Annotated in this window: 45 protein-coding genes; 17 read left to right on the forward strand and 28 right to left on the reverse strand. The window is 62.6% G+C overall.

The annotated features are described in order from the left end of the window. The 5 genes from ACFC3J_RS06320 to ACFC3J_RS06340 form a co-directional block, all read right to left on the reverse strand. The coding region (locus ACFC3J_RS06320; RefSeq protein WP_375195356.1) for a TIM barrel protein at nucleotides 1–1,497 on the reverse strand (1,497 nt) is incomplete at its 3' end. 275 nt (nucleotides 1,498–1,772) lie between these two features. Beyond that, the gene (locus ACFC3J_RS06325; RefSeq protein WP_375195357.1) at nucleotides 1,773–3,716 is read right to left on the reverse strand and encodes an FAD-dependent oxidoreductase; all 1,944 of its coding nucleotides are present in this window, start codon (nucleotides 3,714–3,716) and stop codon (nucleotides 1,773–1,775) included. Between the two features lie 175 nt (nucleotides 3,717–3,891). Next, the gene (locus ACFC3J_RS06330; protein WP_375195358.1) at nucleotides 3,892–4,971 is read right to left on the reverse strand and encodes a Rieske 2Fe-2S domain-containing protein; all 1,080 of its coding nucleotides are present in this window, start codon (nucleotides 4,969–4,971) and stop codon (nucleotides 3,892–3,894) included. 19 nt (nucleotides 4,972–4,990) lie between these two features. Beyond that, nucleotides 4,991–6,184, reverse strand: coding sequence for a flavin-dependent monooxygenase (locus tag ACFC3J_RS06335; protein ID WP_375195359.1), 1,194 nt, complete (start codon nucleotides 6,182–6,184; stop codon nucleotides 4,991–4,993). A 17-nt stretch (nucleotides 6,185–6,201) separates the two neighbouring features. Next, nucleotides 6,202–7,119 (reverse strand): VOC family protein, encoded by a 918-nt coding sequence (locus ACFC3J_RS06340; RefSeq protein ID WP_375195360.1) that lies wholly within the window; start codon nucleotides 7,117–7,119, stop codon nucleotides 6,202–6,204. A gap of 101 nt (nucleotides 7,120–7,220) precedes the next feature. Between ACFC3J_RS06340 and ACFC3J_RS06345 the strand changes: the two genes are divergently transcribed. Then, nucleotides 7,221–8,141, forward strand: a complete 921-nt coding sequence (locus tag ACFC3J_RS06345) for a hypothetical protein (RefSeq protein WP_375195361.1) — start codon at nucleotides 7,221–7,223, stop codon at nucleotides 8,139–8,141. A 55-nt stretch (nucleotides 8,142–8,196) separates the two neighbouring features. On the opposite strand, the gene ACFC3J_RS06350 is transcribed toward ACFC3J_RS06345, so the two are convergent. After that, nucleotides 8,197–9,255 carry a tyrosine-protein phosphatase gene (locus tag ACFC3J_RS06350; protein ID WP_375195362.1) on the reverse strand — a complete coding sequence of 353 codons (1,059 nt, stop codon included), beginning with the start codon at nucleotides 9,253–9,255 and terminating at the stop codon, nucleotides 8,197–8,199. 11 nt (nucleotides 9,256–9,266) lie between these two features. Further along, nucleotides 9,267–11,567 carry a TonB-dependent receptor gene (locus ACFC3J_RS06355; protein ID WP_375195363.1) on the reverse strand — a complete coding sequence of 767 codons (2,301 nt, stop codon included), beginning with the start codon at nucleotides 11,565–11,567 and terminating at the stop codon, nucleotides 9,267–9,269. A 127-nt stretch (nucleotides 11,568–11,694) separates the two neighbouring features. Here ACFC3J_RS06355 and ACFC3J_RS06360 point away from each other — a divergent pair, with 127 nt between their 5' ends. Both ACFC3J_RS06360 and ACFC3J_RS06365 read left to right on the forward strand, forming a co-directional pair. Then, entirely contained in the window at nucleotides 11,695–12,924 is a 1,230-nt protein-coding gene (locus ACFC3J_RS06360; RefSeq protein ID WP_375195364.1) for a TetR family transcriptional regulator, read from the forward strand. Between the two features lie 55 nt (nucleotides 12,925–12,979). After that, on the forward strand, nucleotides 12,980–14,293 hold the full coding sequence (locus tag ACFC3J_RS06365; protein ID WP_375195365.1) for an MFS transporter: 1,314 nt from the start codon (nucleotides 12,980–12,982) through the stop codon (nucleotides 14,291–14,293). 131 nt (nucleotides 14,294–14,424) lie between these two features. On the opposite strand, the gene ACFC3J_RS06370 is transcribed toward ACFC3J_RS06365, so the two are convergent. Then, nucleotides 14,425–15,942 carry a hypothetical protein gene (locus tag ACFC3J_RS06370; protein ID WP_375195366.1) on the reverse strand — a complete coding sequence of 506 codons (1,518 nt, stop codon included), beginning with the start codon at nucleotides 15,940–15,942 and terminating at the stop codon, nucleotides 14,425–14,427. A 195-nt stretch (nucleotides 15,943–16,137) separates the two neighbouring features. Here ACFC3J_RS06370 and ACFC3J_RS06375 point away from each other — a divergent pair, with 195 nt between their 5' ends. Beyond that, the gene (locus ACFC3J_RS06375) at nucleotides 16,138–16,899 is read left to right on the forward strand and encodes an enoyl-CoA hydratase-related protein (protein ID WP_375195367.1); all 762 of its coding nucleotides are present in this window, start codon (nucleotides 16,138–16,140) and stop codon (nucleotides 16,897–16,899) included. On the opposite strand, the gene ACFC3J_RS06380 is transcribed toward ACFC3J_RS06375, so the two are convergent. Then, the gene (locus ACFC3J_RS06380; RefSeq protein WP_375195368.1) at nucleotides 16,900–18,228 is read right to left on the reverse strand and encodes a spinster family MFS transporter; all 1,329 of its coding nucleotides are present in this window, start codon (nucleotides 18,226–18,228) and stop codon (nucleotides 16,900–16,902) included. Between the two features lie 214 nt (nucleotides 18,229–18,442). Between ACFC3J_RS06380 and ACFC3J_RS06385 the strand changes: the two genes are divergently transcribed. Genes ACFC3J_RS06385 through ACFC3J_RS06395 form a run of 3 tightly spaced genes read left to right on the forward strand, consistent with a single transcriptional unit; the run spans nucleotide 18,443 to nucleotide 22,537 of the window. After that, the gene (locus ACFC3J_RS06385) at nucleotides 18,443–19,642 is read left to right on the forward strand and encodes a CaiB/BaiF CoA transferase family protein (RefSeq protein ID WP_375195369.1); all 1,200 of its coding nucleotides are present in this window, start codon (nucleotides 18,443–18,445) and stop codon (nucleotides 19,640–19,642) included. Between the two features lie 10 nt (nucleotides 19,643–19,652). Continuing rightward, nucleotides 19,653–21,194, forward strand: a complete 1,542-nt coding sequence (locus tag ACFC3J_RS06390; protein ID WP_375195370.1) for a long-chain fatty acid--CoA ligase — start codon at nucleotides 19,653–19,655, stop codon at nucleotides 21,192–21,194. Nucleotides 21,195–21,211: 17 nt separating this feature from the next. Next, nucleotides 21,212–22,537: an amidohydrolase gene (locus ACFC3J_RS06395; RefSeq protein WP_375195404.1), complete on the forward strand. Its 1,326-nt coding sequence runs from the start codon at nucleotides 21,212–21,214 to the stop codon at nucleotides 22,535–22,537. Nucleotides 22,538–22,671: 134 nt separating this feature from the next. Here ACFC3J_RS06395 and ACFC3J_RS06400 read toward each other — a convergent pair whose 3' ends face one another. From ACFC3J_RS06400 to ACFC3J_RS06440, 9 genes are all read right to left on the reverse strand, one after another. Beyond that, the gene (locus tag ACFC3J_RS06400; RefSeq protein ID WP_375195371.1) at nucleotides 22,672–23,076 is read right to left on the reverse strand and encodes a nuclear transport factor 2 family protein; all 405 of its coding nucleotides are present in this window, start codon (nucleotides 23,074–23,076) and stop codon (nucleotides 22,672–22,674) included. Continuing rightward, complete coding sequence (locus tag ACFC3J_RS06405) at nucleotides 23,073–25,259, reverse strand: 3-hydroxyacyl-CoA dehydrogenase NAD-binding domain-containing protein (RefSeq protein ID WP_375195372.1); 2,187 nt, start codon at nucleotides 25,257–25,259, stop codon at nucleotides 23,073–23,075. The genes ACFC3J_RS06400 and ACFC3J_RS06405 overlap by 4 nt, the downstream gene beginning before the upstream one ends. Nucleotides 25,260–25,297: 38 nt before the next feature. Next, complete coding sequence (locus ACFC3J_RS06410; RefSeq protein WP_375195373.1) at nucleotides 25,298–26,500, reverse strand: acetyl-CoA C-acetyltransferase; 1,203 nt, start codon at nucleotides 26,498–26,500, stop codon at nucleotides 25,298–25,300. Next, a complete protein-coding gene (locus tag ACFC3J_RS06415; protein WP_375195374.1) occupies nucleotides 26,497–27,564 on the reverse strand; it encodes a CaiB/BaiF CoA transferase family protein in 1,068 nt (355 codons plus the stop codon). Before ACFC3J_RS06415 ends, ACFC3J_RS06410 begins: the two co-directional genes overlap by 4 nt. A 4-nt stretch (nucleotides 27,565–27,568) precedes the next feature. Next, nucleotides 27,569–29,734, reverse strand: coding sequence for a TonB-dependent receptor (locus ACFC3J_RS06420; protein WP_375195375.1), 2,166 nt, complete (start codon nucleotides 29,732–29,734; stop codon nucleotides 27,569–27,571). Between the two features lie 97 nt (nucleotides 29,735–29,831). Continuing rightward, nucleotides 29,832–30,752 carry an SMP-30/gluconolactonase/LRE family protein gene (locus tag ACFC3J_RS06425; RefSeq protein ID WP_375195376.1) on the reverse strand — a complete coding sequence of 307 codons (921 nt, stop codon included), beginning with the start codon at nucleotides 30,750–30,752 and terminating at the stop codon, nucleotides 29,832–29,834. A gap of 33 nt (nucleotides 30,753–30,785) precedes the next feature. Continuing rightward, nucleotides 30,786–31,550 carry an SDR family NAD(P)-dependent oxidoreductase gene (locus ACFC3J_RS06430; protein ID WP_375195377.1) on the reverse strand — a complete coding sequence of 255 codons (765 nt, stop codon included), beginning with the start codon at nucleotides 31,548–31,550 and terminating at the stop codon, nucleotides 30,786–30,788. Between the two features lie 16 nt (nucleotides 31,551–31,566). Beyond that, nucleotides 31,567–32,832: a hydroxymethylglutaryl-CoA lyase gene (locus tag ACFC3J_RS06435; RefSeq protein WP_375195378.1), complete on the reverse strand. Its 1,266-nt coding sequence runs from the start codon at nucleotides 32,830–32,832 to the stop codon at nucleotides 31,567–31,569. Then, a complete protein-coding gene (locus ACFC3J_RS06440) occupies nucleotides 32,829–33,857 on the reverse strand; it encodes a phosphotransferase family protein (protein WP_375195379.1) in 1,029 nt (342 codons plus the stop codon). Before ACFC3J_RS06440 ends, ACFC3J_RS06435 begins: the two co-directional genes overlap by 4 nt. A 93-nt stretch (nucleotides 33,858–33,950) precedes the next feature. Between ACFC3J_RS06440 and ACFC3J_RS06445 the strand changes: the two genes are divergently transcribed. Both ACFC3J_RS06445 and ACFC3J_RS06450 read left to right on the forward strand, forming a co-directional pair. Next, nucleotides 33,951–35,129, forward strand: coding sequence for an acyl-CoA dehydrogenase family protein (locus tag ACFC3J_RS06445; protein ID WP_375195380.1), 1,179 nt, complete (start codon nucleotides 33,951–33,953; stop codon nucleotides 35,127–35,129). A 40-nt stretch (nucleotides 35,130–35,169) separates the two neighbouring features. Beyond that, nucleotides 35,170–35,739 carry a MarR family winged helix-turn-helix transcriptional regulator gene (locus ACFC3J_RS06450; RefSeq protein WP_375195381.1) on the forward strand — a complete coding sequence of 190 codons (570 nt, stop codon included), beginning with the start codon at nucleotides 35,170–35,172 and terminating at the stop codon, nucleotides 35,737–35,739. A gap of 36 nt (nucleotides 35,740–35,775) precedes the next feature. Here the strand turns inward: ACFC3J_RS06450 and ACFC3J_RS06455 are convergent, their stop codons facing one another. Further along, on the reverse strand, nucleotides 35,776–36,930 hold the full coding sequence (locus ACFC3J_RS06455) for an alpha/beta hydrolase (protein ID WP_375195382.1): 1,155 nt from the start codon (nucleotides 36,928–36,930) through the stop codon (nucleotides 35,776–35,778). Nucleotides 36,931–36,934: 4 nt separating this feature from the next. Further along, entirely contained in the window at nucleotides 36,935–37,525 is a 591-nt protein-coding gene (locus ACFC3J_RS06460) for a VOC family protein (RefSeq protein ID WP_375195383.1), read from the reverse strand. A gap of 148 nt (nucleotides 37,526–37,673) precedes the next feature. Here ACFC3J_RS06460 and ACFC3J_RS06465 point away from each other — a divergent pair, with 148 nt between their 5' ends. Beyond that, on the forward strand, nucleotides 37,674–39,374 hold the full coding sequence (locus ACFC3J_RS06465) for a sulfatase-like hydrolase/transferase (protein ID WP_375195384.1): 1,701 nt from the start codon (nucleotides 37,674–37,676) through the stop codon (nucleotides 39,372–39,374). 106 nt (nucleotides 39,375–39,480) lie between these two features. On the opposite strand, the gene ACFC3J_RS06470 is transcribed toward ACFC3J_RS06465, so the two are convergent. Continuing rightward, nucleotides 39,481–41,664 carry a TonB-dependent receptor gene (locus ACFC3J_RS06470; RefSeq protein WP_375195385.1) on the reverse strand — a complete coding sequence of 728 codons (2,184 nt, stop codon included), beginning with the start codon at nucleotides 41,662–41,664 and terminating at the stop codon, nucleotides 39,481–39,483. 325 nt (nucleotides 41,665–41,989) lie between these two features. On the opposite strand from ACFC3J_RS06470, the gene ACFC3J_RS06475 reads away from it, so the two are divergent. Both ACFC3J_RS06475 and ACFC3J_RS06480 read left to right on the forward strand, forming a co-directional pair. Beyond that, nucleotides 41,990–43,276, forward strand: a complete 1,287-nt coding sequence (locus tag ACFC3J_RS06475; RefSeq protein WP_375195386.1) for an acyl-CoA dehydrogenase family protein — start codon at nucleotides 41,990–41,992, stop codon at nucleotides 43,274–43,276. Then, nucleotides 43,245–43,754, forward strand: coding sequence for a MaoC family dehydratase (locus tag ACFC3J_RS06480; protein WP_375195387.1), 510 nt, complete (start codon nucleotides 43,245–43,247; stop codon nucleotides 43,752–43,754). The genes ACFC3J_RS06475 and ACFC3J_RS06480 overlap by 32 nt, the downstream gene beginning before the upstream one ends. Nucleotides 43,755–43,763: 9 nt before the next feature. On the opposite strand, the gene ACFC3J_RS06485 is transcribed toward ACFC3J_RS06480, so the two are convergent. Together ACFC3J_RS06485 and ACFC3J_RS06490 are read right to left on the reverse strand one after the other, a co-directional pair. Then, the gene (locus ACFC3J_RS06485) at nucleotides 43,764–44,252 is read right to left on the reverse strand and encodes a flavin reductase family protein (RefSeq protein WP_375195388.1); all 489 of its coding nucleotides are present in this window, start codon (nucleotides 44,250–44,252) and stop codon (nucleotides 43,764–43,766) included. 17 nt (nucleotides 44,253–44,269) lie between these two features. Further along, entirely contained in the window at nucleotides 44,270–45,517 is a 1,248-nt protein-coding gene (locus tag ACFC3J_RS06490; protein ID WP_375195389.1) for an acyl-CoA dehydrogenase family protein, read from the reverse strand. A gap of 134 nt (nucleotides 45,518–45,651) precedes the next feature. On the opposite strand from ACFC3J_RS06490, the gene ACFC3J_RS06495 reads away from it, so the two are divergent. The 3 genes from ACFC3J_RS06495 (at nucleotide 45,652) to ACFC3J_RS06505 (ending at nucleotide 47,524) form a co-directional block, all read left to right on the forward strand. Beyond that, nucleotides 45,652–46,071: a MarR family winged helix-turn-helix transcriptional regulator gene (locus tag ACFC3J_RS06495; protein WP_375195390.1), complete on the forward strand. Its 420-nt coding sequence runs from the start codon at nucleotides 45,652–45,654 to the stop codon at nucleotides 46,069–46,071. Between the two features lie 130 nt (nucleotides 46,072–46,201). Continuing rightward, nucleotides 46,202–46,825 carry an NAD(P)H:quinone oxidoreductase gene (gene wrbA / locus ACFC3J_RS06500; RefSeq protein ID WP_375195391.1) on the forward strand — a complete coding sequence of 208 codons (624 nt, stop codon included), beginning with the start codon at nucleotides 46,202–46,204 and terminating at the stop codon, nucleotides 46,823–46,825. Between the two features lie 6 nt (nucleotides 46,826–46,831). Next, on the forward strand, nucleotides 46,832–47,524 hold the full coding sequence (locus ACFC3J_RS06505; protein ID WP_375195392.1) for a nitroreductase family protein: 693 nt from the start codon (nucleotides 46,832–46,834) through the stop codon (nucleotides 47,522–47,524). 151 nt (nucleotides 47,525–47,675) lie between these two features. Here ACFC3J_RS06505 and ACFC3J_RS06510 read toward each other — a convergent pair whose 3' ends face one another. The 3 genes from ACFC3J_RS06510 to ACFC3J_RS06520 are packed head-to-tail and all read right to left on the reverse strand — an operon-like array spanning nucleotide 47,676 to nucleotide 51,582. Continuing rightward, nucleotides 47,676–49,250, reverse strand: coding sequence for an ATP-binding protein (locus ACFC3J_RS06510; protein WP_375195393.1), 1,575 nt, complete (start codon nucleotides 49,248–49,250; stop codon nucleotides 47,676–47,678). Then, complete coding sequence (locus ACFC3J_RS06515; RefSeq protein WP_375195394.1) at nucleotides 49,247–49,957, reverse strand: response regulator transcription factor; 711 nt, start codon at nucleotides 49,955–49,957, stop codon at nucleotides 49,247–49,249. Before ACFC3J_RS06515 ends, ACFC3J_RS06510 begins: the two co-directional genes overlap by 4 nt. 11 nt (nucleotides 49,958–49,968) lie before the next feature. After that, a complete protein-coding gene (locus ACFC3J_RS06520; protein ID WP_375195395.1) occupies nucleotides 49,969–51,582 on the reverse strand; it encodes a DUF4153 domain-containing protein in 1,614 nt (537 codons plus the stop codon). Between the two features lie 252 nt (nucleotides 51,583–51,834). On the opposite strand from ACFC3J_RS06520, the gene ACFC3J_RS06525 reads away from it, so the two are divergent. Further along, nucleotides 51,835–53,364 carry a von Willebrand factor type A domain-containing protein gene (locus ACFC3J_RS06525; protein WP_375195396.1) on the forward strand — a complete coding sequence of 510 codons (1,530 nt, stop codon included), beginning with the start codon at nucleotides 51,835–51,837 and terminating at the stop codon, nucleotides 53,362–53,364. 109 nt (nucleotides 53,365–53,473) lie between these two features. After that, the gene (locus ACFC3J_RS06530) at nucleotides 53,474–55,162 is read left to right on the forward strand and encodes a protein kinase (protein ID WP_375195397.1); all 1,689 of its coding nucleotides are present in this window, start codon (nucleotides 53,474–53,476) and stop codon (nucleotides 55,160–55,162) included. A gap of 151 nt (nucleotides 55,163–55,313) precedes the next feature. Here the strand turns inward: ACFC3J_RS06530 and ACFC3J_RS06535 are convergent, their stop codons facing one another. Continuing rightward, nucleotides 55,314–56,324: a fatty acid desaturase family protein gene (locus ACFC3J_RS06535; protein ID WP_375195398.1), complete on the reverse strand. Its 1,011-nt coding sequence runs from the start codon at nucleotides 56,322–56,324 to the stop codon at nucleotides 55,314–55,316. Nucleotides 56,325–56,552: 228 nt separating this feature from the next. After that, the gene (locus tag ACFC3J_RS06540; protein WP_375195399.1) at nucleotides 56,553–57,422 is read right to left on the reverse strand and encodes an OmpA family protein; all 870 of its coding nucleotides are present in this window, start codon (nucleotides 57,420–57,422) and stop codon (nucleotides 56,553–56,555) included. Nucleotides 57,423–57,671 lie beyond the last annotated feature (249 nt).

The following is a 57,671-nucleotide window of genomic DNA, read 5'->3' on the forward strand; positions in this document are numbered from 1 at the left end:
GACGTCGCATTGCTCTTCTCTGTTCTTGCCGGTCCTGATCCTCGGCTGCCCGGATTGCTTGAAACCGACGGGCGTGAATTCCGCCAAATTAATCCCGTTCCTCTTGAAAACCTGAAAATCGGTTTTACCGAAGACTTTGGCGGTTTGCCCGTTGAAAAGCCCATTCGAAAAACGCTCCGTCGATTCGCGCGAGATCTCGAAACCGCGGGCGTGGTTGGACGAATCCAGTTCCGCTCCATCCGACGCAGCGAACTCACGCGCCCACAGACCTTCGACTTCATCATCTTCGACCAGATAGACCAGGCTTCCCCCGACGCCGCGCAGCGCGGGCATGGCCAACCGTCCCGGACGCCCCTCCGGCCGATAGGATTTGATGCCAAGCGCCTTGGCCCGCGCCATGACCGCCGCCTTGTCTCTGACGCGCACGCCTATGGCGCAGATGGAGGCTCCGTGCGCCGCGCGGTAGGCGCTGGCGAAGCCCTTCGGTTCCGCGTTGATGACAAGGTTGACGCCGCCTTGCCGCCACCGCGTGACCTTCTTGTGCCGATGTTCCCCCGCCAGCGCGAATCCCAAGGTCGCAAGCGTGCTGCCCAACCGCGCCGAACTGACGCCATCAGCGGTGAACTCGACAAATTCCGCCCCAAGGACCGGCTGCGGCGCAGGCATGTCCGAATCTCTGCCAAGCACACGCAAGGCCGCATCGCGAACATAGTCGAGCGAACGATGCCCGTCTTCCGCCACCAGACGCGCGGCGTTGGAACGGAAACGGTCGTTGAAAATCTCAAGTGACAGCGGCCCGTCATAGCCCGTGCGCAGGATTTCCGCGACATAGCCCTCGACGTCCAGCCCGCCCTGCCCCGGCAGATTGCGAAAATGACGGCTCCAGTAGAGCAGGTCCATGTCCAGCAAAGGCGCGTCGGCCAGCTGGACGAAGACGATTTTGTGGCCGGGGATGGCGCGGATGCTCTCATTGGGAATCTTGCGGGAGAGCGAATGGAAACTGTCGAGAATGATGCCGATCGCCGGATGGTCGACCTGTTCGACAATGGCCCAGGCATCGCGATGATCGTTTACGTGACGTCCCCAGGCCAACGCCTCATAGCCCACGATGATGCCGCGCTTTTCCGCCCGCGCCCCCAGTTCGCGCAGGTCATCGACGATCCGGTTCCGGTCCCCCAGCGCCAAAGGCGAACAGTTGGAGCAGACGAGAATGCGGTTCGCGCCAAGTTCGCCCATCAGGTCGAACTTGCGCTCCGCCCGATCGAAGGTGCGCGGGCGCAACGCGTCCGGCATTCCTTCAAAATCGCGAAAGGGCTGGTAGAGCATGCAGGCAAGACCCAGATCGTCCAGCATTGCGCGAACTTCGCGGGGGCGGCGTTCCGATCCGATCAGATCATTCTCGAATATCTCAACGCCGGTAAAGCCGGCCGCTGCCGCTGCGCGCAGCTTTTCTTCCAGCGTCCCCCTGAGCGAAACCGTGGCAATGGCATTGGACATGAGAAAACCTCCTGTCCCCCGGAATCCCATACCATAACCATGACGAACAGCGCGCCTGACCGATGCATCCATGCCTTTGTGTTATGGCTTCAGGCCGGCGCGGGTCGGCGCGCTGATGGCAACAGCGCTTCGAAGCGTACAATAAACCTCGGAAAAGGATCAGGCAACGACAAGCCGAAGGCAGCGGCTGCCGTGTGCGTGTGCGTGTGCGTGTGCCTCAAAGATAAGGGGCCTGATTCGATGGAACAGGCCCCTTTTTGCCGAACTGCAAGAAATCAGGAAATGGCCACCGCCGCCGGGTCAGGCGTGCGTGTCCAGCTCCAATAGTCCGCAAGTTTGAACGGGCAGGATATATAATTCCGGCCCTTGCTGTTCAGATAATAGCTTTTCGCCTTGGGGTGGGACCAGATCATTTGCGCCATCTGCTTCTCGACCTTTTCGTTCCAGTCGAGATAGGCCTGTTCGGTGGGTTCGATCGCCTTGCCGCCCGCAGCCACCACCGCGTCGAGCGCCTCGATGATATAGTGGATCTGCGCTTCGAGTACCATGTTCACGCCTGCGGCATGGTTGGGCGCGCTGTTCGGTCCCAGCGTCATGAAGAAATTGGGATAGGCCGGCGCCATCACGCCCAGATAGGAACGCGCCTCATCCTTGCCCCATGCCGCAGCGAGATCGCAGCCGCCGCGGCCATAGACCTTGAGTGGCCCAAGGGCAGGTGCCAGTTCGAAACCGGTGGCGAGCGCGATGACGTCCACTTCATAGCGTTTGCCGCTCTTCGTGACGATCGCATTCTCTTCAATATGGTCGATGGCGTCGGTTTCCAGCGTGACGTTGGGCCGCAGCAGCGTGTCGAGCCAGCCGCCATCGGCATCCAGCACGATGCGTTTGCCGAAGATCGGATAGTCGGGGACTATCTTTTCAATAAGATCAGGGCGGTCCGCCAGCTTGTGATGGATATATTGCAGGGCATAGCTGCGCGCGGCGTCATTCTGGGCGGAAATGGAGACATCCTTGTTCGGCCAGTCCGCGTCCATCTTCACATTGCCATACAGGCCATCGCCGGTGAACCAGTAGACGCGAAAACGGAACCACTCCTTGTAATGCGGGATGTTGCGCAGGGCGAAATGGATGTTGTCGTTCACCGGAACGGCGATGTCGGGGTTGTTGAGCACCCAATGTTTGGACCTCTGGAAGATCACCAGGCGGGAAACCTTTCCCGCGATCGCCGGGGCGAGCTGGGCTGCGCTGGCCCCGGTGCCGATCACCGCCACGCTCTTGCCCTGAAGATCGACCTCCGGATCCCATCCGGCGGTGTGCATCTTGGGCCCCCTGAAGTTGTTCAGCCCCGGAATATCGGGGAAGGACCAGCGATTGAGCACGCCATGGGCAAGCAGGACGGCATTGGCAGTCTCCACCCTCTCCGCGCCCGTCCCGACATCGCGCAGCGTCACCTGCCAGTTGCTGTCAGTATCGCTCCAGCGCGCCGCGACGACCATGGTCTGGAACTGCACATGGCCGCGTATGCCATATTTGTCCGCGACCCCGGTCAGATAATTCTGAATCTCCGGCCCCTTGGGGTGATAGCTGCTCCAGTCCGGGTTCAGTTCGAAGGAATAGGAATAGAAATGGCTGGGCGTATCGACGCCGACGCCAGGATAGCGGTTCTCAAACCATGTGCCGCCAAGATCGGAATTTTTTTCGATGATCGTGTAGTCATAACCGGCCTCGGCCAGCTTGATGCCTGCGGCAATGCCGGTCATGCCGCCGCCGATCACCAGCACGCGAAAACCGGCGGGCGGGTGGATGCGGCCGGGCATTTCCCTGCGCGGCACCGCGCGTTCGAACCCCATCTGATCGTAAAGCACCGGCATGATCGCGGGATCGACTTCCTCGCCGACGCTGACGCTCATCATCCTGCGCAGCAGTTCCGGATCGATCGCCCGCTCTATAGGAGGCGTAGGGCCGGTAAGCAGCGCGAAAAGGCGGTCACGCAAATCCTGCGCCATCGCTTCGGGCACGTTGGAGGGTGCCTCGGCCGTGTAGATGCCGGTAAGATAGGGCGCAAAACTGTCCAGATAGGCGCGGTCCTGCACATAGGTCGTGTAAACCATCAGCAACGTCGGTAGATTGGCGTCCTGCAATGCCCGGCGCAGACCGTCCGCATCGACAATGGGAAGCGGGCACGATGCTGCCGGATGCGGCTGGTTGTGCGCGTTCATCGACTATCCTCTCTTAGTTCCGGCGGCGGCGGGATGCCGCCCTGTCTGAAAAGTTAGCATATACTTACTTTTCGGAGGGAAATTGACCGGCATCAAATTTTCCGGACAAAATCATATAAAAAAGGCGGAGCACCGGGTGCTCCGCCCTCCGCGTCCGTCATCAGCTCCCACAGGGTCAGGCCGCAGCCTTGCTCCTGCGTCGATCCACGGTGGTGTGGACACCGTCGACCCGGCCTTGAAATTCACCGGCGCGAGCGCGAGGGTTATAGAATTGACGATACCATAGCCGTTCCTTGTGGAACGGGCCATCATCGGGGATCTGAAGAATATGGATCGCCGGTTCCTTATATTTCCACAGTTCGAAATCCTGCGAGAAGGCAGCGAGGCCGGCTTCATGATAGGCGCGGGCGGCTGCGCGCTCCTCGACACCTGGATCGCCATTAGCCGCGGTTCGCGCCATGACCGCAAACCAGACGCGGACTTCGCCATCCTCGACGGGCGTGTTGCAGATCATCATCAGGGAGGGGTGCTTGCCCTCCATGCGCGACAGCAGGATGCCGGGGCCGGTATACCAGGTGTCGGTTTCCAGCATCGCACCGCCGTCCACCAGCGTGCGGTGACCTGAGGCAAAGCGCTGGCGCATGACATGCCCCGAAAATTCATTTTCGAAAAAGACACTGCCGGATGATCCATGGACCGGTGCAAAATGAGCATAGTCGGTCATGTTATCGAGTATTTCCTGCGGATGGATCGGCAGCGTGCCGAGATGGTCCACCTGCCAGCGCACCCAGCCTTCGTCGGCGCGGTCCCATTCGGGGAAATCGGGCAGATCATAGTCGGGATCGCCGCCTTCCATGTCGTGCCACATCCAGACGCAGCCCGCCCTTTCGACCACCTTGTGCGATTTGATGCAGGCTGCCTTGGGGATATTGCGGGTCGAATAGGGGATGTCGTCACACTCCCCTTCAGGCGTGAAGCGCCAGCCATGGGCGGGGCACCGGATGGAATCGCCCTCCACCTGATTGCCGTCCCGCACGATATAAGAGGTCGTGTTGCGCGCAATATTCACGCGCATGTGAGGACAATAGGCATCCAGCAACACCACGCGCCCGCTCTTGCCGCGATAGAGCGCCATATCCCTGCCGAAAAAGCGGATCGGCTGCGGTTGCAGGCCTACATCGTCGGCGATGGCGACCATGAACCAGCCCCGTGGGAAAGTGAGGTCGCCCAAGCCATATTCGGCTGTCTTCGCCATGGTTTCTCTCCCTTCCCTGTCAGATGAAGCTGTCGCTATTCGGTGCGCCCAACATGACCCCGCCGAAATTGCGGCCCACGATGCCGGGATTGTTGGCGACATGGGTGCGCCCGGCATGAATGTCGCAGAAAGCCCGCGCGATCGGGTTGCCGCGATAGATGGCTTCCGCGCCGCTGGCCGCGAAAATGCGACTGATCAGCGCGCAACAGCGGCTGGAAATCTGTGCCGACTGGAAGCGGTAGTGGAGCCGGGTTTCAAGATCCGCCTGTTCGCCCATACGCGCCTTTTCGGTCAGATCGGCGAAATTCCGGAAAAGGATCGTCTTCATCTCATCGATCGCCACGCGGGTTTCTGCGATCACCATCTGAACGTCGGGATCGACCGAGGCACTGGCGCCGCTGTTGTTGCTCTTCCGCTTGGCTCCTTTTTCCAGAAAGCAGTCGAGCACACCCTGCAACGCACCGATTGAGGAAGAGGATACGGCTCGCACGAACACCTGCCCGAACGGCAGCCTGTAGAGCGGACCCGGATTGACTTTCGCTCCCGGATTGGTGGCGGCGAAACCATCTTTCGAACGATGCGTGCGATAGGCCGGAACATAGGCGTCCTTCACAGTCACATCGTGACTGCCCGTGCCGCCAAGCCCGATGGTGTTCCAGATCGGCAGAATCTGAAAATCATCGCGGGGGACAAGAAAGGTCCAGAAGTCCGGCTCCCCCGTTTCCGGATCGGTGACGAGACCGCCCAGAAATGCCCAGTCGCAATGATCGACGCCGCTGGAAAAGCCCCAGCGCCCACTGATTCGATACCCCCCGTCGACAGGCGTCACCTGCGCACGCGGCATGTAGGAAGAGGAAATCAGCGTCGCGGAATCCCTGCCCCATACATCCTGCTGCGCCTGGGCGTCGAACAAGGCCAGTTGCCAGTTATGTACGGCGACGACGCCCAGCACCCACGCCGACGACATGCAGCCTTCGGCGAGCTTCATCTGCACTGCATAGAAGGTTTCAATGTCCATTTCATACCCGCCATGCCGGCGGGGCTGAAGAATCCTGAAAAAGCCCGCCTCCTGAAAATCCCGGATGGTTTCGTCCGGCACCTTGTTGCCCGCTTCGCAGGCATCGGCCCGGTCACGCAGCATCGGCACCAGTGCGGCTGCCCGGTCGACGAGGTCGGCCATGTCCGGCACGGTGGTCATGTTGGCAAGCGTCATATTCCCTCTCCCTCTGATCAGGCCGCCTCGGCCAGTTTCGCCCGTTCGTCGGCGCCGAAGCCGACGCTGAAATCATGGCCCCAAAGGCTCGCCGACGTGCTTTCGAAAACGGTGTGATGATTCCAGTCCACGACCCGGCCGCCGCAGCCATATTCCAGTGCGAAGCCGCCGGGCGTCTCGACGTAGAAACTGATCATATGATCGTTGGTGTGGCGGCCCAGGGTCGCCATCAGCCTCGCGCCCGCCTTCAGCATGCGATCATAGGCGTGGCCCACCTCATCGATGGAGGCGACCTCGACCATCAGATGCACGCAACCCGACGGCACTTCGCCTTCGAACAAGGCCAGACTGTGGTGGCGGCCGTTAGCGCAATGCATGAAATCGATCCGCATTTCGGGACCGCCTTCACCCTCCGGGCGGTGGATCATGAAGTCGGAAAGGCCAAGGCCCAGCACATCCATCAGGAAGCTGCGGGTCTCTCCTATTACCGGCGCGGGCAAAACTGCATGGCCATAGCCAAGATCGCCCGTCACGAAACGCACGCCGTGGCGAGAACAGAAAGGCGCGAAGCTGCTGACATAGCCGTAGCACAATTCATGGCGGTTGCCGGAAGGGTCGTAGAACCAGACCATCGCGATTACGTGCCGCAACGCCCGCTCCTCTTTGGTGGACTGGGTATAGGCAACGCCACGCGCGTCGAGCACCGCGAGAGCCTGGGTGAACTGCTGCTCAGTGCGCACTTCCCATCCACTGGCGAAATAGCCGTCGCGCTCTCCGGGGACGATGAACAGCCGCCCTGCCCGCTCATCGATCCGCAGGGCGACGCCCCCCGGCAGGTCCTGCGTCGAAAAGCCCGCTACATCCTCGGCGAAGCGAACCCATTTTCTGGGGTCTCCAGACGTTATCACGCTATAGGCAAGGGCCGCGACTTCCATGAGGCTCTCCATTCCAGACTGCGCTGCCATGATGGCGCGGAAGGAGGCGGCGGGAATTGACCAAGGTCAAAATCACAAGCCTTTGCGTTTAGATTTTCTCCTTGGATTTCGGATATTGGTATAATTATTCAACATCGAGCGCGACCTGCGTTTTAACTATGGATAAAAAATACGCACAACTGCCCTTCCAGCGGCGGAATTTGATCGGCGTCAAGGCATCCGTCCGTCCGCTGACATTTAAGCTGACATTTATGGAGCTGGGCGGCCATCCCGTCCGCTTGGAGAGGTGGAGGAAGGACGTGAACGCCCATTCGATAGATCGCAAAACGGTTACGCAGACCATCAGCCATGTGAATCTGCACTATCCCCGCTTGCAGGACGGGGAAGCGGCAGCCTTGCTGCTGGAAACGGCCGGGTTGATCAGAACGCAGGAAATGCCGCTGCAACAAGGCGGTACATTCTATCGCTTCACGGCCAATGTCCATGCGCTCAATCAGCCAGACAATATCATCTATCTTTCTCCATTGCCGCAGACAGCCGCTGATCTGTTCGCGGCTGCGCGCCAGAGTCTGGGCATCGGGACGGCGACCGAGCATCCCGCCGTGGCCGCCTATGCTGCCGCGCACGCGGCCGACCCGGAATTTGACTTCCACCTCGGATTTCTGTTCGACTCGCTCGACCATCTGGAAGAGCGATTCCTGGCCTTGCAGGCGCTTGAGGCGAACGACCCCCGCTTTGCAGGGCGCCTCAAATTTCTGGCCAACCGCGCGCTCCCCGGCGATACGGAGATCGACGCGCGGCTGGATGCCTCACCCGTTTATCACGACATCGCCCGCACCACATATGGACGCAATGGCGTTCAGGCTTTTTGTGAGACCGACCTTCTGGCCAATGGCCCGTTGGGCGGCGGATTGGTTCTGGAGTTCGACTATATATTCCCCGGCCATGACGATCACATCATGGCCATTTCCGATGGAGCCCGCAGGTCTGAAGTGCGCGCCTCACCGAAGCGCGACACATGAATGTTCAGGGCCGGCGTGACGACGGCACGGTCAACTTCCCGCGATGCCCCGTCCGTCATTCCAGATAGGCTTGCCTCATCGTTGCGATGTCCGCGGCGCTGACGCCCAATTCCTGTTGCAGATAATTCTCCACCGATCCCCAGCGACTGTCAATTTCCTCAAAAGCGCTGGCGAGAAAAGCCCTGCCGTCGGGGTCTTTGAGCGGCTGCGGCTTGGCGTAGGCCGGGTTGCCTTGATATCGGGCGAAGATCTGAGCCACCGGATTGTCGGGATAAAGCGCCGCGTTGATCGGCGGCAATTCAAAACGCGGCTGACGATAGGTTGTCGAGAGATGATAGTCCTGAAGGATCGTCTCCCGCGGCACCCCCAGTGCAGAGAGGATCAACGCCGTCGCAAAGCCGGTGCGATCCTGTCCGGCCGAACAATTATATTCGACCGGCCCCTCCTGATGCTTCAGAATGTTGAACAGCAGCCGCATCTGCGGCGCGAGCTGCTCAGGAAAATTGCGGTAGAGGGCTCCGCCATTCTGCAAATTGCCGCTGATCATCCCGGCCATGGAATAGCCGACGGCCAAATAGGGCACGCCGTCGATCTTCGAGGGGGCGAGCTGCCGCTCCTCGTCCGAGCGCAGGTCGACCATATTGCGCAGTCCCAGCGCGCCGACCTTCGCCATATCCTGCGGGGTCAGCATTGCCGACCCGCCGGAACGGTAGACGAGGCCCCATTTGACCCGCCGCCCGTCCACCGTGCGATAACCGCCAATGTCCCGAAAATTCGAACCCTGCGCCAACGGCACCACCCGCTCGGACACCGTAAGGACGCTGTTGTCCGAATGATCGCGCAGCAGAAAATAGGCGCGCTTGACCGGGTCGACAGCAAAGACCTCGCTCCCGTCCTTCGCGTTCGCCGCGACCAGACGCGCCGAACCGATGCTCACGTCCGGGCGATCCGCCTGATAGACATCGATCCTGGCCGCGCCGGTCCAGCTGAGCTGAATGCGGTCACCCGCAAGCCTCTCCGCACGCGCCTCGGCGACGCGGGCTGAGGCCGGCATGGCCAACAGCGACATCGCCGTGAAGCCGATCAGCAGCGATTTGGTGCAATTGATCTTCATGGGTTTGCTCCTCAGAATTTGACGTTCAGTTCGCCGCCGAAGGTCCGCGGTTCATTGAAGATGGCGTAAGTCCCGAGCGCAGAGCTGTAATTGCGCAGGAAGGCAGCTTGCCGGTTCAGCAAATTGCGCGCCCAGAAAGAGACGCGCATTTTGGCGCCCATCGAACCCAGGTCGATGTCGGCCAGCGACAGGCGGCCATTGACCAGGAAGCTGCGGTCGCTCAGCGTCGGATCGCTGGCGCTGCTATATTGACGGGTGGCGAAACTGGCGTCGAGATGCGCGGCGATCTTCATGTCGCCCGCAACGGGCAACTCATAATCGATCGCTCCGCTGGACGAATGTTTCGGCACATAAACCGGATAGACCGTTACCAGCGGATTGCCCGCCACGAAGGGATTGGGTGCGCGTGGCAGCCTCACATCGGTCAGCGCGTAACTCGCCGTCAACGTCAGCCCGGTTACCGGCGCCACCGTCAGATCCGCTTCCACGCCCTTGACGCGTCCGGCACCGTCGACGTTGACGGTTTCCAGCGTGGTGCGGTTGACGCCGGGCGTCACCGCATTGAAGTCGATCTGCACATTCTTGTATTTGGTCGTATAGGCAGCCAGATTGAGGCGCACCGTGTCGGCGAGCAGATCCATCTTCGATCCGATTTCGAACGAAGACACCGACTCCGGCCCGAAGCTGCGATAGGTTAACGAACGGGAATTGGCACCGCCCGCCTTATAACCGCTGCTCCATTTGCCGTAGACGTTGATCCCGCGCGACACATCATAGGCGAGCGTGACGAGCGGATCGAAACGATCCGATTTGAACGCCATCGGGAGCGAGCCGGTGATCCCGTTCACGGTCGGCGTTGTACCGTTGACCTTGGTGAGATGGCCTTCCTTCTTGTCATGACTGTAACGGCCGCCCAATGTCAGGTGAAATCGGTTGTCCAGCGCGCCAGGCGTCCAGGTAAACTGTCCGAAAACGGAGATATTGTCGGTGACCGCAGAGCTGGCCCGATCCGGAAAAGGTGCAGAGGCTATCGGCGAAGGCAGAACGGTATAGCCGGTGCCGTCGGCATTGAACTTCAGCGTATTGGGCGACCAGGCATCGTCACTGACATTTTCATGATAATAGAATAGTCCGGCGACATAAGTGATTTCCGGCATATCACCAATCGCCTGCAATTCCTGGCTATACTGATACTGGTCGAAATTGGCGAGGCTGTAGCGGCCGAAATTGCCGTTCGGGGCAAAAACCGAGAGCACTGTCGAACCATTGTCATATTGGCTCTGCGTCAGATCGCGATAGGAGCTGATCGACCGCAGCGTCAAGTGATCGGCCACCTGCCAGTCGAGGTTGAGCTGATGGCCCCACGTCTTTCCGACGCTGTCCTGCAAGGGCACGCCCACATTGGCCGTCCCGGCGCGGTCGGGCTGGAGCGTGATGATCGGGGCGCGGGTCAGCGAACCGCCGGAGAGAAGCTGGAGATAATAGGGAGTCGTCGCGTCATAACTCTTGTCGAAGCTATAGAGTGCGGTGAAACTGGAACTGGGCTCCCACTTCACGGCGGCGTGGACGCCGCGCCGATCGTAGCTGTTGAAGTCGCGTTGACCGCCCAGCGGATTGTCCACCGTGCCGCCGCGCCGCTGAACCAATCCGTCCAGTTTCACGCTGATATTATGGAAACTGGGGAGGTCGAGATGGATGACGCCCTCATAGCCGCCATAATTGCTGATGCCTGCCGTCGCGTTGAGGTGAAACTCGCCGCTGGGCTTGCGGGTCACGATGCTGACCGCGCCACCTTCGGTATTGCGGCCGAAAAGCGTGCCCTGCGGTCCCTTGAGAACCTCGATCTGCTCGACGTCGAACAGCGCGGCGCCCAATCCCTGGGCGCGCCCCATATAGACGCCGTCGACATAGACACCGGTCCCCTGATCCCGCGCCGGCTGGTTGGCGTCGCCCAGCGCCCCGATGCCGCGGATGCCGATCGTCAGCGCCGACTTGCGCGAGAAGAAGGGCGCGATCCGCAATGAAGGAATGGTGCCGTCACCCAAATCCTCCAGCGACTGCACATGGCGATTGGCAAGGTCGTCGCCGCTCATGACCGCAATGGCGATGGGCGTGTCCTGCAAGTCGGTCTGGCGCTTTTCCGCCGTCACGACGATCGCTCCCAATCCCTCAGCCTCGACGGCGTCGACCGCCGCCGCGGTGGCCGCTGTATCAACCGCATTCGCTTGCGCCGCCGCAGGCAACAGCGCCGCAGACAGCGCGCTTCCGGCCAAGGCAGAGGCGTAAAAATAGTCCGAAACCGACTTCCGCATGGTATGTCCCCTTCATGAGTCGGCAGCGAACTAGAGCGGTTGTATGTCGCAACTGTTACACTTGTTCCGGCTTTTCTCGCCTCGCCTCCTGGGATGGACAATGCTAAGGCGCCAAGAGGAGATGGTGATGCAGAACAGCTTGACGATAAACCAAGAAGCGCAGATTTCGTCGAAGGACAGGCTTATAGACGCCACTTTACGGCTATGGGAGGAGGTCGGCAGCGGCAGCATTTCGGTCCGCATGCTGGCTCAGGCTGCCGATGTTCGCGTATCGTCCATCTATCATCATTTTGGCTCTCTGGAACGATTGTCTGCAATAGCGCAGGATCATGCCCTCAACCTTGCCGCTCGCTGGCGGGAAAGGCATCTGCTCGACCTGAAAGAGGCCCGGCTGCATGCCGATGCCTTTGGTCCGATATTTGCTGCCCTGATCGACGATTGGGCGCACGATCACCGCCGGCTGGCCTTCGCATGGCGCGAGGGACAGCAACTCGCGCTGCGCGATCCGCAGTTCAGATCGGGCGCCGCACGCTGGAACGGCTTCTGGCTCGATTTCTGGGAAGAACTGTCCGGACATTTCGGTCTCGCCGGCACCGGCGCGCTGACCGCCAGCCTGTTCGACAGCGAAAGTTTCCTGCACATGATCCGCTGGCGCCGTGCAATCGACCGGGCGGGGCTGGAGGAACTGGCGCGGGGCTGGGCGGCATGGCTGGGCGGCAGGCGCGCCCCCGCCGGACCCGTGCGCGACTTTGCCCGCGCCGAAGCGCTGCGCGAATTTCCGGCGCTGCCCGAACGCGACGAGACCTCCGCACATATTGCCGAGGCCGCCGCGTACATCGTCTCGCAAAAAGGAGCGGCAAGCATGACCCATCGCGCCGTTGCCGCGCAGTCAGGGTTGACGCTGGGCATCGTCTCGCACAAATTTCGAACCAGTGCCGAACTGATGCGCGCCGCCTTCGAGCAGCTCTATATGCGGAACGTGTCCCCGGCAGGGCCGACCATCGAATCCGCCACCGGGGACGAAGACCGCTGGTCGCTGCATGGTCTGGTGCGGATGATGGAGGCCAGCGTGGCCAATGCCGGCCCTGAGGAATTGACGCTGGTTGTGGCGCGCGACCCCTCCTTCCGCCACTTCGCAGCCCAGTTGCGCTATTTGCGGGGCCGAACCTCCGGCCGCCATCTTCAGGCGATTCTGGGACAGGCGCAGCCGGCGACCAGCCTGGAAGCGGCGATCTTTTCCGGCTTTCTCGCCGGTCAGTTACGCACGCAGCTTACCGTGCCGCAGGAAGATTTTTCCGGCCGCATCCACAAGGAACTGGAGCGACTGCTGGGCAGGATCGGGGCCCTTTCACCATAATGTCATCGATGTCGCTTACCGGCGCCGCTCATACCGCTCAAGCACGCCAGGAGCCATGCATATATCCTCTCGCCTCAGCGCAAGGCGCATAGCGCTTTTCTCGCTGCCGGTCGTGCTGTTCCAGGCGATCGAAATTGCGTGGCGATCCTATCTCCCCCAACATCTGACTGCAAACATGGGCCTTTCGCTGGCGGCGACAGGCATATTGATGATGGCGATGCGCAGCCTGGATGCCGTCGCCGATCCTGCCATGGGGTGGATCAGCGACCATGTCGAAACCCGCTATGGCCGACGCAGGCCCTGGATGATGCTGGGCGTGCCCCTGATCGCGATCGGATCGATCTGCCTTTTCGCGTCCGGGCCGGGATTGCCCCTGTTCGGCATCGTCTTGGCGAGCGTCGCGTTGCATCTGGGCTATTCTCTGATCCTGACACCCCACGGCGGCTGGGGTCTTGAGATCGGCCGGGACACCCATGAGCGCACGCGCCTGATGAGCGCCAAGATCTGGTATGCGTCCGCAGGAGCCACCGCGATCCTGTCGATCGCCGCGCTGCTCGAAAGGGGCTTCGATTTTGGGAAGGCTGCGATCGCGGCCATATTAGGCTCGATCGTGGCGCTATTGGCCCCGCTGTCCGTGGGGCCGGTAGTCGTGCTGTTCCGCGAACGGACGCTGCCCCACCGGAAAGCAGGCGGTCAGTCGATCCGTGGTTCCCTCCGCGCCATAATGAGCAACCCGGCGTTACGAAAGCCGCTGGCGCTCTATCTGTGGCTGGGCATAGCCGATGCATCCAGCGCGACGGCTTTCCTCTTCCTTTCCGACAATGTGTTGCAACTGCCCGGCTGGGGCGCGGCGCTGATGCTGATCCAGCCCGTTCTGGTCATGATGACCTTGCCGCTCTGGACCAGGGCGAGCGGACATTATGGACGCGAGCGGGTGCTGATATGGGCCTATGGCTGGCAATTTATGGTCGCGCCGTTGGCGCTTTGGCTTCCCGTCGGCAGTCTGTCCGCGATGATCGCTTACCTGCTGGCGCGGAACCTGGTCTGGGGTGTAGACTATGCCCTGCTGCGAGCTATGGTCGCCGATGCGGCAGATCAGGACATCCGGCAGGGGACCAGCCGGTCGGGTCTCTATTACGGCCTTTCCAGCATCACGCTGAAGCTGGCGATGGGATTGGGGGCGAGCGGAACCCTTTGGTTCATCTCGCTTTCCGGCTTCGATGCTCGATCGCCTTTTCTACCGGCTGACGCGCAACTGGCGATTCGGATCGCCTTTGCAGCGCCGTCCACGATCGCGGCGGCGGCAGCGTTGAAGATTTTGTCTTCCCGCCGCCGAACCCGGCACAAAATGGCGCCTTCCGTCACATAAAGGTGATCTGCCGGACAGCGACTTCAAGCAGAAACTCCACGATCCCTACAAATCTCTCATGGATCTGCCGATCCCCGGCAAGCAGGATAATGGCAAGCGGCGGCCGTCGCGCTAACCCTCCCGCCCGTGCATCAGCGGCAGGCCGGATTTCCTGCGTCAGGCACCGCCAGGAAGGCAATGGTCTGACCGGCAATGGAAAGCCTGCCCCTCACTGGAGTACCGTTCAGCCCGTGCAACGCACCCTTGCCATCAATCGCCGGCACTTTGCCATTCACTCGCACATTGCCGGTGTCGAGCGGCTGACCGGTCATCACCCAACCTGTCGCCTTGCCGGCAACAGCCAGCGATTGCACCGCCTGCCCCGTGTTGAGCGCAAGCAGACCGACCCCTCCCTTGCGACCTGGCAGACATTGGGCGTAGAGCCGCAAGTCAGGAGAGGGCGACGCGGGCGCCTCCAGAACCGTGTTGCCCATCGTTCGGCGCCACAACAGCGCCGCCCAGTAATTGGGCCGCGGCGTCAGCGTATCCCAATCAATCAACGCATAATCGGACGCGGCGAGCGTGTTGTGCATCACGACCTTCACGCCCTTTTGCGCCAGCACGCCAAGCTGGTTCAGATAGCGAAAACTGTCGAGAAAAGTCGAAGCCCAGGGCGAACCGCCGCACGCCGCCTGAGCGGTCTCGGTGTTCCACATCGGCTTGCCCGGTTCATATTTATCCCGCAGCGCACTGTAATGATTATGATCGAGCAGCGTCCGGTCCAGCCATGCGGGCGAGAGCGCCTCCGCCTTGAGCGCGCCGCCAATCTTAAATCCCGCGCAACGCTGCGACACGCTCCCGTAGAAATGATAGGATACCGCATCCAGACTGTTCGGGTTGGCCTTCATCATATCCTCGCTGCGCACCGCCTTGCCCATCGCGCTGGCCGAGATATTGGACATCAATGAGCCTTCCCCGATGCTGCCGGGACCCAATATCTTCATGCCGGGCAGGGATTTTTTCGCCCAGTCCCGGAACAGCCGGAAATCCCTCGCATAGTTTTCCGCGCTGTAATTTTTGGGCATCGCGCCTGCAGCGCTGGGCATATTGGGCTCGTTGAAAAATTCTGCGGCATAAATGCTGCCTCCTGCTTCATGGGTGAGATCGGCGAGCCGCTGAGCCTGATCGGCTTTCCAACGGCCGTCAGGACCGCGCGTGCCAGCACTTACTGCAAAGCTGGTCACGATCGGCGCATCGACCGCTTTGGAAAAGGCAATGACCTGACGCCACTGATCGCGGGTCAGTATCTGCTGATAGCCCTCCGGCGGCGCGGTCAGATCCTCGCCCTGCGCTGGCAGATAGCTGTTGTTGGCCCATGTACCGCTGACCCGCATGAGGCTGGGACCAAGGTGCCGGGCAAGATGGATCAGCCTGGGATCGGTCAGATCGATGGGTGGGCGCTGGCGAAAGACTTCACCCGGCTGTCCGCCATAGGGTGCCCAGAAACGGCCGCCTGTCACTTCAACCATCTCGACATTATAGGATTGATAGCGTTCGTCGACCTCAGCGATCCGCTTCAGACCCGCCAGGCCCGGCTGACCGGCAGACGCGCTGGGGGCAGCGGCAATCGTCGCTGCCAGCAGGCCGGCGACAGTATATTTCAGGCCCATAGTCTCTCCCTGCCCTGTTCCATTACGCCTTCCGCCAATCGGGCGACAGAAGGGATTCCGCCTTATAGAGAGATTTCTCGCCTCATGCACAGGCAGCGCCTGTCTCATGAAATTTTGTCAGATTTATTGACATATTGCCCTTTGATGAAGATACAGTGCAGGCTCAGCCCCCTGACCAAAGGATTTGGAGTTCACATGGCTATTCGGCAAACAAATCGGGGCAAGGGCGCCATCATCACGCTGGACGAGCCTGGATCCGCCAATGCCCTCTCCTTCGCCCTGGCGGCTCAGTTGGTCGGAGCCGTTGAGCAGGCGGCAGCAACGGATGCCCGCGCCATCTTGCTGACTGGCGCGGGGCGCGCCTTTTGCAGCGGCGGGCAATTATCCGATCCGTTGCCTGAAGATGCCGGCGCCATATTGGAAGAGATCATCAATCCGCTGATGCGTACATTCGCGACGCTGGAAATACCGCTGATCGTCGCGCTCAACGGTCCTGCGATCGGGGCGGGAGCGGCGCTGGCGCTGGCGGGCGACATCGTGATTGCCGGCCAATCGGCATGGCTGGGCTTCAGCTTCGCGCAAGTGGGTCTGGTTTGCGATGCAGGCACGAGCTGGCTGTTGCCGCGCACGCTGGGCTGGCATCGGGCGATGGCGACGATGATGCTGGGCGAACGGATCACTGCACAGCAAGCCCTTGACTGGGGGCTGGTCACGAAGCTCGTCGACGACGATCATCTGGAGGAGGAAGCCCTCGCCCTGCTCGACCGGCTTTCGACCGGTCCCACCCGATCCTTCGGAATGATCCGCAAGCTGGCCCGTCGGGCGCTCAACCTCAGCTTCGAGGATGCGCTGGCGGCGGAGCGCTCCGGCCAATATGCGGCTGGCCGGACCGATGATTTCCGGGAGGGCGTTGCTGCATTTCGGGAACGTCGCACACCCCGGTTCGAAGGGCGCTGATCACGCACTTTCCTCATGGGCGCGGATGGCGGACAGGATCGCCCGGCGCGTTCCGGCCAGCATCGTCAGGGCCAGCGCCAGAGCAAGGCCGCTGATCGTCGCCAGCGCTTTGCCGAGGCCCGTCGCTCCGCCATAAACATGCTCGCTCAACAGGCCGACCAGCAGCGGGCCGATGCCCATGCCCGCCAGATTGACGCACAACAGATAGATGGCGGTCAGGCGCCCGCGCATGTCGGCGGGCACCAATATCTGGAGCGTCGCCGCCTGCAAGCCGCCGATCATGGATGTCGCGGTCATGCCCAGCGCGATCAGGACGAGCGCAATGGTCCGATCCGAAGCCAGAAAGGCGCTCACAAGCAACGGCAACTGGATGATGATCGAACCCATCACCACGCGCACCGGCGCGTCGATCACGTCCCGCCGCGCCAACCGGTCGGAGATCAGGCCCGCCGCCAGCAGGCCGAAGGAACCCAACAGGCCGGTGATGAGGCCAAATTGCAGGCCGATCTCCGCCGGCGCCATGCCATGGGCGCGCGCGAAATGCGCCGGCCCCCAGAGCAGCGCGCCATAGGCCGCGATGACCATCGCAGAATAGCCGCCGATGACGCCCAGGAAAGCTGTCTTGCGTCGCCGCATCAGAGTGAAGAGTGCGCTGATTGACGGCGCGCCGATATGGGATTGCGTGCGCGGCGCCTCCCGCATCGTGGCGAGCATCAGCAAAGCGAGCGGAACGCCGAGCAACCCGACCGCCACAAAGGCCATGCGCCAGCCGCTGAGCACCATGCCTCCCGGAAGGGTCATGGCGATAGTCTGCGCCCAGCCGACGAGATAACCACCGAACATCATCGCAACGCCGCCGCCCAACGATACGCCCATGGCATACAGGCTTATCGCAAAGCCCAGCCGGGATTTTTCGAAGCGATCCGCGATGGTCGAATAGGCCGCGGGCGAAAGCGCAGCTTCCCCAATTCCCACAAAGGCGCGAGCCGCCAGCAGGGACGCAAATCCCCCCGCAAAGCCGCATAGCGCGGTTGCCAGGCTCCAGCCGATCAGCCCGAACAGGATCAGGTTGCGGCGATTGCCAGAATCTGCCCAGACGCCGAAAGGAATCCCCATGACGGAGTAGAGCAGGACGAAACCGAAGCCGACCAGCAGACCGATCTGAGTGTCGCCGAGGCGGAGATCGGCGCGGATGGGGTCGATCATCAGACTGACCAGCACCCGGTCCATGAAAGACAGCATATAGGCAAGGGTCAGCATCAGGACGACATAATAGGCGTAACCGATCCGCTTGCGCGCCGCGCCCGCCCGTTCCGGCAATCCGTGCATCCACCCGCTCCTTTCGAGATTATATTTATCAAATAAACTGACATATAAATTTGGCAACGGCAATGGCCCGTCGTTCGCGATTTTATGGATTTTAGCAAAAATAATTCAATTTTTGGCTGCCACATCTGGCGGATTGACAAGCCAGCAACTCTCGTCAATATCGTAAGAAATATTGACATTATTAGGTGAGGGACTGGCCAGGCGCCGACTGAAGATGAGCGAATTGCAATCGACCGGCCCGCTGAAGGGCATCCGCGTGGTTGAAATGGGGCAGCTGATCGCAGGCCCCTTTTGCGGCCAATTGCTGGGCGACATGGGCGCTGAGATCGTGAAGATCGAACCCCCGGCGCAGGGCGACCCGATGCGCGCATGGGGCCGTGGCGAGAGGCCGAGCTGGTGGGCGGTCATCGCGCGCAACAAGCAATCCGTTTCCATCGACCTGCGCACCGCTGCCGGGCAGGATATAGCCCGCCGCCTGATTGGTGAGGCCGATATTCTGATCGAGAATTTCCGTCCCGGTACGCTGGAACGCTGGAATCTCGATCCGGTCGAATTGCGCAAGGTCAATCCCCGGCTGATCGTCGTCCGCGTGTCGGGCTACGGCCAGACAGGGCCTTACGCCTCTCGCGCAGGATTTGGCGGCATTGGCGAGGCAATGGGTGGCTGGCGCGCCATCGTCGGGGAACCGGACCGGGCGCCTGCCCGGATGGGCGTGTCGATCGGCGATTCGCTGGCCGCGACCTATGGCTGCATGGGGGCTCTGGCCGCGCTGCACCATCGCGCCCAGAGCGGCGAAGGCCAGATTGTCGATGCCTCGCTCTACGAAAGCGTTTTGCAGGTCATGGAAAGCCTGATCCCCGAATATGCGGTGGCGGGCTATCAGCGCACGCGCACCGGATCGATCCTGCCGGGCATCGCCCCTTCCAACGTCTATCCGTGCAGCGACGGCGAATATCTGATCGGCGCCAATCAGGATGCGGTCTTTGCCCGGCTTTGCGCCGCAATGGGGCGGCCCGAAATGGCGCAGGACGCCCGCTATGCCACCCATGTCGCGCGCGGGGCGAACCAGGCCGAACTGGACGCGCTGATCGGACAATGGACGCAGACGCTGACCGTCGAGGCGCTGGAAGCGCTGATGATCGAGCATGCCGTGCCTGCCGGGCGAATCTATGGCGCGCCCGACATGATGGCCGACCCGCATTTCAAGGCGCGCGAAGCGATCATCGAGGTGGAGGACCCGGTGCTGGGCAAGGTGCCCATGCAGGGCGTCTTCCCCAAATTGTCGGCGACGCCGGGATCGGTGCGCAAGGCAGCGCCGGGCGCGGTCGGTGAGGACAATGCGGCGGTGCTGAGCCGCTGGCTGGGAATGGATGCGGGTGCCATTGCGGCGCTCGAACAAGACAAGATCATCTGAGGGGGAGAACATGCGCGTAACCCACGCACTTGAGCGCGCGGCGATCGTCGCTGCCAACCGCCCCGCGACGATCGATGCGGACCGACGGCGAAGCTGGGGCGAGGTCCGCGACCGGGTCGCCCGTTTCGCAGGCGCATTGCAACGCCTGGGTGTCCAGCCCGGCGACCGGGTCGCGGTTCTGGCAATGAATTGCGACTATTTTTTCGAGGCCTATTTCGCCATTCCATGGGCGGGAGGCGTCATGGTGCCGCTCAATACGCGGCTGGCCGAGCCTGAACTCGCGTTCCAGCTGGAAGATGCCGGGGTCGACATCCTGCTTTTCGGCAGGGAGTTCGCCGACGTTGCGAAGTCGCTGCGCGCACAGGGACGCGTACGCATGCTGATTGGCATGGACGGCGGCGAGGCCCCCGCCGATCATGGCATGGACGCGCTCATCGCCGGGGCGCAGACGATTCCGGCCGCGCAGCAGAGTGACGCGGATCTTGCCGGCATCTTTTACACCGGCGGGACCACGGGTCTGCCCAAGGGCGTGATGCTGAGCCACGGCAATCTCTCCGCCATGGCGGTCAACCTGCTGATGATGATCCAGTTCGACGAGGATTGCGTCAATTTCCACTCCGCGCCGATGTTCCATCTGGCGGATATCGGCATCCTCTTTGCGACCATGGCGGCGGGCACGCATGTCTTTCGCCGAAGCTTCGACGCTGGCGATGTGCTGGAGGCGATTTCCAACCATAAGGTCACCCACTGTTTCACCGTGCCGGTCATGATCGAGCGGCTGGCCAAACATCCCGAGCTGGAGCAGTTCGACATAGGCTCGCTTCGCATGCTGGGCTATGGCGGCTCATCGATGCCTGCCGCCAGCCTCGACTTTGCGCGCTCGCGCTTTCCCGGCGTCGATTTCATTCAGGGCTTCGGCCAGACCGAGATGGCGGCCGCGACGATGCTGGGGCCGAAAGCGCATAGGGCAGGCGCCGATCCTGCCAAGCTCCGGTCGGCGGGGCATGTATGCCTGGGTTATGAGATCCGCGTCGTCGACGAGGCCGGGCAGGAAGTGCCGCGTGGCACGGTGGGCGAGATTGTCGGGCGCGGCGACAATGTGATGATGGGTTATTGGAACCGTCCGGAGGAAACCGCCGAAGTCATGCGCGATGGCTGGCTCCATACCCGCGATGCCGGCTATATGGATGAAGACGGCTATATCTACATCACCGACCGGCTGAAGGACATGATCGTGTCGGGCGCGGAGAATGTCTATTCGATCGAGGTGGAAAATGCGATTTCCCACCATCCTTCCGTGGCCGAAAGTGCGGTGATCGGGGTCCCTGACGCTCTCTGGGGCGAGCGGGTTCATGCGGTTATCGTTTTGAAGCCTGGCGCGGAGGGGATCGACATTGCAGGCTTGCAGACTTTCTGCAAGCAGCGCATCGCCAGCTACAAATGCCCCAAAAGCATGGAACTGCGTGCCGATCCTCTGCCCCGCAGTCCGGCAGGCAAGATATTGAAGGGTCCGCTGCGCGACGCCTATGTGGAGCAGGTTTCGGCCGATTAAATGGTTTATCGAGGATGATGCGCGTGAAGAAACTTGCCCTGCTGGCCGCCAGCCTTCTGGCTTCTCCCGCCATGGCGGCTGCTCCCGATCCCAAGGCCGATGCCGCGCGGGTCGATGCGGTCCTCGACAAGGGCTATCCGCAACTGGAAGCGCTATACAAGGACATCCATCAGCATCCGGAAATCGCCTTTCATGAAGTGCGGACGGCGGCGCTGCTGGCGGACAGGATGCGCAAGCTCGGCTTTGAGGTGACGGAGAAGGTGGGCGGCACCGGCATCGTGGCGCTTTACCGCAACGGCGCCGGTCCCACGGTGCTGGTCCGAACCGAGTTGGACGGGCTTCCGCTGCTCGAAAAGACCGGCCTTCCCTATGCGAGCCGCGCCACGCAGGAGATTGACGGCAAGGTCGTGCCGACCATGCATGGCTGCGGGCACGACATCCATATGAGCTGGTGGATCGCGACCGCGCAGGCCCTGCTGACGATGAAGGATCGTTGGCACGGCACGCTGATGTTCGTCGCCCAGCCCGCCGAAGAAACGGTGGAGGGCGCGAAAGCAATGCTGAAAGATGATTTTTTCAAACGCTTTCCCAAGCCCGATTATGGCTTTGCCGCGCATGTCATGCCCTATCCGGCGGGAACGGTGATGCTGAAGGAAGGCCCCGTCACTTCGGCGGCCGACGCAGTAAAGATCACATTCAAAGGCAAGGGCGCCCATGGATCGATGCCCGCGGACAGCATCGATCCGATCGTGATGGGGGCGCATTTTATATCGGATGTGCAAACCGTCATCAGCCGCGAACTGACGCCCGGAACCTTCGGCGTGATTACCGTTGGCACCTTTCATGCCGGAACCGTGGAGAATATCATTCCCGACAGCGCGGAATTGCGCCTAACCCTGCGGTCCCATGACCCGGAGGTGCGCAGGCAGTTGCTGGCGGGCGTGCGCAAGACGGCGCTCGCCGCCGCGTCGATCGCGGGCGCGCCAGAGCCGGACATCGCCTATCTCTATGGCACTGCCGTCACATTCAATGAGGTAAGGCTGACGGACGCGGTCGCGCAAAAGCTGAAGATCGCGATGCCGGGGCAGGTCACGGTCGAGCCGGACTATAAGCCCGCCGGGTCCGGAAGCGAGGATTATTCCGAATTCGTCAATGCTGGCATCCCTTCCGTCTTCATCGGCATTGGCGGGTCATCGCAGGCGGTGCTTGATCGGGCAAAGACGGAAGGCCGTAAGCCGCCCGTCAATCACTCGCCCTTCTTCGCACCGGACCCCGAACCTTCCATCCGCGCCGGAACGAAGGCGCTGACGCTTTCGGTCCTCTCGGTTGCGGGGGTGGATTAACGGTCATTCCCATATCGTTCGCGCAGCAGCCGTTCGTAAAGTTTGCCGGTCGGGGGACGGCCTCGCCGCCGGGCACCATCTTGTAGGCGATGTGATCCGGCCTGATCCGGGCGTGGATGGAAGGGTGCATCGACTCAGCCCGCGTCGAACCAGCCGGCCAGCGCGGCGGTGTCGAAATATTCGTTCAGCTGCGTTATCTGCTCGCCCTCCACCTTGCAGATCACGCAGGCTGGCAGGGTCAGCACAAAACCGTCGTGGCGCACCGCGCGCACCACATGTTGCTGGACGAAGCCGCCCGAAATGAGTTCCACGCGTCGGTCGAGATAGCGCCGCTCCGGCGCGCGCTTCACGAAGCCGGCCAGCGTTTCCAGATTGGTTTCGCGGCTCTTTTCCAACCCGTCCGTATTGTGCCAGATGACGACATCGGGGTGATAGCATTGCTTGACCCCTTCGATATCGCCCGCTTCAACGGCAGCGAAGAAGCGGTCGGCAACGGCGCTTATGCGCGCCGCCGCCTGATCCGGCCTTTCGCCGCTCACGCCGCCCTGGCCTTGGGCGGAGCGGGATAGAAGCTCTCTCCGGCCTCGGCCATACGGCGCAGCAGTGCGGGCGGGGCGAAGCGGTCGCCACATTCATCCGCCAGCGCGTCGCAGCGCTCGACGAAGGTGGCGACACCAACCTGGTCGATCAGACTCAATGGCCCGCCGGTCCAGGGCGCAAAGCCCCAGCCGAGCAGCGCCCCGACATCGCCGTCGCGAGCGGAGGTCAGAACATTTTCGTCCAGGCAACGGGCGGCTTCTATCGCCTGGCGGTAGAGCAGGCGCCGGCGCAGCTTCTCCACCAACTCGGGCGTGGACCGGGCGACCTTGACCGGCACAATATCGGCCAAGCCGCTCCATACGGATTTAGTGCCACCGGCAGGATAGTCGTAAAAGCCCTTGCCGTTCTTGCGGCCAAGCCGACCATGCTGCGTCACCAGATCGTGGAGCAACCTGTCGTTGCCGCCGGTGGGAATTTCCGGTTCGCCCCGGTCAATGCGCGCTTGGCGCCGCACGCGATCGACCAGATCGATGGCGACGTCATCGGTAAGTTCCAGCGGCCCGCGCGGCATGCCGGTCATGCGGCCGACATTGTCGATCAGCGCCGGGGCAATGCCCTCCAGCAACAGTTCGAACCCCTCGGTCAGATAGGTATCAAAGCAGCGCGAAGTGTAGAAGCCGCGCGAGTCGTTGACGACGATCGGCACCTTGCGGATCTTGAGGCAGTAATCGATCGCCTTTGCCAATGTCTCCTGCGACGTTTCCCTGCCGACGATCACCTCAACCAGCTCCATCCGGTCGACGGGCGAAAAGAAGTGAATGCCGATGAAATTGGCAGGCCGCTTCGACGCGGTGGCAAGGCCGGAGATGGGCAGGGTGGAGGTATTGGACGCGAACACGGCGGTGTCGCGCAGTTTGGCTTCAGCGCGTGCCGTGACGTCGGCCTTCAGGGCGCGATCCTCGAACACCGCCTCGACAACCAGATCGGAGTCTTCGACCTTCGCATAGTCGGTCGTGGCGTCGATGCGGGCGAGCAGCGCGTCGGCCTTGTCCTGCGTCATGCCGCCCTTGGCCACGGCCTTGGCGACCAGCTTTTCGGAATAGGCCTTGCCCTTGTCGGCGGAATCCTGGCTGACGTCGATCAGCACCGTGTCGATGCCGGCCGCCGCCTGCACATAGGCAATGCCCGCCCCCATCATGCCCGCGCCAAGAACCGTGACCTTGTTCGCGGCGTAGGGCGCGAAGCCTTCGGGGCGGGCTGCTCCCTTGGCGAGCGCCTGCTTCGAGAGGAAAACCGAGCGGATCATCGCGCGGGCCTGCGGCGTCTGCTGGGTGGCGAGGAACAGTCGAGCCTCGACGCGCAGGGCAGCGTCCATCGGCAGGCTGATGCCTTCATAGACGCAGCGCAGGATGTTCGTCTGGGCGGGATAATTATGCGCGCTTTTCGCCTGAAGCTGAGCCGCGGCACCCGCAAATATGCCGTTGCCGCATGCGGTGAAGGGGCCATCGGGCGCCCGCCAGTCCTTACGGTCCCAGGGCTGCATCGCCTCGCCGCCATTCCTGATCCACTCCTTGGCGGCCGCGACCGTCTCGCCGGGGGCGACGACGGCATGGACGATGCCGAGCGCCAGCGCTTCATCGGCGTCGACCGGACGGCCCGTCAGCATCAACGGCAGCGCCTTTTCCACGCCGACGAGCCGCGGCAGACGCTGCGTGCCGCCTGCGCCTGGAAGGAGGCCGATGGTGGATTCGGGCAGGCCGAGCTTCAGCTTCGGGCCGCGCGCCGCGACCCGATAATGAGCGGAAAGCACGAATTCGAGACCGCCGCCGAGCGCCAGCCCCTCCAGCGCGGCCGCGATGGGCTTGCCGATGGTTTCCAGGCGGCGCAACGCCCGGCTCATGCGCGAGGAAGATCTGAGCGCTTCGGCAAGGATCGCCGGATCGCTTTCCTGCGCCCCTGCCGTTTCGCCCAGTTCGCCGAGGTCGGCCCCGGCGCAGAAGGCATTGGTCTTGCCCGACGCGAGCACCACGCCCCTGATCGCCTCGTCAGCGGCGATGCGGTCGGCCAGCAGGTCGAGATCGGCCACGGCGCTGTCGGTAAAGGTGTTCATGGTCCGGCCGGGCACGTCGAACTCGACCAACGCGATGCCGCCGGCATCTACGGAAATTCGGAAATTCTGCATGGGATCAGTCCCCTGTTCGCAAATCTTGAAAAGGGCGCTCAGACGCGCTCGATAATGGTCGCGGTGCCCATGCCCGCGCCGACGCAGAGAGTGGCGAGACCGACGCTCTTGTCGCTGCGTTCCAGCTCGTCGAGCAGCGTGCCCAGGATCATCGCGCCCGTCGCGCCCAGCGGGTGGCCCATCGCAATGGCGCCGCCGTTGACGTTAAGGATGGCGGGGTCCAGCTCCAGCTGCTGGAGATAGTAGAGACAGACGCTGGCAAAGGCTTCGTTGAGTTCGAACAGGTCGACATCGGCCAGCGTCATGCCCGCGCGGCGCAACACTTTCTGCGTCACCGCGACTGGCCCGGTCAGCATGATCGAGGGTTCCGATCCAATAGACGCGGCGGCGCGGATGCGGGCGCGGGGCTTGAGGCCCATCGCTTCCCCAGCCTCGCGCGTGGCGATCAGCAGGCCCGCCGCGCCGTCGACGATGCCGGAGCTGTTGCCGCCATGATGGACATGGTCGATCTGCTCCAGTTCGGGATAGCGCAACTTGATCACCGCATCGAAGCCAGCCGCTCCCATGGCGGCGAAGGCGGGCTTCAGCGTAGCGAGCGTTTCCACCGTGGTTTCGGGGCGCATATGCTCGTCACGGTCGAGCACGATCAGGCCCTCATGCATGACCGGCACGACCGTCCGGGCAAAGCGCCCCTCGTTCCAGGCGCGGGCAGCGCGCCGCTGGCTTTCAACCGCAAAGCTGTCGACATCGGTCCGGCTGAAGCCATGGAGCGTCGCGATGGTATCCGCGCCGATCCCCTGCGGCGTGAAATAGCTGGCGAAGGCTGAGCGCGGATCAACCGACCAGGCGCCTCCGTCCGACCCCATGGGCACGCGGCTCATGCTTTCGACGCCGCCGGAAATGGCGACATCAGCCTCACCCGCGATGATCTTGGCCGCGGCGATATTGGTGGCTTCAAGGCCTGATGCGCAGAAGCGCTGGACCTGCACGCCCGCCGCCGTTTGGGCATAGCCGGCCGTGATCGCCGCGACCCGCGCGATGTCGGACCCCTGCTCGCCACAGGGAGAGACGCAGCCCAACACGATGTCATCGACCAGCGCAGTGTCGAGGCCATTGCGGTCGCGCAGCGCCTCCAGCGTCTGGCAGGCCAGAGCCATGGCGGGGATTTCGTGCAGCGCGCCCCTGGCGTTGCCACGGCCGCGCGGCGTGCGCACGGCATCGAAAATATAGGCTTCCCTCAACGAGATTCTCCATGGGGTTGGGGCGCATGGGGCGTGACCGCCGGCGTGCGCGAAAAGCGGGGGGCGGGCGCGGGCTGAACCACGCCATCCAGTTCCACAAAGCCCCTGCGACCGGCAATGTGCGGGTGGCGCGGCGCTTCATCATAATCGAGCACCGGGGCAAAACAGGCGTCGCTGCCCTCCAGCAAAGCGCACCATTCTTCCCGCGTGCGGGTGTGGAAGATCGCAGCGAGCCGGTTACGCAGAGCGTCCCAACCTTCGCGATCATTCTGCGGGTTGAAGGCAGGGTCGTCGGCGATGCCCAGCCGTTCGCGCAGCACCGCGTAGAATTGCGGCTCGATCGAGCCGATAGCAACATGTTTGCCGTCGGCGGTTTCGTAAGTGTCGTAGAAATAGGCGCCGGTGTCGAGATAGTTGGTGCCGCGCTCGTCCTGCCAGATGCCCTGGGCGCGGAAACCCCAGATCATGCTCATCAACAGCGAAGCGCCATCGATCATCGCACAGTCGATCACCTGCCCTTCGCCGCCATTGCGCACGTTCAGCAGGCCCGCGAGCATACCGAAGGCAAGCATCATGCCGCCGCCGCCGAAATCGCCCACCATATTGATCGGCGGGGTCGGCTTCTCGCCCTTGCGGCCATAGGCGTTGAGCGCCCCGGTGAGCGCAATGTAATTAATGTCGTGCCCTGCAGCATGCGCCAGCGGCCCCTGCTGGCCCCAGCCGGTCATGCGGCCGATCACCAGCTTCGGATTGTCCGCCAGCAACAGCTCCGGCCCCAGTCCCAGCCGTTCCAGTACGCCGGGACGATAGCCCTCGATCACCCCGTCCGCCTCGCGGCAGAGGGCGCGGGCCTGGGCCACGCCCTCTGCCGATTTGAGGTCCAGCGCAACGATCCGGCGCGACCGCGCCAGCACGTCAGTCCGGTCGATCACGGCGCCCGGCCGCTCGACGCGGATCACCTCCGCACCATGATCGGCCAGCATCATGCCCGCAAAGGGTGCCGGGCCGATCCCCGCAAATTCAACGATGCGGATACCCGCAAGAGCGCCCGGTCCCTTCATCATGCCCTCAGAATTTGAAGCCGATGTCCATGCCGATCTCACGCGGCGGCTGATATACCCGCAGCGCCATCAGATTGCCGACCGCGAAAGTGTTGTTGATGATCCGTTCATCGGTGACGTTGCGGCCCCAAAGGCCCAGATGCCAGCGGCCATCCGCGAGATCGAGGCCAATGCTGGCATCGACCGTGGTGTTGGCGGGCCGAACCGTCAGGTCCGACAGCAGGTTCAACGGCGTGAAGCCGGTGTAAATCTTGCTGGCGTGCCGCATGCTGGCCTGCGCGGTGAGTTCGCCCAGCCCGATGTCGACCTTGTAGGTGCCGGTCAGGCTGGTCGACCATTTCGGCGCATAGGCAAAAGGCAGGTTTGAACGATCGATCGTGCCCAGCCCATCGCCCAGATTGGCGACGAACCTGTCGAACCCGGCATCAAGATAGCCGATTGTCCCGTTGAGCGTGAACCCCCTGGCAATATTCAGCGTCGCCTCGCCCTCGAAACCATTGATCGTAGCGCGACCAACATTGCTGACGACGGTCTGGTTAACATTGGTGCCGGGGATCAACTCCTGCACGCTTTGCTGCATATTCTTATATTTGGTCGTGAAAGCGGCCATGTTCAGACGCAGCACACGACTGAATAGATCGGCCTTGATCCCCGCCTCATAGGAGTCGACATTTTCCGACTTGTAAGGACCGACCGCCGTGAAGGCGCCTGCACGTCCATTGAAGCCGCCTGCACGGAAACCTCGCGAATATTGCGCATAGGTCATGATGTCGGGCGTCCAGGCATAGCTGATCCCGAATTTGGGTGAGAAATCGTCGAAGCTCGCCTTGAAGGTCCGCGATGTCGCGGCGAACAGCGGCTGGATGGTGAAGCGCTTGGATTCGTCACTGTAACGCGCACCGGCGGTAAGGGTAAGACCCCTGATCACCTCATAGTCGACCTGCCCGAAAATGGCGCCCGCATCCGCCCGCTGACCCGCGAACAGGGTCGATCCGGCCGTCGGCCCCCCAAAGGCCAGACCATATTGATGCACGGCGATATCATAGCGCTGGGTCATGAAATAACCGCCGATGACATAGGTGAGCGGCCCCTTGCCGGTGGAGCCAAGCCGAATTTCCTCGCTCCACTGGTCATGTTGCTCAATACGGCCGACATTGAGGAAAGGGATATTCTCGCCGTCGAAGTCGCTCAGCACATCCGTGTCGGTCTTGCGATAGCCGCTGATTGACGTCAGCTTCACCGGCCCCATGTCCCAGTTCATTTCCAGGGTAACGCCGGTGCTCTTCAGCCGCGAATGATTGGCGGCGTCGATCCGGGTCAGATAGGGCTTGCCGTCATCATCTGCCGAATAGCCAAGCTGGCCCAACACCATGGTCGGCAGACTGGCATTTTCGAAGGCCGGTCCCGTACCGCGATCGCGGGTATAGTCCGCGACCAGCGCGGCATCGAAATTGCCTGACGGATTGAAGGCCAGCGCGCCGCGCAGCGACAGGACGTTCTGCTTGCCGAAGCGGCGCCCATCCTCATTGCGCAGATAGCCGTCATAGCCCTTGGCCAGCACCGAAACCTTCGCGGCCAGCAGATCCTGGACGATCGGCGCCTCGATCGCGGCACGCAATTCACGGCGACCATAGCTGCCCAGCGTACCCTGCGCGCGGACGCCGAAATCGCCGCTGGGGCGCCTTGTCCTGACGCTGACGACGCCGCCGATGGTGTTGCGGCCATAGAGCGTGCCCTGCGGCCCGCGCAGCACGGTCACGCCCTCGACATCGAAAAAGTCCTGCACCGCGCCGACATTGCGCGCCAGATAGACGCCGTCCAGTTCTACGCCGACCGAGGGTTCGAAGCTGGATTCGACGTCCGAAAACCCCAGGCCGCGAATGAAGAAAGCGCTGGCGAAAGGATAGGCCCCTACCGGCGCGAGCAGCACATTGGGCATCTTGCCGTCGAGATTGACGAGGCTGTCGACCTTGCCCGACGAAAGACTGGCTTCGTTGAAGGCCGATACCGCCAGCGGAACATCCTGAAGCCGCTGTTCGCGCCGCTGTGCGGTGACGACGATATCGTCGACCGGCGGCTGCGCAGCCCCGCTATCCTGACCAAAGGCTGCCGCCGGCATCATCGCGAATGCAAGCAGTGCTGCCCCCGTCTGCAATTGTGCAGAAACCTTCATCTTCACCCTCTCTGTTTTCAACCTGTTGGCGTTGCGAAGGCAGAAGTGCATTTTGTAAAATTATTTGTCAATATATCTGACGAAAATAATCACTAAACTAGACGTTATTTCCGCTGAGCTGATATTTCAGCGCCAGTCCCGGACGCTCCCAACGGGTACGATAGAGCCGCCCTGAACTGGACGCTGTGGCCCAGACATCGCGCATGTCCGCGCCGCCGAAGCAGAGATTGGTGATGGCCAGTTCCGGAAAGGCGAGATGGTCATGGCGCCCCTCCCCATCGAATATCGTGATGCCGCCGTTGATCAGCGTCCCAACGCAGATATGGCCATCGGCCTCAACCTTCAGGCTGTCGAACATCTGATAGCCGGGCATGGTCGCGATCAGACGTGCCGGCATCCAGGGGGCAGGTGCCGGACCGAGTCGACCAGGCGCCGCGACATCGCATGCCCAGAGCCGCGCGGTCGGCGTCTCCGCGAAATAGAGCGTATCGCCATCGGGAGACAGGCCGATGCCATTGGGACCATGAAGCCGGTCAAGCGCGCAGGAAATAGCCGTTCCATCAGCCCTGGCGTAAAAAATGCGGCCGTGGTCATGACCATCTGACGTCGCCTTGCCATGATCGGTGAACCAGAAGCCGCCATGGGAATCGAACACGAGGTCATTCGGCCCGCGCAACGGACGTCCTTCGCACGCGACATAGAGCGTTTCCACCACGCCCGATTCGAGATGCACGCGCTGGATCGAACCGCCAGCATAGTCTGTTGGCTGATCACCGGGGATCAGCGCGCCGCCATGATCGTGCCACTCAAAACCGCCATTGTTGCAGATATAGACCCAGTTGTCCGGACCAAGGGCGGCGCCATTCGGCCCGCCACCCAGATCAGCCACGACGCTGATGCGGCCCGAAGGCGCCACCCGGCTCAGCGTACCGCGCCGCGTTTCAACGATAAGAACCGATCCATCGGGCATCGCCACCGGACCTTCGGGAAACTGCAAACCCTCCGCGACAACTTCCATGAAATCGCCCTTATACTGTCATTATAGATGACATTATATCGATTGCCCATCGTCAACCACGACGGTCGCCCCAGTCGTGTGCCCCCCGCGTGTCGACGTCAGGTAGAGCAGCGAGGGATCAAGCGCTTCGAGCGGCATCAACCGGCGCCGGGGAAAAGCCGCGATCATCCGGTCGCCGGCTGGCGTGCCGAACCAGTCCTGGGTGATTTCGGTCAGCATGAAGCCGGGGCAGATGGTATTGACGCTGATGCCGTGGCGCGCCCACTCTACCGCCAGGGCGCGGCTCATCATCACGACGGCCGCCTTGGACGAGCAATAGGCGGCAAGGCCGGGCTGCACCTTGGTCCCGCCGATCGAGGCGATGAAGACGATCCGCCCTTCGGTCACCCCAGCCGCGATCATCCGCCGGGCGCCTTCGCGGGCCGTGTGGAAGGCGCCCCGCACGTTGACCCGCATGATCTGGTCGAAGGCGTCATCCTCCAGCGTCAGTGCCGGGCCTTCCGTGTTCACCCCGGCATTGGCGATAACGGTGTCGATCGGCCCCAGCCGCTCCTCCGCCATGACATAGGCGGCGCGGATCGAGTCGGCATCCTCGACGTCGACCGGCACCGCGATGGCCGTGCCGCCCGCAGCCTCGATGTCTTCGACCAGTCCAGCGAGACGATCGATGCGGCGTGCACCTGCAATGATGCGCGCGCCCGCCGCTGCCAGCAATTTCGCTGCATGGGCGCCCACGCCTGAAGAGGCGCCGGTGATGAAGATGGTCCGGCCAGCATGGCTCACCGATGCATTGCTCATAGGTCGTTTCCTTGGCTCAGGAGAATTTGAAGTCGCCCGCATGGGCGAGCGCGCTCGCAGGCGGCTTGCCCAACTGCTGCGACAGCCAGCCCGCCGTGTCGATCAGCGCGGCGAGATCAAGACCTGTGGCGCAGTCCGTGGCATAGACGACGTCCTCGCTCGCGACATTGCCCGCCGCGCCGGGCGCGAAGGGGCAGCCACCCGTGCCGCCGATGGCCGCGTCCACGGTCCGCACGCCCGCCGCGATCGCAGCGACCGCATTGGCGACGCCGGTGCCGCGCGTGTCATGGAAATGAACGCGCAGCGGGATCGCGCCGACCTCGGCCTGCACTCTTTCGATCAGGGCGGTGACTTCAGCAGGGCGTGCGATGCCGATCGTGTCGGCAAGCGCGATTTCGCGGGGACCGAAGGCTGCAAGCTGTCGAACGATATCGACCACCCGCAGCGGCTCGGTCCGCCCGGCAAAGGGGCAGCCAAAGGCGACCGCGACCGTCACCTGCGCCGACCGGCCATTGTCGCGGGCTAACCGCAACACGTCGGCCGCCGCCGCGACAGACTGTTCGATCGTCTGCCCCTGATTACGCTGGCCAAAAGCGTCGGACGCCACGCAGACCATGCCGATCTCATCGACGGCGGTTTCGAGCGCACGCAGGGCGCCGCGCTTGTTCAGCACCAGCCCGATCGTCTCGACGTCCGGCATGCGCGGCAGGGCGGCGATCACCGCTTCGGCATCGGCCATTTGCGGCACCTTGTCCGGATGGACGAAGCTCGCCACCTCGATCCGCTTGACGCCCGCTGCGACCGCGCGGGCGATGAGTTCGACCTTGGCCGCGGTGGGCAGGATCGTCTTCTCATTCTGAAGCCCGTCGCGTGGCGACACCTCGACCAACGTCACCGGACGGGAAGGCGGCATGACGTCCGCCGTGGGCGCGGCCAGCGCATGGCGATAGCGCGGCTGATCGATGGCGATCATCGCCAGCGCGGTGCGGCTCAGATGATCGAGCAAGGCCGGATCGTCGGGCGCGATGGCGCCCGCCCTGATCCTTTCAACCAGTCCAGCGTTCAGCGCCGAAAAATCGCCGCCGCCCCCCAGCAGCCCGGCCAGTCGGCGCGTCGCCTCCGCTTCGGCGGTACCTCCCAGTTCCAGTTCGCGCTGAACGATCGACAGGGCGTTGATCGCGACGCGCACCATATAGGGGCTGGGCGCGGTGGCGGCTTTCTGATCGGACAGCCAGCCGATCACGGCCTGAACCAATTCAGCGGCACCCGGCTGCCTGATCATGCGACCTCCTGCATCAGCGCGAGAAGATCGACCTCGCACTCGCTCAAGCGCCGACCGATCGCGGCGCGCTCCATCGTTCGTTCCTCGCCGCTGGCAAAGGACTCATACATCATCAGGCAGACTATCGCCCATTTGAGTGAACCCAACATCTGCCAATAGCGGATCCGCGAGACCGGCGGGGGATCGCCCCCAGCCGCGCGATAAGCGTCGAGCAGGGTCTCCAGCGTCGCGAAGCCGCCGACCGGCAGCGCCGTCTCCCCAAAGCGCCAGCTATTGACGCAGAGCCAGCCCAGATCCTCCGCCGGATCGCCCAGATGCGCCAGTTCCCAATCCAGCACCGCGACCAGCCCCTCGTCGGGGTCGACGATCAGATTGCCGTTGCGGAAGTCGCCGTGCACCAGTTGCGGCGCGACCGGCGACGGCGCTTCCCGATCGAGAAAGCGGAAGGCAGCTTCCAGCACCGGCCGCTGCGCGCCGATGCGGCGATGAATCGCCTCGTAACGCGCCAGCGATCCACGCGCGTCGAGCGTTTCGAGCGGCGGCAGACCCGCACGGTCTATGCGATGGATCGCCGCCAACGCCTGCCCCGCCTGCGCGCCCAGCAGCAGGCGGGCGGGCGCGAAAGCGTCAGAGGTGACGATCCGGCGGCCCAGCGTTTCACCCGCAATCCGCGTGACGATATAGGCCTCGCCCAGACCGTCAGCCTCTTCACAGAGCCGGACAAGCTGCGCCACCGGTACGCCCGCGGCAGCGGCACGCTCCAGCAGCGCCGCCTCGGTCGCCAGCGGAAGCGAGGTCGAAAAGATCGTATCCTCCACCGCATCGCGGCGCCGCAGGATCAGCGGACGCGCGCCCTCGTCTGTGGCAAGATCGAACGCCCATGTCTCCAGACTGGCGCCGCCGGTCAGCCGGACCAGTTGCGAAATGCGGCCATCTTCGGGCGCGATCACCGACCCCAGCCGGTCAAGCGCCAGAGCGACGGACTGGGGCGCGAGGCCCTGCTCCATATCTTGTCTCTCTCCCATAAGGACGCCATGCGGCAGAGAAGCCTTGATGTCAAATTATTTGACGATATATTTAATCTCACAGCTTTTTACGAAAACGTGAGGATGCCTTCCGTGACCAATTCTTCGTCTTCCCATCCCGCCATTCACCCCGGCGCCTCGCACTTTACCGACGAGGATCTGGCCATCTACCGTGAAAGCATAGCCAGATTTCTTGACGAACATGCCTCGCCCGAGCGCAATGAGAAATGGCGGCGGGACAAGGTGGTGGAACGGTCAGTCTGGCACGAAGCCGGGCGTTTCGGAATGTTGGGTGCATCCCTCCCGCCAGAATATGGCGGTCTGGGGGGCGATTTCCGTCATGAGCGCATCATCATCGAGGAATTCGGCAAGCGCGGGCTGGAGGGTTGGGGCGTGCCGCTGCACAATATGATCGTTGCGCCCTATATCTGCGCCTTCGGAACGGAGACGCAGAAAGCTGCGTGGCTGCCCCGCGTGGCAAGCGGCGAAACGATCCTGGCGATCGCGATGACGGAGCCGGGCGCCGGATCCGACCTGCAAGGTATCCGAACCCATGCCCGGCGCGATGGCGACGAATATGTCATCAATGGACAGAAGACCTTCATTTCCAACGGCCAGACCGCCGATCTGGTTCTGGTCGTCTGCAAGACCGACAGGCAAGCCGGATCGCGCGGGATTTCGCTGATTGCGGTGGAAGGCGACAGGGCCGGATTCCGCCGCGGCCGCAATCTCGACAAGATGGGGCGCGAAGCGCAGGATACTTCGGAACTCTTCTTCGAGGATGTGCGCGTTCCGGCTGGCAATCTGCTGGGCGGAGCCGAAGGCAAGGGTTTTGGGCAATTGATGACGATGCTGCCGCAGGAGCGTCTCGGGATCGCCGCCATGGGGCTGGCAATCATGGAGCGGGCGATCGCGCTCGCGGTCGATTATGCGCGCGATCGCACCACTTTCGGCAAGGCGCTGATGGATTTCCAGAACACGCAGTTCGTGCTGGCGGAAGCCAAGACCAAGGCGGTGATTGCGCGCAGTTTTGTCGACAGCTGCGTCGACAGGCTGCTGGCCGGGACGCTGGACGCGACCACCGCTTCGATGGCCAAGCTCTGGATCACCGAAACGGAGCTGGAAACGGTCAGCCGCTGCCTCCAGTTGTTCGGCGGCTATGGCTATATGAACGAATATCCGATCGCCCAGCTTTACCGCGATGCCCGGATAGATACGATCCATGGCGGCACGTCGGAAATCATGAAGCTGCTGATCGCCCGGTCGCTTTGACGTAACAAATCATGGCATCAGGGGGCCTGCTGGTATAGCAATGCACGAAATCACATGGTCGGCGATCGACGAAGGGGAAATATTGTCTATGGATGCCGTGGCCTATCTCATCGTGCCACTTCTTCAGAGCTTCGAATGGTTCGACGAGAGCTTGCAGCTCAGCCTGCGCGAATGCGGCTGGCCCCAGCTGACGCGTCCCGAGTCGATGGTGATGATGCATGTCCAGCTCAACATCAACCGGCCGTCGGACATTGCGCGCAGCCTGCGGCTGACGCGGCAGGCGGTGCACTCGACGATCGCCGGGCTGGTCGAGCGCGGCGTGTTCGAACTGGTCGACGATCCGGACGACAAGCGCGTCAAGATGGTTCAACTGACCGATATGGGCAGCGCGATGCGGCAGGATGCGCAGAAGATCGTGATCGCGCTGACCGAGATGCTTTCAAAGCGCATCGGCGCCAGGCATGTGCGCGCCCTTCAGGCTGCCTTCAATGAGGATTGGGGCGACCCCATCATCTGCCGCGTGAAGGAGGGCAAGGCGGAACCGCTGCTGCCCCGGGCGACCCGCATCGCTCCGCTCGCCTCGACGCGGGCGCGCCGCAATCAGGGTTAGGTCGATGGCGCCAAGCGAGCACGGCGCCATCCCGGATCAGCTCCCGAAATGGGAGCCGATCCAGTCCTTCGCGATCTCCGCAGCCTGCCCCGCCAGTTCGGGCTGACCGAAATAATAATGGTTGGCGCCCTTGATGACATGGTGAGTCTGCGGCGCATTGACCGCCGCCGCCATCAGGCGTGCCGCATGGCTGGGCGTGCACGCGTCGTCGGCGCTGTTCTCGATCACCAGCAGGGGCACCGCCAGCCGCGCCGCGCATCGCAGGCCATCCGCATTGGATTCATCATACGCCCATTGTGACATCCAGCTTCGCAGGGTCGAGAAACGCGCCAGCCCGACCGGACCGTCATTGACGATTCGTGGATCGCCCAGGAAGCACCAGTTGTCGGGCCGGTCGCTCGGCTCCAGCGTCGCGTCGAGAAAGCGCGGGTCGGCCATGGTGCCCTGCACCACGAAGCCCCGCTCCTCATTGTCGCGGCCCTGACGGCGCAAATCGGCCAGCGTTTCCTTCACCCAGGCGGTGATCCGCCGGTTGCGCGCGATCTGCGCGGCGCGATAGGCGGCGATATATGCCGCATCATAGGGCGGCCGCGCCGGATTGGCGGGATCGTAGATATTCCATTGCGGATCGCGATCGAAAGGCTTCGCCTCGTCGGTGATCGACGGATCGATCCATTCCGTCAGCGTCAGATTGCGCGAGAGATGCGCGGCGAGAAGCATCACGCCATCGGCCGGGATCAGCCCGGCGGCGGCAAGGTCGATCGGATCGCCCGCCGGGGTCGCCCGGACCGTCGGCTGCTGCGCTTCCGCCTGATAGAAAAGCGAGAGTGCCCCGCCCCCGCTCCAGCCGCCAAGGATCACTTTCCTGTAACCCAACCGTTCCTTCGCATCCCGGATGCAAGCGCCCAGATCCAGCGCGACCTTCTCCATGATCAGGGCATTGTCGATCCCGCGATAGCGGCTGTTGCAATAGATTACGTGCTGCCCGAACTTCGCCAGCGTGCTGGGCAGCGGCAGCCAGGCACCGCCGCCGATGGGATGCATCATGATGACTACCGTGTCCGACGGCGTTGCAGGCTTCAGCAGATGGGCTTCCAGCACCACCTTGCCGACCTGCCCGCTATAGGTGTCCTTGAAGGACGAACGTTCGTCGAAGATGACGAGATAGGGGATACGCTCATATTTCTGCATGAACTCAGTCCTCTCCCTTGCGCGGCGCAGAGCCCCGCAAGACCATGGCTTCCGTCCCGAAACGGGCGATCTTCGTAGCGCTCGTGCGGTCCGACCATTCAGCCAGATGCCGGGGCAGCGCCGCCGCCTCCTCCGCCATCACCGCATCATGGCCAGGCGCGCGGACGGTGATCTCGACCTGAATTCCATTGGGGTCATACATGTAGACGGACCGGACGAAGCCGTGGTCGATCGGGCCGGCGCACTTGATCCCGAAGCTGCGGATGCGCTGCTGCATCGCCAGCATGTCCGCTTCATCCTTCGCCTCGAGCGCGATGTGCATATCGAAACTGTCCTTACGCTCGAACCAGGCCGGATCGGCGGTTTCCGGAGCGTCAAAAAATGCGACGAATGACCCATCGCCCAGCTCGAAGAAGATATGCATATAGGGCGTGTCGTCGCCCAGCCCCGGCACAGTGTCCAATATAACCCCGGCGGCGGGCTTCAGGCCCAGAACATCGGCATAAAACCATCGCGTTTGTTCGGCATCGCGGCACCGAAAAGCCACATGATGCATTTTCCCGAGCGTGACGGCGGCAGGGATAGTGGCTGCCATGATTCTCTCCCAATGGATCGTTCTTCCAATGAACGCCATTGCACCCTCTACGATCATTTTTGTCAAATCATTTTACATCATTTCCATTGCGGCCGGCGCGATTTCCGGGCAGGATCGGGATCGATAAGACAATGGAGGATGCGCCCCCATGGCAAAGCATGGCGACGCGACGGCCGGCTGGTCGCGCAAGGAATTTCTGAACCTGTTCGCGACCGGAGCCATGGCCGCGGTCACGGCGCGAGGCGCTCCGGCATCGGCCCGGACCCTGTCCCGCGCGAAGCGCCCGTTCAACTTGCTGTTCATCGTGACCGATCAGGAGCGCGCCCGTCTCCCCGCGATATTGCCGTTGCCGGGGCACGACCGGCTGAAGGCGCGATCGACGGTGTTCGACAATCATTTCGTCCACACCGCGCCTTGCGGGCCGTCGCGATCGACCATCTATACCGGGCAGCATACCCAGCATACCGGCGTTTACCTCAACCCCAACAGCGCGCCCTATCCCGAACTGCCGCCGGAAGTCCCGACGATCGGCCATATGCTGCGACAGGCGGGTTATCTCACCGTCTATAAGGGCAAATGGCACCTGACCAATGAGGATCGCCGCTATGACGCCCGGGTGCATGACTATCCCAATGATGCCGACTATCTGGAGAAATACGGCTTTTCCCATTTCAACTTCGACGGCGACAAGACCGGCCTGACCTGGGAAGGGTTCCAGCGCGACGAAGCGACCGCTGCCGACGCCGCCGCCTTTCTTTACGATCAGACACAGGCAGGCGCCGATGCGAAGCCGTGGTTCATGGCGGTGAATTTCGTCAATCCGCACGACATCATGTGGTTCGACGCCACCGGGCAGCAGGAAAAGACGCGGGTTGCCCCCAATTTCGTGTCGCCGCTGATGGCGGAGCCGGGCCACCCCATCTACCGCAAGAACTGGAAGCAACCGCTGCCGCGCAGCTTTCATGCCGACGACCTGTCGACCAAGCCGATGGCCCATCGCGCAGAGCTGGCGTCAATGGTCTTTCTGTACGGCGAACTGCCCCACAGCAATGTCACTGCATGGGAGCGGTTCCAGAATTACTATTTCAACTGCGTCATCGACATGGACCGGCAACTGGTCCTTCTGCTCGATGCGCTGGAACGGTCGGGTCAGGCCGACAATACGATCATCATCTACACGTCCGATCATGGCGAGCGGGCCGGCGCGCACGGAATGCGGCAGAAGGGCAGCACCGTCTATGACGAGGACCTGCGCGTCCCGCTCTACATCGCCCATCCCGACGTCGCGGGCGGCCGCACCGTACCCAATCTGGCCAGCACCGTCGACCTAGCACCGACGATCCTCGCCATGGCGGGCGTCCCGGCCGAGCGGATCGCCAGCGACTGGAGCGCGCTCAAGGGTGTCGATCTCAGCCCCGTGCTGCACCGGAAAGCGGTGCGGACCGAGCGGGACAGGCGCGGCATCCTGTTCAACTATGCCGTCGGCTATGGCTGGAACGCGCCCGACGTGCCGGTGGGCACGGAAAAGTCGAAGCCGTTGCCCAAACCCGATTTCTCGCTGCGAAGGCTGCATCGCGGGGTGTTCGATGGGCGCTACAAATTTGCGCGCTATTTCGCGCCCGCCGATCACCATCTGCCCCGCGACTGGGCGACGCTGACGGCACGCAATGATCTTGAGCTTTATGATCTGGCAAAGGATCCGGACGAACTGGTCAATCTGGCAACGGCACCAGATGCGCATCGGGGGACGATCCTGCGCCTCAACGCCATGACCAACGCGCTGATCGAAGCCGAAATCGGCGAGGACAAGGGCCAGGAATATCGCGGCCCCTATGCGCTTCCCGCATAAAGAACCGCCCCTCATGCAAGGCCATGAGGGGCGGCAGTCACCCTGAACGGGCAAGCGATCGAAAAGAGAGGCAGGAACCGCAACGCCACCCGGCCCTCTTTCCTGTTCAGTAATTCCAGATGAACTGCGCGGCGATGGTGCGCGGCGGATCGAAGAATTTGCTGATGATGCTGCTCGCAAAGGGTGTGGTGAAGGCATGGGACGCCGTGGTCTTGTCCGTCAGATTCTTGCCGATCACCGCCACTTCCCACTGACCCTCATCGCCGCGCACGCCGATGCGCGCGTCGAACTTGGCATAACCCTTCTGAGCGGCGACGGGATTATAGGAGTCCTCCAGGAAAGCCCGGCTGCGGAAGTTGACCCCGGCATTCGCCAGCAGGTTCAGACGGCCGCTGAGAGGCTGATTGAGGTCAATGTTGAAAGCACCGCTCCATTTGGGGCTGCGCGGCAGACGCTGACCCCCGGCGTTATTGAGCGCCGCGTTGCAGGTCGGCACGGTGTAGAAGCAGGGCGCGCCCGGGAAATCGTCATATTTGGCGTCGAGATAAGCGAGCGATCCGGTCAGCTTGATCGCATCGGTCAGCCGGAAGTTTAGGTCAGCTTCCACGCCCTTGCTGGTCGCCTGACCCGCATTGGTCGTGATGAAGGCGCTCGACACCGCATCATAGCTCGAAACCTGCAAATCCTTGAAGCGGGTACGAAACAGCGCGACGTTGAAGAAGGCACGGCGGTCGAGTAGCGAAAGTTTGGCGCCGACCTCATAAGTTTCCGATCTTTCCGGATCGATCTGGAACTGCGCCGGCGTCGTGGTCGATTGCGCTCCCACAAAGCCGCCGGACTTGGAACCCTGACCATAGGAAAGGTAGACCATCGCCTGGCGACCAGGTTCCCACTGAATACTGACGGAAGGGTCCCACTCCTTTTCCGTCCTGCGTCCCGAAAGCGGCGTTGCAAGCCATGTTGGCAGTACCCGGCCGGTATTCGCCCGTTCCTGCTCCGCCTTCTTATGGTCATAGGTATAGCGCAGGCTGCCCACCAGCCTCAATTGATTGCTGAATTTGTAGGTGAGTTGGCCGAACGCCGACCATACCCGATTATCCTGATCGAACTGGCGAAAGCTGCCGCCGTCATAAGGGCCGGTCTTGATCCGGCTATCACCCGTCAGATGATAATCGCTGTCATGAAAATAGACGCCGGCAATATATTCCAGCGCGCCATCGGTCGGCGATGCGATCCTCAATTCCTGCGAGATCTGGTCATAATCTTCGGCAAACGCCGTGCCGAGGATCGGCAAAGGCCCGAAGTCGGAGTCCAGCCGCTTGTCGAACTTATAGCGTGAATAGCCGGTCACGCTGGTCAAAACATGATCGCCAATGTCGATATTGGCAGTAACCGCCGCATTCATGCTGTCGCTATTGTCGAAATCCCGGCCGACAAAACCGGGAAATCCTCCGGTGGACCGTTCGCGATCCGGATCGGCTGACGAATTCAGCCGCTCCACGGCATTCCCGGTGAGGTCGACCTTGCCGCCTTCCAATTTGGCGATGATTTCCAGTCCCTGTCCGGCATCGTACAGGAGCGTGCCGCGCGCGTAGAAGGACTTCTTGCGCGTTTCGTTGCCGCCCAGAATCAGGTTATGCGTGTAACCGTCGGATTTTTCGTAACGAACTGCGAGACGGCCTGCCAGCGCGCTGCCGAGCGGTCCGGATACGACAGCCTGCACATTGCCGCCGCCGACCGCAAATTCGCCGGAGGCATCGACCCGCGCCATGAAGTTTCGCGTCGGCCGCGCCGAAACGATGCTGATCGCACCGGCGCTGGTATTCTTTCCGACCAAGGCGCCCTGCGGCCCCCGCAGCACTTCAATGCGCTCGACATCCAGAAAGGGCGCCTGAAACTGCCGCGCATGGCCGCCATAAATGCCATCCACGAACAGGCCGACCGTCTGTTCGACCGCCAGATTGCCCGGCGCCGATCCTATGCCGCGAATATAGAAGGCATTATTTCCCGGTGAGTTCTGGACGTAGAAATTGGGTACATATTGGTCCAATTCATTGAAGTCCTGAATTCCATTGGCAGTCAACATGTCACCGCCGACCACCGCCATTGAAATCGGCACATCCTGAAGATTTTGCGCCCGCTTCTGGGCCGTCACAATGATTTCCTGCACCGCGGGAGCTTCATCCGCCGATGGCGCCGCCTGCGCGCGCGTCGGGGCGATCATTGCCGCCATCGACGCGCCGGCAAGAAGAAGCCCGACTTTTTCAGGCGCAACTATCCTGCATTTCATCTTCACAAACCTCTCCCCAATCGTCACCTATTTGGCAATTTCTTTATCGGATAACAGTCAATGTAATTGACATTTATCTGGGACACAAGCGTCGATCTTACGCGTCGAGATTCGCTATTAATTCCAGTCTATTCAATGGTTTATTGCGCTATTGGCGCACTCTTCCCGCCGCGGTTACGGCAAAATCAGGTTTCGCCGAGGGCAAGGCTCGCGTTTCCGAATCAATTGCCGATTTCATCAAATCTATTGACATTTCTTTATCGGGCGGCGACGTCATGCGCAAAGCGGCGGAGACCATGCGTCACGCCGGTTTCGGGAGAGAAAAATGGACTTCGATCTACCCAGCGATCTTACCAATTATCTGGCCGAGCTGGATGCCTTCATCGCCAGGGAAATTGCACCGCTGCAAGCCGCCGACGACAATGAGCGCTTCTTTGACCATCGCCGCGAACACGCGCGGACGGACTGGGACCGCGACGGCCTGCCGCGCCATGAATGGGAAGCGCTGCTCCATGAAGCCAAGCGCCGCGCCGATGCCGCAGGGCATCTGCGCTTTGCGCTGCCGAGCGAATTTGGCGGAAAAAACGGCAGCAATCTCGCCATGGCCGTGATCCGGGAGCATCTCGCTGCCAAGGGGCTAGGCCTGCACAACGACCTTCAAAACGAACATTCGATCGTCGGCAATTTTCCGCAGGTGCTGATGTTCCGCGATTTCGGGACGGCTGAGCAACAGGCCGAGTTCATCCCCGGTCTTGTTGAAGGACATCGCGCCCTCCCCTTCGGCCTGACCGAACCCGATCATGGCTCCGACGCGACCCACATGGAAACCACCGCCGTTCGCGAAACCCGCGACGGCGTCGCTGGCTGGCGAATCCATGGCGAGAAGATGTGGACCACGGGCATGCATGTCGCGACGCACTGCATGGTGTTCGCCCGCACATCGGGCAAGGCGGGCGACGCACGCGGCGTCAGCTGCCTGATCGTACCAGCCGACGCACCGGGAGTGGAGATTGCCGAATATCTCTGGACCTTCAACATGCCGACCGATCATCCGCGGGTGCGGTTCGTCAATGTCTGGGTGCCTGAGACAGCGATGTTCGGCACGCCCGACGAGGGCCTCGCCCTTGCGCAGCATTTCGTGCATGAAAACCGCATCCGTCAGGCCGCATCGTCGCTGGGTGCGGCGACCTATTGCGTCGAACAGAGCATCGCCTATGCGCGCGCCCGCAAGCCCTTCGGCAAGCCGCTGGCTGCCAATCAGGCAATCCAGTTTCCGCTAGTCGAACTGTCGACACAGATTGAGATGCTGCGCCTTATGATCCGCAAGACCGCCTGGGACATGGACCGCATGTCCAAGCCGGAAGTCGCCCAGAAGCTGTCGGACAAGGTGTCCATGTGCAATTTCTGGGCGAACCGGCTCGTTTGCGAAGCGGCGGACCGGGCAATGCAGGTGCATGGTGCGATCGGCTATTCCCGGCACAAGCCGTTCGAACATATCTATCGCCATCATCGCCGCTACCGGATCACCGAAGGAGCCGAGGAAATCCAGTTGCGCAAGGTCGGCGCATGGATGTTCGGCTATGCCGGTCCCCATCGCATCGCCGGAGAATGATGAAATGGGCGTCATGCAGATCGACGGCATCGCTTTCGGCACGCTGGAAAAACATGAGGGCCGCACGTTCGGCCCATCGGCCTGGCGGGACATCACGCAGGCGCGCGTCGACCTTTTTGCGGACGCGACCGACGACCATCAGTGGATTCACGTCGATACGCGCCGCGCCGGGCAGGAACTGGGCGGCACGATCGCGCACGGCTTCCTGACCCTGTCGCTGCTGCCGACAATGATGGAGGATCTGCTGCGCGTCGAGGGTGTCGGGCATATCCTGAATTACGGCCTTAACCGGGTCCGCTTCATCCAGCCGGTCAGAACGGGCCAACGCGTGCGTTCGCGGCTGCGTATCCTGGGCGTAGAGTCCCGGGGCGCGGGGCGTATGGTCTGCTGCGAAATGACGGTCGAGGTCGAAGGCGAAAGCCGTCCTGCCTGCGTTGCGGAGACGGTGATGCTCTATCTGCCGGCCGTCCCGGCCTGATCCTAACGCTCAGGCCGCCAGCCGCGCATAATTTCCCTGACAGTAAAGCAGCGGCTCACCCTCGCCCAGACAGGCCGCCTCCACCCTGCCCATGAAGATGCTGTGCGTCCCGCATTCGACGGCGTCTTCGAGCCTGCAACTGAGCCGCGCCAGCGCATCCTCCAATGCGGGCGACGGCGCGGCGCGGTCCCATCGTCCGACGGCGAAGCGATCTTCTGCGACACCGCCGCCAAAAACGGCAGCGACATCCCGATGTTGCTTCGCCAGATAATTCACGGCGAAGCGGCCGGACGCCCGCGCGATCGCGTGGAGCCGCGTCGATCGGTTGATGCAGACCAGCAAGGTCGGCGGCTCCATCGTCACCGATGTCGCCGACGTCACCGTCGCTCCGCCCAAATCGGTACCGAAACGGGCTGTGACGACCGCCACGGTGGAGGCAATGCGGCGCATGGCGAGCCGCAATGCCGTGGCGTCCAGAGCGTCGACTGCGTGCGTCATACCGTCTCCCTTCATCTTCAGGTCAGCGTCGAATTGGGCGCCAGCCCTACCAGTGCCCGACCGTGCAATTCGGTGGCGACATCAAGATCATAGACGACATGGCTCGCCATCACCTGTATGTCCCGCAATGCGCGTTGCAGTGGATTATCGAGGTTGTGGACGCTCGATCCCGAGCTTTCGCACAATGTCTGGATCGCCTCCCGGCACTGCCCCACGGCAAAGGCGATCTGCCCGCGCAACTGAATGCGCTCTTGCGTCTGTTCAGGCTCATCAATGACGCCCAGCCCGACATTGCGCCGGGCCGCGTCGCGGATCGCCAACTCCGCCGATCGCACCAGCATGTCGGCTCGCGCAAGGCGCATTTGCGCCGCCGGCTTTTCCGCCTGCGTTCCCTCGCTGCCCATCTTTACATGCCCCGCCAGCCGCTCCCTGGTCAGCCCCAACGCCGAACGGGCAGCGCCCAGCGCGGGGATCGCCGCTGTCACGGCCAGACTTGGCAACATCGGCGAGGCATATAGGGGGTTGTCGTGCAGCCGAGCCGCATGGCCGCGTCCCGACCGGGCAGGGCCGACAGGAAAGGCGCGATGGGAAGCCACGAACAGATCCGACAGCAATATGTCGTTGCTGCCCGTGCCGATCATGCCATCAACATGCCAGTTGTCTATCACCGTCGCGTCGCCCGCAGGCAGGATGAACATATGCATGACGGGGCCGGCATCACCGGGCACGAAGGCATTCACCATCACCCAATCGGCATGCATGACGCCAGTGCCCCATTTCCAATGTCCTGTCAGCCGATAGCCGCCTTCGACCGGATCGGCCTTGCCCGGAGGCGCAGCGACGCTCGGCGCGACGATATAGGGATGGCGGCCCCAGATCTCCGCCTGCGTTTCTTCAGGAAATTGCGCGAGCAGCCAGTTGTGCTGGGCGCAAAAGCTTGCCACCCACCCGGTCGAGGCGCAGCCTTCGGCGAGCGGAAGGGTCGCATCGATATATTCGTCGGGTGTAAGTTCGAGGCCGCCGAACCGCCTGGGCACCATCAGATAGAAATAGCCAGACTTGCGGATGGCGGCCCACACGGCGTCAACCGGACGTCGCAGCCTTTCCGCTTCCCGCGCATGATTGGCAAGCAGAGGTTTGAGCGCGCGCGTCCGCTCGATCAACCTTTCGGGCGTAAGCTGAGCCAGTTCTTCGGCGGACAGGAAATCATCCCCCGGCGGAATCTGGCATTCCGCCAATCGGGGCGCGGCGGTCGAATCATTCACGGCTGTCTCTCCTGGATTTCCTGGTCGAGGCAGATCATCGCGTGCCAGCGATTATTGTCAAGGATATTTACATTTAATGATGGGCGACGGATTGCAGGGTTGCAAAAATGCGCGCAATTCCGCAGACAGAAAAAATGTCAACTAACCTGCTGATGCTGGATTTGGTAAAGGCCATTTACTGGTTCGACGAGTCCCTGCAACAAGGACTCCGGTCCAGGGGCTGGAACGACGTCACCCGCGCCCAGTCGCTGGTCCTCGCCAATCTCGCCAATGGCGAGAGCCGCTCTGCCCGCATCGCCGAAAATCTGGGAGTCTCGCGTCAGGCAATGAGCCAGATGCTGGCTGAGATGGCGGCCAAGGATCTGGTTTGCGTCGCCGATGATCCCAGCGACCGGCGGGCGCGGATCGTAACCTTCTCGCCCTCTTCCGCTGCCCTGCGCGAGGATGCGGGCGCCATCCTCCACGCGCTGGAAGAACGTCTGGAGCGGCATATTGGAAAGGCGAAGATGAAGGCCGTGCGCGCCGCTATGGCCATAGACTGGCGAAGCGTCTGAAAACGGGCATTCACCCTTTTTTTGATCCGGACAATTAGTCAAATAATTTTACATATATTCTCCTCAGCCCTACAGCTCTCTCCAAACAGATCAGCGATGATCTGAGGCTGCTTTTTTGGAGAAATGTGCAATGCCCAACGTCCTGATCGTTTTCCATTCCCGTGACGGCATGACCGAAGCGCTGGCGCAGGCGGTGGCGGAAGGCGCGGCGGCGGCTGGTGGGGAAGTCCGCATCCGGCGGGTCCGCGAAGTGGTGTCGCCGGAGGTGATGGCGATGGTCCCCGGCTGGGCCGACAATGCTGCGCGCATGAACCATCTCTATGCCGCGCCGACGGCGGACGATGCGCTGTGGGCCGATGCGATCTTGTTTGGCACGCCGTCCCGTTTCGGTCTGGTCTGTTCCGAGTTAAAGGCCTATCTCGACAGCCTCGGCGCCCTGTGGGCGAGGGGCAAGCTGGTGAACAAGGTCGGATCGGCCTTCGCCAGCTCAGGCAGCACGCATGGCGGCAATGAGGTCGCGAGCCTGACCCTGTTCGTGCCCATGGCGCATTTCGGCATGGTCATCGTGCCGCCGGGTTTTGCCGACCCCGCGATGTTCGAGGCCGGAACGCCCTATGGTGCCTCGGCCGTATCGCATAACCGTCCGGGCGCCTTGCCATCCGAAACGGAATGCGCCGCCGCCCGCTTTCAGGGGCGGCATGTCACTGCTATAGCAAATGCATTGAAATGCTCTGGCCTTCTGCCCATCGAGTGAGAAGCCATGCGCACCCCTCCTCTCCCCCCTTCATCGGCGGAAATCTATGAGGCCATCGTAAACCGGCGACGGTCGGTTCGCGCCTTCCTGCCGCAACCGATCGCGCCCGCGCTGATCCAGCGCCTGTTCACCATAGCCGGCAAGGCGCCATCCAACTGCAACGTGCAGCCCTGGATCACGCATGTGGTGTCGGGCTCCGCTCTGGCCCGCGTTCGCGCTACATTGCTTGCAGAAGCAAAGGCTGGCCGCCTCGACCCCGATGTTCCGCTCACTTCCCATTATGTCGACCAATACAGGGCGCGGCGGATCGGATCGGCCGTCGCCCTGTTCAGCGCGACAGGTGTCGCGCGCGACGACAGCGAAGCCCGCATCCGCTCCTTCCTGCGCAACTATGCGATGTTCGATGCGCCGCATGCGGCCTTCTTCTTCATGCCCCGCTATTTTGGCATGCGCGAGGCGGCCGATGTGGGACTCTATGTGCAGACCCTGATGCTCGCGCTGACGGCGCATGGTCTAGGCTCCTGCTCTCAGGGCGCGATCAGCCATTATTCAAGCGCATTGAAACGCGAACTCGGCGTTTCCGACGAGCTGATCTGCCTGTTCGGTCTCAGTTTCGGCTATCCCGATGAAGACCATGCTTCAGCCAAGGCCATTACCGACCGAGCGCCCCTGTCGGAATTGGTCGTGATGCATGAATGATCCCCCGCGCCGTTACGAAGTCACGGAGATCAAGCCGTTCGTGCGATTCACGAGACAGATGATGCAATACTGCATTTCGCATGTCTTCGCCGATCTTGTCGACGCGAAAAGGATTCCCGACGTCACCGCATCGTCTTTCTGGCGCACTCATTTAGCGCGCCAGTGTGACGGCCAAGCGGAAATGAGCGCCACGCTCCGATGACAGCAGGTGAAGCTCACCATGATAGGCTTCGAGCAACGAGCGGGCTATGGCAAGGCCGAGGCCGGTCCCTCCCTCTTCCCTTTTGCTGGTGAAGAACAGGTCGAAAACGCGGGGCCGGTCCCGTTGCGGGATGCCGGGGCCGTCATCGGCAAAGTCGATCCATGCGACACCGTCCTGCAATGCCGCGCTGATGTCCAGCCGGGAAGCGCCAGCCTGGCGCGCATTCTCCGCCAGCGTCGTGAGCACGGCTTCCAGCGCGCCGGCGTCCATCGTCAGCGGGGGAAAAAATTCGGGCAAATGAAGATGGATGGCGAATCCATCGCCCGCCAGCGCATCGGCCACCGCAACGAGTACTGGCGCAGCGGCAGCGCGAGCATCGCTCGCACCGACAAGCACATCGGCACGCGCCAGTTCCATCAACCGCCGTACCAGTCGCGAAAGCCGCTCGGCATCGGCCGCCATGTTGGTCAGGAACCGCTCCCGATCGGCAGGCGTCATGTCCGCTCCATGATCCTGCAGCAGCTCGATCGCGCCGGAAATGCCCGCCAATGGCGTTTTGAATTCATGGCTGACCGCAGAGGCGAAGTCGCGCAAATAGCGGGAGCGCTTCTCGATGCTCTCCGCCATCTGTTCGAAATCCCGGTAGAGCGCCTGGATCTCCACCACCTGTAGCGAGGGGTGGCGCGGCGCGACCCGGCGGCCCGACGCCAGTTCGCGGGTGGCGCGGCTCAGGCCTTCAATCGGGCGGACAATGGCGCGGGACAGGATGGCGGACAACAGCACCAGCAACACGAAGATGGTCAGCACGCCGAGCGCGATCTTGCCGCGATCCTCATACAGCCCCAGAAACAGCGCACGCGGCGAACGCGACACCAGCAGAACGCCGAGCAGCTTGCCGTCGACATTGATCGGCCGTGCATGGTGGAGGCGGATGCCCGCCGCCCGACTCAGCCATTCGAGCGGATAATGGGCGACCATACCCTCATTTTCGCGCAGCACCGTCACGGCCCGCCCGTCAAGCGCCGCCCGGATCTCCGGCAGCGCGGCGAGGCTCCGTCCGCCCTCCCGGCCGTTCAGCACGATGCCGCGCCGGTCGAGCATCAGAATGGAAGACAGGGTCGTGACCTTGGTTTCAGCAAAGGCGGGCACCATCTGCCGGGCGAGCGCCACCGCCGCACCGTCGGGCCGGGCGCGGGTCGCAGCGGCAGGCGGACGCGGCGGCAGGATCGGAGAAGAGCGCAGGTCCACCTCCGTCATCCGGTCGTGATAGCGCACCGGCGCTGCGGGCCGGGCGGGATCGGCCGCCAGACCCCGCCCCACCACCGCCGCGCCCGCCGCGAGCGCCGCGCCCTGCGCCACAAGCTCCGCCTCGGTCCGCCGCACCAGCGCATTTTCATAGACGCGCAGGAAGATCGCGCCCAGCCCCGGCAGCGCCGCCACGAACAGCAGCGTGCCCAACAGGATCGTGCGCAGCCGCAGCACCGGCCAATGCCGGGCTATGCGCGCCTTCAACCCCGACATCATGCAGGCGGCGCCGTACCGCTGCATCCGCCCAGCCGATAACCGATCCCGGCGCGCGTCTCGATGATGTCGACGCCGCCGACTTCAGCGAATTTACGGCGCAGGTTGCGGATATGGCTATCCACCGTACGGTCGGTCAGCGCAAAGCCCGGCCCGCGAAAACGATCGATGATCTGGTCTCGCGAGAAGATGCGGGAGGGCATGGCCAGCAGCGTGCGCAGGATCGTGAATTCCGTCACCGTCAGGCTGACCTCCTCCGCCCCCCAGTGCGCCGACCAGCTTTCCGTGTCGAGGCTGAGCCGCCCATGGCGCATCGTGCCGACCGCCTCTATAACGGGCGGGCGGGCAGCGGTGCGGCGCAGGATCGCCATGGAACGCGCCACCACCTCCCGCGGGGAGAAGGGCTTCACGACATAATCGTCGCCTCCCAACTCGATCCCCAGCACCCGGTCGATCTCATCATCGCGCGAGGACAGGAAGAAGATCGGCACGTCGTTATCCGCCCGCAACCTGCGGCAAACCTCCAGCCCGTCCATGCGCGGCATGTTGATGTCGAGAATGATGAGGTCGGGCGCGTGCCGCTCGACCTTCGCCAAAGCCGCCTCGCCGTCGGCCGCCTCGATCGTTTCCAGCCCCGCCTTCCCGAAGGCGAAGACGAGCAGTTGGCGGATATGGGGATCATCGTCGACGATCAGGATCGTGCTGGGCATGGGACATAGGATCATTTCCCGATCTCCCCTGTCAACGCGCGAACGGCCCTTGGATCGACATTCCTTGCGGGCGGGGGCGACGCCACGGGCGCTGGAGGCTGGATCAGCGCGCCAGCGCAGTCCCTTGCCCCCGCTGTCATGGCGACTGGGGGGCGGTTCGACAGCATCGCCCGCGCCTGATCCCGCCGCCTTTGCCCCAGGAGGGTCCAGCGTTGGGGCAGTTCCGCCTCCAGCCGTCCATGAAGCCGCAGCCTCACCGCCTGCACCCGCTCGCGAAATTCAGGGCGAAGATCCGTCCGCTGCTCCAGTGACAGCAGCGGCAGGAGGGCGGAATCCCCCAATGCGTCGAGATAGCAGAGGTCAAGCGTCACCCCCTGCCCTCCAGCCTCCCGCGCATGGCGCACATTCCACCCGGCAGCCATCGCGCCCAGATCGACAAAGCACAGGACGCCCAGCACCAGCCCGGCCGCGGCCAGATTGGCGTTGATCAGCCAGGCCGCGCTCCGCTCCCGCAACAGGCGCCAGCATATCGCCGCCAGCCCGAAGCCCACCAGCGCCATCCAGACCAGCGCCGCGATCCGCAGGCGGGTGAGCGAATAGGCGTCGATATAGTCCACCGTGCGCAGCATGGACGAAGCGACGAGGAAGATATTCTGCCCGATCCACAGCACTACCAGCCTGCGGGCCGCGCCCGTCCGCGCGGTTTCCGACCCCGGCCGCAGCGTCACCAGCACGAACAGCGCCGCCAGCAGCGCCGTCGCAATCAGCGGATAGGCGCCCCGGTGGACGTAGTCCGCCATGGTCATGCCCTTGGGCATCGGCGCCCAGCCCCAGAGCCAGGCGGCATCCATGAGATTCTGCGCCGCGAAGATCAGGTTGAAGACGAGCAGCGACAGCGTCACCGAAGCGACGGACACACCCGGAAGACGCCAATCCCCCTGCCCGTCAAAGGTCGGCAGCAGGCGCCGCGCCAGCCTCGGCCGCAGGAGGCTCCAGATCATCATAAACAGCAGCCCCCAGAAGCAGAGCCGCCCGATCAGCTCCGGCGACAGGTCCGGCAGCAACAGGGAGGAAAAAAATCGCTCGATCAGAGGATTGGCCGCCGAAAACAGCGTCAGGATCACCACGCTACCGATCACCGGCAAGGCCAGCGTGGCCAGCGCCGCATGCAGGGTCCAACGCCTGGCCCGCCCGGCCGCGCGCACTTGCAGCAGGCGCCTGAGATCGATCAGCGGCCCGAACGGTGCCCGCAGGCCCAGCCAGAGCAGACGCTGAAACCAGCGCCACCCATCATCAAAGCGCGCCGTCGCCGGGATCAGCGCCGCCATGCCCGCCGCTACCCAGAACAACGCCCAGGCCAGCTGGTTCGCATCACGGATCATCGCCAGCGCGAACAGCCCCGCCGCCGCGATGGTCGCCCAGCTTCGCCGGTCGCGCCACAGCACCGGCCGCCCGGCCAGCAACGCGCCCAGCACAGCGAGCGCGAACAGCCCCAGATAGCCGCCATAAAGCTGATGCCGATAGAACAGCCAGTCACCGATTCCAACGATCAGCACAGCCGGCACCAGCTTCCAAAGGAAGCGGGCGCGCAGCGGCAAAGATCGCGGCAAGGCATAGGAACGCATCGAGTATCTCCCTGAATGTCAGGGCAGAATGCCGCGTCCCCAAGCAGACCAGCGGGTACCGTCGATCAATAGTTGGCGCAGATACGGTGCAGAAGATGTGCAGGCGGCACTGGAAAAGGCGGAATTCCGCCGAAAAGACCGAACCGTCCGAACGCCCCTCCCGGAGAGAGGACCGACACCGCTCAACTCATCGCTTGTCAGCCCCGACTTGCCGCTCCTATTTTCTCTCTATCAAAGCAGTGGAGAAATCGGATGCGCTCACGTCTGGCACTCAGCCTCGCCCTCCTGCCCAATCTCGTTATCGCCGGATGCGGTCAGGCGCCTGACGGCTCTTTCGCCTATGAGGCCGCTAACGGCGCGGCCGCGGCCGAAAATGGTGAACGCTATGACGGCCATCCGGTCAGTCCCATTCATCAGGTCGCAACCGAGCCGGTGTCGACCTTCGCCGTCGATGTGGACACGGGCGCCTATGCCAACGTCCGCCGCATGCTGCTGGGCGGCCAGACCATCCGCCCCGACGCCGTCCGCACCGAGGAGATGATCAATTATTTCCGCTACGACTATCCCCTGCCCGACGACCGCTCCGCGCCCTTTAGCGTGACGACGGACGTTGCGACCACACCCTGGAACTCCGGCACGCGGCTGCTGCGCATCGGTCTTCGCGGCTATGATGTCCCCCGCTCGCAGCGCCCGGCTGCCAATCTGGTGTTCATGGTCGATGTGTCGGGATCGATGCAGGACGCCGACAAGCTGCCATTGGTGAAGCAGGCCCTCTCCACCCTTGCCGACGGCCTGCGTCCCGACGACAGCGTGTCGATCGTCACCTATGCCGGCTATGTGGAAACGCTGGTGGAGGGCAGTCATGATGCGGCTCGGGTCAAGGCGGCGCTCCACGGCCTCGACGCCGGCGGATCGACCGCAGGCGCCCCGGCGCTTGAACGCGCCTATGACATCGCCCGCGCCCACTACATCCGGGACGGCATCAACCGCATCATCATGGCTACCGACGGCGACTTCAATGTCGGCGTGTCAGATCAGACGGGCCTGGAAGAAATGGTGAAGCAGAATCGCGAGGACGGCATCACCCTGACCACCCTCGGCTTTGGCCAGGGCAATTACAATGACTCGATGATGGAGGCGGTGGCCGACCTCGGCAACGGAAACCACGCCTATATCGACAGCGCCATGGAGGCACGCAAAGTGCTGGACGAGGAACTGTCTTCCACCCTCTTCACCATCGCGAAGGATGTGAAGGTGCAGGTGGAATTCAACCCCGCGCTGGTCAGCCAATATCGGTTGATCGGCTATGAAAATCGCGGCCTTGCCGAAGAGGATTTCGCCGACGACCGCGTCGATGCGGGCGAGATCGGCGCCGGTCATCAGGTGACGGCCCTCTATGAGATCGTCCCGACGGGCGAAACGGGCTGGACGGCCCCGCGCAAATATGCGGCCAATCGCCACCCGATCGCGCCGGCGGGTGACGGCAGCGAAATCGCCACCGTCCGCCTGCGCTACAAATTGCCGGAGGACGCCGGGAGCCGCCTGATCGAAAAGCCGGTACCCGTGGGACTCCTTACCGAAGCAACGACGCCCCAGCGCGACATGGCCTTTGCCGTGGCGGTCGCGGCTTTCGGACAAAAGCTGCGCGGCGACACGCGACTGGGCAGCTTCAGCTATGCCGACATCGCCCGGCTTGCCGGTGTCCAACAGGATTATTGGCGGCAGGAGTTCGTTCAGTTGGCCCGCCTTGCCGACAAGGACGGCGACCCCCGGTTGAGATAAATGGCTTTAAATGCCCTTCCCTCCAGTTGCGTCAAGCCGGCTAATCGCCGATTAACATGGTCCTGGTGGCGTTTTGGCGCTCCCCGGCGCAGGGAAGGGGGTCAACGGGATGAGGCCAGAAGGACGCCTGCGGGTGGTGGCAGGGCATGCATCCGAGCAGGGCGCAAGGCCGGACAATCAGGACTTTGTCGGCATTTATGCCGCGACAGAAAGCGAGCGCGCCCGTCATGGCCTGATCGCCGCGCTGGCAGACGGCGTCGGCGGGGCCGCCGGCGGACGGATCGCTGCGGAGCTTGCGGTGCGCGCGCTGATCGAAGGACTTTACGACCAGCCCGACACCATCGGCACGCGCGCGGCGGTACAGCGGGTGATGGGGCCGTTCAACCGCTGGCTCGCCGCCATGGGCCGGACGGAGACGATGGCGCATGCCGCGACGACCTTCACCGCGTTCGTTCTCAAGGGACGGCGCGCCCATGTCTGCCACGTAGGCGACAGCCGCGCATGGCATTATCGTGCCGGCCGCCTGACGCTTTTGACCGAAGACCATACCCCTTCTCACCCCGACCAGAGACATATCCTCTATCGCGCGCTCGGCATCGAGGACCATCTCCGTCTCGATCATCATGAGATCGTGCTGGCCGAGCATGACCGGCTGCTGCTCACCAGCGACGGGGTGCACGGCAGCCTTTCGGCAAAGCGGCTGGAAAAGCTGCTGGGCGCGCGCAATTCCGCTGAGGCCGACGCGATCGCCATCGTGGAGGCCGCCCTGTCCGCAGGAAGCTCCGACAATGCGAGCGCCGTGGTGCTGGACGTCGTGACGCTTCCCGCCTTGGATCAAGGCAGCGTCACCAGCGAGATTGCTCGGCTGCCCATTCTGGCCCCGCCCCGCGAGGGAGACAGCGTTGACGGTTTCCGGCTCGACAGCCTGCTGTCGGACGGCCGCTATGCCCGTCTTTTTCACGCGACGGACATGTTGTCGGGGGGAAAGGTGGTGGTCAAATTTCCCAAACCCGACCAGCTTTCCGAAGGCGGCGCCCGTCTGGCTTTCGCGCGCGAAATGCTAGTGGGCAGCCGCGTCTCCAGCCCGTTCGTGGGCACGGTGCTTCCCGTGCCGTCCGACAGGCAGACACGACTCTATGGCGTCCAGCCATTCTATGACGGCGAAACGCTGGAAAAGCGCCTCGCCCGTCCGATCTCGGTCGAAGACGGGTTATCCATCGCGATCCGGCTTACACGGGCCGTCGCCGCGCTGCACCGGCTCGACATCATCCATCGCGACATCAAAACGGACAACGTCCTGCTCTTGCATGACGGCGGGCTGAAGCTCATCGATCTTGGCGTTGCACGTCTGCCGCGTATCGAGGAATTTGCGAACAGGGAGGTTCCCGGCACGTTCAGCTATCTCGCACCGGAAATGTTCAGCAGGAATGCGGGCGACGAAGGAACCGACCAATATGCGCTGGGAGTCACGCTCTGGCGCCTGTTCGCGAGACGTTATCCCTATGGTGAGGTCGAAGCGTTCAGCCGTCCGCGCTTTCGCAAGGCCGCTCCACCCAGCACATACCGGTCTGAATTGCCCTCATGGCTGGACAATGTCCTGATGCGCAGCGTGGCCATCGATCCGGGCGACAGGTTCGGCGACGTCATCGAACTGTTGCGTGCCCTGGAGGGCGGCGCAGCAGTCGTCCGGGTCAACCAGCGCCCGCTTCCCCTCCTTGAACGCGACCCCCTCCGTTTCTGGCAGATCGTCTCGCTTCTGCTGGCCATTGCATTGATAGCCGCCCTGGTGACGCGTTGATCCGGTTATCCGCATTCAACCAGCGTCCATCCCACATAAATCGACCAATCGCTCAGCCATTCGCCACGCACGCTGACGCGCACCGTGGACACGGCCGCCTGAACGGACGCCACCCTCGCCCGCTGACAGGTCACGCAGCCATCGGCGTTGATTATACCTCGCCCTTCGCGACCAGCACGGTCTCGCCTTTTGATGCGGGCGACGGCATCAACTCCCTGATCACGCCCCAATAGCCCTTCGTGATGTGGGCGTCCGCCACATAGTTGGGATCGGTCATCAAATGTGCGTGCAGCCGGCGCAGATTGGTCCAAGGCACCGACGGAAACAGATGATGTTCCAGATGATAGCTCACATTGAAGGGCGCGATCAGGAACCGATCCAGAAATGTGGGGATCACGGTGCGCGTGCCATTGAGTTCCTGCTCGTCCGCGACGCCGTTATGCTCCGCTATCGCCCGGATCCGATTGAAGACATTTGCCCAGATGAATTGCGGGATCAAAAGCAGGCCCAGTATCTGCCAGCGCCAGGGCGACCAAAGGATGAGACCGTAGAACGACACGGCCCAGACCACATAACGGATGCGCAGCCCCAAGCGATAATCAAAACCAAAGCGTCCGGGATTGTGAAAATTGGCAAAGGGCGCCCAGATTCGGCTGTCCCGCGCCATCCGATAGAAATTGAGGCCGGTCACGCTGCGGACCAGCAGCCATGCCATGGAGGCCGCGCTTTTCGGGAAATGCTGGTCCGGGTCCCTACGCTGGACGCGGTAGTCGCGATCGCGCAGAGTGTTGGTGTAGCGGTGATGATATAAGTGATTGGCGCGATACAGATGGATGCTGAAGCCAAGCGGATAGGCAACGAAAATGTCGCCTATCAGATCGTTGACGCGGCGATTGCTGAACAGCATCCCGTGGCAGGCATCATGCATCATCACGGCCAGACATTGGATGCGTGACCCGATGACGAAGCCCGCCGCCAGATAAACCGGCACCCGATCGACATGGATCGCGATCGCGCCGGCCGCAATCGCGATCACCCACTGCAGAAGGAGGAGCAATGCGTTGCGGCGGTTGTCGATTTTGGAAAGTTCCCGGATAAGGGCCAGGGTGCCGCGCCGGGAATATCTATAACCGGGCGGACGCTCCTTGGCGATTTCTTCCATGGGCGTATGTCTCCAAATGCGGCGCCAGCTTGTGCAGGACGTTTATGAATGACGCAATCCAGCGTCAAGCCGCCCTCTACCGCATGTTGAAGCCTGTCGCGCCGGCTGATCGGCCGCCGCATCGTATGGAAAAAGGGGAGGTCAGGCCCGGATCCGAATGGCGCTCGCCACCGGGCTGGCGGCCGGCGGCCGCAAGGTTGGGGATGGGCCAAGCCCATCCCGCGCCTCTCACAGGCCGTCGACGGCCTTGCTGACAAGGATGTTCACCGCAACGCGGCGGTTCTGCGCCTTGCCTTCAACAGTGTCATTGCTGGCCAGCGGGTCCGCTTCGGCCATTCCCGTGGGGGTCAGCATGCGATAGGGCTTCCAGCCGCAGGCCTGCTGAAGATAATTGACGACGCGACCGGCCCGCTTTTCGCTGAGCAGCTGATTATATTCTTCGTCCCCGGTAGAATCCGTGTAACCCACGACAAGAAGCAGGGCGTTGCTCATTCCCTCGGCAGCGGTTGCCGCAGCACAAAGATCGCTTTTCGCCTGAGCGGACAGCACGGCCTTGCCCGTGTCGAAATTCACGTTCGTCGTGCTTTTGACATTATACTGGTCGATCTCACCCATGCGGCCACGCAGTGCCTCCGTCGCTGCGGTCTGCTCGGCAAACCCCTGCTCGGTACCGCTGCGGATCATCGACGCGGTCTTGAGATCCTTGTTCTGAAGATTGATCTGGCTGGCCACCAGCCCGTCACCGGACTGCAATGTCTTGACCGTAACCGGAAGGCCATTCAGCAGCGATGTCGCGGCGAGCCTGCTGCGGTTGAGACCGAAGAAACCCTTGCTGGCGCTGATCTTGGTGGCGTCGTTTATCACGATGACGGATTTGGTGCCATCGGCCGCCGTAACCTGCATCTTGTCGCCGCTGCGGGCGGAAATAATGCCCTTGATCTCGGGTCCGACTGTCGTTTCAGCCGGCGGCAAATATGCGGTTGCCGAAACGTCGGCCGCAGGCGGCTCTTGCGTCTGCGCGGACAGACTGCCCGTCGACACCCCGCAAAGCAGGGCAAGCGACAGGAGAAATTTGGGACCTCGGGAAATCACACTCATCAGGCTACTCCTTCATAATTCTGTTGGTCGGGCCTGCATGAGCGCAGCTTCTCGTCCGACCGCTGCGCGTGACGGCGTATTCAGCTGTCAGAACCCTCTCCATTTGCCTTCGCAAGATGCGCCCTGGCGCTACGGATCAGCGCCATCGATGTTCTGCTGTTCAACTCAACCTTTCTGATACATGAACAACGCCAACCGCTCCAGTGACCCGTTGGATAATTGGAGTGAATATTGCGATGAGTTGAGACA

Source organism: Sphingobium sp., from assembly GCF_041987595.1.
Taxonomy (GTDB): Bacteria; Pseudomonadota; Alphaproteobacteria; order Sphingomonadales; family Sphingomonadaceae; genus Sphingobium.

Excerpts from the sequence above, each read along its gene's own strand:
- ACFC3J_RS06340 (WP_375195360.1), bottom strand. The coding sequence starts at position 7,119 with ATGGAAGTCGCGGCCCTTGCCTATAGCGTGATAACGTCTGGAGACCCC.
- ACFC3J_RS06395 (WP_375195404.1), top strand. The coding sequence starts at position 21,212 with ATGCGCGTGAAGAAACTTGCCCTGCTGGCCGCCAGCCTTCTGGCTTCT.
- ACFC3J_RS06505 (WP_375195392.1), top strand. The coding sequence starts at position 46,832 with ATGCGCACCCCTCCTCTCCCCCCTTCATCGGCGGAAATCTATGAGGCC.
- wrbA (WP_375195391.1), top strand. The coding sequence starts at position 46,202 with ATGCCCAACGTCCTGATCGTTTTCCATTCCCGTGACGGCATGACCGAA.
- ACFC3J_RS06405 (WP_375195372.1), bottom strand. The coding sequence starts at position 25,259 with ATGCAGAATTTCCGAATTTCCGTAGATGCCGGCGGCATCGCGTTGGTC.
- ACFC3J_RS06360 (WP_375195364.1), top strand. The coding sequence starts at position 11,695 with ATGCAGAACAGCTTGACGATAAACCAAGAAGCGCAGATTTCGTCGAAG.
- ACFC3J_RS06465 (WP_375195384.1), top strand. The coding sequence starts at position 37,674 with ATGGCAAAGCATGGCGACGCGACGGCCGGCTGGTCGCGCAAGGAATTT.
- ACFC3J_RS06425 (WP_375195376.1), bottom strand. The coding sequence starts at position 30,752 with ATGGAAGTTGTCGCGGAGGGTTTGCAGTTTCCCGAAGGTCCGGTGGCG.
- ACFC3J_RS06365 (WP_375195365.1), top strand. The coding sequence starts at position 12,980 with ATGCATATATCCTCTCGCCTCAGCGCAAGGCGCATAGCGCTTTTCTCG.
- ACFC3J_RS06525 (WP_375195396.1), top strand. The coding sequence starts at position 51,835 with ATGCGCTCACGTCTGGCACTCAGCCTCGCCCTCCTGCCCAATCTCGTT.
- ACFC3J_RS06450 (WP_375195381.1), top strand. The coding sequence starts at position 35,170 with ATGCACGAAATCACATGGTCGGCGATCGACGAAGGGGAAATATTGTCT.
- ACFC3J_RS06455 (WP_375195382.1), bottom strand. The coding sequence starts at position 36,930 with ATGCAGAAATATGAGCGTATCCCCTATCTCGTCATCTTCGACGAACGT.
- ACFC3J_RS06375 (WP_375195367.1), top strand. The coding sequence starts at position 16,138 with ATGGCTATTCGGCAAACAAATCGGGGCAAGGGCGCCATCATCACGCTG.
- ACFC3J_RS06520 (WP_375195395.1), bottom strand. The coding sequence starts at position 51,582 with ATGCGTTCCTATGCCTTGCCGCGATCTTTGCCGCTGCGCGCCCGCTTC.
- ACFC3J_RS06480 (WP_375195387.1), top strand. The coding sequence starts at position 43,245 with ATGCCGGTCCCCATCGCATCGCCGGAGAATGATGAAATGGGCGTCATG.
- ACFC3J_RS06510 (WP_375195393.1), bottom strand. The coding sequence starts at position 49,250 with ATGATGTCGGGGTTGAAGGCGCGCATAGCCCGGCATTGGCCGGTGCTG.
- ACFC3J_RS06475 (WP_375195386.1), top strand. The coding sequence starts at position 41,990 with ATGGACTTCGATCTACCCAGCGATCTTACCAATTATCTGGCCGAGCTG.
- ACFC3J_RS06330 (WP_375195358.1), bottom strand. The coding sequence starts at position 4,971 with ATGGCGAAGACAGCCGAATATGGCTTGGGCGACCTCACTTTCCCACGG.
- ACFC3J_RS06370 (WP_375195366.1), bottom strand. The coding sequence starts at position 15,942 with ATGGGCCTGAAATATACTGTCGCCGGCCTGCTGGCAGCGACGATTGCC.
- ACFC3J_RS06485 (WP_375195388.1), bottom strand. The coding sequence starts at position 44,252 with ATGACGCACGCAGTCGACGCTCTGGACGCCACGGCATTGCGGCTCGCC.
- ACFC3J_RS06355 (WP_375195363.1), bottom strand. The coding sequence starts at position 11,567 with ATGCGGAAGTCGGTTTCGGACTATTTTTACGCCTCTGCCTTGGCCGGA.
- ACFC3J_RS06420 (WP_375195375.1), bottom strand. The coding sequence starts at position 29,734 with ATGAAGGTTTCTGCACAATTGCAGACGGGGGCAGCACTGCTTGCATTC.
- ACFC3J_RS06335 (WP_375195359.1), bottom strand. The coding sequence starts at position 6,184 with ATGACGCTTGCCAACATGACCACCGTGCCGGACATGGCCGACCTCGTC.
- ACFC3J_RS06350 (WP_375195362.1), bottom strand. The coding sequence starts at position 9,255 with ATGAAGATCAATTGCACCAAATCGCTGCTGATCGGCTTCACGGCGATG.
- ACFC3J_RS06540 (WP_375195399.1), bottom strand. The coding sequence starts at position 57,422 with ATGAGTGTGATTTCCCGAGGTCCCAAATTTCTCCTGTCGCTTGCCCTG.
- ACFC3J_RS06460 (WP_375195383.1), bottom strand. The coding sequence starts at position 37,525 with ATGGCAGCCACTATCCCTGCCGCCGTCACGCTCGGGAAAATGCATCAT.
- ACFC3J_RS06415 (WP_375195374.1), bottom strand. The coding sequence starts at position 27,564 with ATGATGAAGGGACCGGGCGCTCTTGCGGGTATCCGCATCGTTGAATTT.
- ACFC3J_RS06440 (WP_375195379.1), bottom strand. The coding sequence starts at position 33,857 with ATGGGAGAGAGACAAGATATGGAGCAGGGCCTCGCGCCCCAGTCCGTC.
- ACFC3J_RS06435 (WP_375195378.1), bottom strand. The coding sequence starts at position 32,832 with ATGATCAGGCAGCCGGGTGCCGCTGAATTGGTTCAGGCCGTGATCGGC.
- ACFC3J_RS06530 (WP_375195397.1), top strand. The coding sequence starts at position 53,474 with ATGAGGCCAGAAGGACGCCTGCGGGTGGTGGCAGGGCATGCATCCGAG.
- ACFC3J_RS06325 (WP_375195357.1), bottom strand. The coding sequence starts at position 3,716 with ATGAACGCGCACAACCAGCCGCATCCGGCAGCATCGTGCCCGCTTCCC.
- ACFC3J_RS06385 (WP_375195369.1), top strand. The coding sequence starts at position 18,443 with ATGAGCGAATTGCAATCGACCGGCCCGCTGAAGGGCATCCGCGTGGTT.
- ACFC3J_RS06535 (WP_375195398.1), bottom strand. The coding sequence starts at position 56,324 with ATGGAAGAAATCGCCAAGGAGCGTCCGCCCGGTTATAGATATTCCCGG.
- ACFC3J_RS06430 (WP_375195377.1), bottom strand. The coding sequence starts at position 31,550 with ATGAGCAATGCATCGGTGAGCCATGCTGGCCGGACCATCTTCATCACC.
- ACFC3J_RS06470 (WP_375195385.1), bottom strand. The coding sequence starts at position 41,664 with ATGAAATGCAGGATAGTTGCGCCTGAAAAAGTCGGGCTTCTTCTTGCC.
- ACFC3J_RS06495 (WP_375195390.1), top strand. The coding sequence starts at position 45,652 with ATGTCAACTAACCTGCTGATGCTGGATTTGGTAAAGGCCATTTACTGG.
- ACFC3J_RS06390 (WP_375195370.1), top strand. The coding sequence starts at position 19,653 with ATGCGCGTAACCCACGCACTTGAGCGCGCGGCGATCGTCGCTGCCAAC.
- ACFC3J_RS06380 (WP_375195368.1), bottom strand. The coding sequence starts at position 18,228 with ATGCACGGATTGCCGGAACGGGCGGGCGCGGCGCGCAAGCGGATCGGT.
- ACFC3J_RS06515 (WP_375195394.1), bottom strand. The coding sequence starts at position 49,957 with ATGCCCAGCACGATCCTGATCGTCGACGATGATCCCCATATCCGCCAA.